Source organism: Streptococcus macedonicus ACA-DC 198, assembly GCA_000283635.1.
Lineage (GTDB): Bacteria > Bacillota > Bacilli > Lactobacillales > Streptococcaceae > Streptococcus > Streptococcus macedonicus.
Window position 1 is genome coordinate 1,990,655 of the sequence record HE613569.1, and the last position, 57,671, is coordinate 2,048,325.

The window sequence follows — 57,671 nt, forward strand, 5'->3', positions numbered from 1 at the left end:
TGTCTCCAGCTTCTAATGTATTATCTAATTTGTAATTATAAACCCTTTTTATTTTTTCATATACTTTTTTGGCTTGTAAAACACCTAAATTTGTATACTCTCTAATCTTTTTGATAACTACTACGTCTTTCTTATTTTCCAAAATCATAGCTTTAATAATCTGTTGTTCTTCATCCGTCATAGACCGAATTTCTGGTTCTGTAAGAACTTCAATTAAGTTATCACTAAAATTAGATGAAACAAGAAAAAGTATTGCTAAAATTAAAAAAATATCATCATCGGTAAAAAAGTAATAAACAATAAAAAATAATGTAACACCATATAATACCCAGTTTAAATATTTATAGTTCAAAAAATTTAAAAACTTCACTTTATCTCTCTTTTCTATTCAAAATATCAAACAAACATTTTTTGTAGAAATCCTTTTTTCTGCTCTTTCAACAAATCTCTTGAACGTGATAGGCAAGTTGACCAGTTTCATCTTTAATATCAAATTTGCCAGCTAATGACCAAAGTTTTTGTTTAATCTCAAAACTTCTCATCTTTGCACCTCGACATCCTTAATCAGTTTGTACCATGCACTTAATACAAAGATTATAGTACTTCCTTACTTCCTTGAAAATCTGTCAACGAAAAGTCTAAATAGCACAACTCATTTATTTGATTTCTCGCATACGTCCTGTATCCACATCATAAACAGCCCCTGAAATCACAACATCATCTGGAATTAAAGGTGAATTTCGCAAAATAGCAATGTCCTCACGCACACTTTCTTCCACATCAGAAAACGGTAAAAAATCTTTATCATGGACATCAACACCCAAATCACGCTCTAACTGCGCTGCAAAAGCTTCATTTGTAAAACTTTGTGCCCCACAATCTGTGTGATGAAGAACTACAATTTCACGTGTCCCCAATTGTTGCTGAGAAATCACCAAAGAACGAATAATATCATCAGTCACACGACCGCCAGCATTTCGCAAAATATGAGCATCACCAAGCGCTAACCCCAAAGCCTGTGCCACATGTAAACGAGAATCCATACAAGTCACAATAGCAACATGCGTTTTGGGCTTCTGTGGCAAATGCTCTGTACCATGTAAATCAGCATAAGCTTGGTTGGTTTTCAAAAAATTTTCAAAATAAGACATCAAAAGTCCTCCTTGACTACGTGACTAATAAAATTTTTCTTATATTCTATCATTTTCCATACCTCTTGTCGCCTAAAATGACTTTAAATGAGGAAATAAAAAAAGCGGAAATACTCTCCCACTTTTTACGCAAAAACTTGTTTGAGGACTTCGCCCACAGTTGTCACACCAATGACTTGAATATTGTCTGGAATATCAATACCTGACAGTGAGTTTTTAGGAGCATAAACTTTGGTAAAACCAAGTTTTGCTGCTTCGTTGATACGTTGCTCAATACGTGTCACACGACGAATTTCGCCTGTCAAACCAATTTCACCGATGAAGGCTTCCTGTGGATTTGTTGGCTTTTCTTTATAGCTTGACGCAATGGCTACCGCTACTGCCAAATCAATCGCTGGCTCATCAAGTTTAACACCACCAGCCGATTTCAAATAAGCATCTTGATTTTGCAATAAAAGTCCACAACGTTTTTCAAGCACCGCCATAATAAGGCTAACACGGTTAAAATCCAGTCCTGTCGTGGTGCGTTTGGCATTTCCAAAGACTGTCGGCGTTACCAAAGCTTGTACTTCCGCCAAAATTGGACGGCTACCTTCCATGGTAACCACGATAGCTGACCCCGTTGCACCATCCAAACGTTCTTCTAAGAAAACTTGGCTCGGATTAAGCACTTCAACAAGACCACCAGATTGCATTTCAAAAATGCCGATTTCGTTAGTTGAACCAAAACGATTTTTCACAGCACGTAAAATACGGAAGGTGTGATGACGTTCCCCTTCAAAATAAAGCACCGTATCCACCATATGCTCAAGCATGCGCGGTCCTGCAAGCTGCCCTTCCTTAGTCACGTGACCAACAATAAAGGTTGCAATATTATTTGTCTTAGCCAGTTGCATCAACTCTGCGGTCACTTCACGTACTTGTGATACCGACCCTTGAACCCCAGAAATATCGGGGCTCATAATTGTCTGAATCGAGTCAATAATCAAGAAATCAGGCTGAATTTGCTCAATCTGTGCGCGAATGGCTTGCATATTCGTTTCAGCATAAAGGTAAAATTCATTGTCAATGTTGCCGAGACGCTCACTACGTAGTTTAATCTGCTCTGCTGATTCTTCCCCAGAAACGTAAAGAACCGTTCCCTTATCTGCAAGTTGAATAGATACCTGCAAAAGAAGAGTTGATTTTCCGATACCTGGGTCACCACCGATAAGCACCAAACTACCTGGCACCACACCGCCACCAAGCACGCGGTTAAATTCATCCATGTCAGTCTTCGTGCGTGAATAATGAATCGAGCTAACATCCTTTAACTTAGTTGGTTTACTCTTTTCACCCGTCAAACTAACACGCGCATTTTTGACTTCTTGCACCTCAACTTCTTCAACAAAAGACGTCCAGGACGAACAATTCGGACAACGACCCAAATATTTCGGAGAATGATAGCCACACTCCTGACAAATAAATGTTGTTTTTTTCTTAGCGATAGCCCATTACCTCCTACTTATAAATCTACTGTTATTATTTCACTATAAGCAATTTCTTTCTGAGAAACAAATTGGCGCATTAGCACACCGTGGGGCACAATAATAACCGTGTCATATCTACGATATTTTTCCAAAGCGGCTAGAAAACGTTGCTTAACTTGTTCTGCTGTCTCATATCGATAACAAGAGTTTTCTTCTAATTTTCCATTATTTTCCCAAAAAATCCGATAAGCTTTTGCAACAGCTTCTCCTGTGTAATTCAAACTATCTAAATCAGGTCGCCACTCATGAAAGAAAGGCTCAACTAAAAGATCCAAGCCAGTTTCACGTGCGATATAAGTTGCTGTTTCAAGTGCACGAGTTATCGAGGATGAGATAATGACATCAGCAGATTGAAATACCTCTTTTTAGCAACCTCTCGTGCTAAATCACGTCCAAAACCACTATATTTTTCAGGGTTCTCACACCTATCTAACATGGAATAGTCGGGTTCAGAATGTCGCACAAATATTACTCTCATAAAAATCTCCTATCAACTCGCAAATATCACTTATTTGCCTGTTGAACCAAAGCCGCCTATACGAACGCCATCTGCTTCGTCACCGTCAGCAGCTAAGAAAGGCATAAAAACACCTTGAACAATGCGTTCGCCAGCTTCGACCACAACAGTCTCATTAGTAATATTTTTCATTTGTGCAAAAATGTGACCTTCATTAGCAGGATTGCCATAATAATCACCGTCAATGACACCTACCGAATTAATCAAAACCAAGCCTTTTTTACGCGGATTTGAAGAACGGTCAAAAAGATAAAGCACCTCACCAGCTTGCATGTAAGCTTTGACACCAGTTGGCACTAATTTAATCTCCCCAGCTGCAATTTCTGTTGTTTCCGCAGCTTTCAAATCATAGCCTGCAGCGTGTGCTGTTTCTCGCTTTGGTAGCAATGTTTCATCAGTAAATTGTGAAACCAATTCAAATCCTCTAATTTTACTCAATTTGTCTCCTTTTCTCTGTATTAAATCATCTTCATAATTATAACATAAAAGCTATTCATCAAAAAACCTTCCTTGCTTGGAAACAAAGAAAGTTTACTTATTACTATTTTTCCTTACACTATTTAATTCCGTAAATGGTAGGGCAAAAAATAGCAGTAATTTCACCAATGGATAAGGAATAATGAATACAAATAACAAGCACAGTCCAGATATGATATTGTCAATGCAGAAAAAATGTCTAGGACGTATTCTGATACGTGGTGCTAAAAGTGCTCCAATCAAATCTGCTCCACGTTGCACAGCAATCACAAAACCTAAATACCCAATAGGAATTTTCTCCTGCAGTAAATATAAAGGAACAAGAGTCAACAGTAAATCCGTACCCCCACTCAAAAAAGCCTCGATGAAAATAATAAGCGAAGCAAATTTTGACTCTCTAAACGCCTCTACCGATTCTAATAGACGAAGTTTTTCTTTCTCATGCTCCTTAGAAGATTGACTTGTCGCCCTAGTGTCAAGTTAACTCGAAACATAAAATAGATAGCTCCTATAAAAAATGGAATACTAAGTTGCAAAAGGACTAGATATGAAATAAAAGCCAACAAAGAGGAAGCTATGAAATTACTAATAATATCTAGCACATTTGACGTTTTGTATTGAATATTAACAGATTTATCAATCAGCTCGCTATCATTATCCAAAGTTTAAGAAGTAATTTTTATTTGCATGGTATTTAATAACGTTGTCAGCAAATTAAAAATGAAATTCAAACTATACATCCAAAGAACAGCAAATTGATAGTTAAGACACAAAATAATTCCCACAATTACAACTAATTGCGATATTTAAAAAATCATTAACCATTTTTTGTCATTCTTTATGCGATTTAAAAAGGACCTTAGAAAATCGAGGTCACATTAGGAAGCAGACCAAGTAAAGTAAATAAAGACAATTTCGCAGCGTCTATTTGATATACCTGTGCCAAACCAATAGAAAGAACAATCAAATAAAAACTATCCGCTATATTTCTCGTTGAACGACTTAAAATTAAATGATAAAAATTACTCGTAAATGTTTTAATTTTCATACCGATTTATTTTCCAATCTCCAAATCTATCTTCCCTCTTCTTAATTATCCCCTATTTTATCACGGTTTAACATAGTTTTTAAATATAAATATATACTTTTATGAAAAATATCATTTTTGCTTTCAAAAAATTTTATTGCCAACAAAAAAGCAGGACTAGCTTGAAACTAATTCTGCTTTTCTTGTATTAAATTTCTTTTCCCTCGAAGGTAAAGCGGATGTGTGGGAATTCTTTTTCACCGTCTTTTCCGACCATAAATTCTTTGGCTTCTTTTTTGATTTGGGTGAAGTCAATGCCCTGCATTTTAGCGGCAAAAACACAGCCACAATAACATTGACGATAGATGTCATATTCATCGCACATTTCTACTGAACGGCGGTAGCCATTATTTTTCTTGAAATCGCTTGGTAAGTACTTGGTTGCATAAACTTTTTGGACTTCGATTCCCACGCTATTAATAACCTGTGAATTTTTGTGCGGACTAATGGTCAAGGCACTGGCAAAATAATCAAAGCCAAGCTCAACAGCCATTTTTGCTGCCTTATCTAAACGGTAATCAAAGCAAACACGGCAACGCTCGCCACCCTCAGGTTCCTCCTCAAAACCATGAACTTTTTGAAAATACTCCGACGGGTCGTAAGGCGCTTCAATAAATTGAACGTTATTGCCTGTTTTTTCATTAAAATCCGATACAAATTTTTGAACGACATAAGCTCTACGGTAATATTCTTCCTTGGGATGAATGTTTGAGTTGGCAAAATAAACCGTCAAATCAGCATATTGCGTTAAATAATCTAAAGTATAAGTTGAACAAGGTGCGCAGCAAACATGGACAAGAATACGTGGTCGAATCTCTTCTTGCATCCACCGTTTTGCCATTTGTTGCATGACACGGTCATAGTTGATTTTTTGATTGGGATTCATTTTGGATAAAATCTCTTCTAAATCAATCAAAACTTATTTCTTCCTTTCCTAGTAACGTCATTTCATTATACCACAAGTTATTTTTCAAAAACATCATCTAAACACCTTGAAATTTCCCCTTATCACAAATAATTCCCCAATTACCTTTCCAATAAAAAAGACAAACAAGGGGCTCTTGTGATATAATGGAAATGAAATCTTGCTCGTTTGAGAGAGGAGAAAAAATGACAAGACAAAAAGTTGCTGTCTTAGGGCCTGGTTCATGGGGAACGGCTCTTGCACAAGTATTAAATGACAACGGACATGATGTTTGTCTTTGGGGAAATATCCCAGATCAAATTGAAGAATTAAATACAAAACACACAAACACTCGCTACTTTAAAGATATTACAATCTCTGAAAATATCAAAGCGACACTCAATTTAAAAGAAGCACTAACAGACGTTGATGCTATTTTATTTGTTGTACCGACCAAGGTAACACGCTTAGTCGCAAAACAAGTAGCTGAAACACTTGACCACAAAGCTGTTATCATGCATGCTTCTAAAGGACTTGAACCTGGCACACACGAACGTCTTTCTACTATTTTAGAAGAAGAAATTCCTGCTGAATTGCGTTCTGAAATCGTTGTTGTCTCTGGACCAAGCCACGCTGAGGAAACAATTGTTCGCGATATTACATTGATTACAGCTGCTTCAAAAGACCACGAAGCTGCTAAATACGTTCAAGAACTCTTTAGCAACAATTATTTCCGACTTTACACTAATACTGATGTTATCGGTGTTGAAACAGCTGGTGCTCTTAAAAATATCATTGCTGTTGGTGCTGGTGCCCTCCACGGTCTTGGATACGGTGATAATGCCAAAGCAGCTGTTATCACACGTGGACTTGCTGAAATCACTCGTCTTGGGGTTAAAATGGGAGCTAATCCACTAACTTATAGCGGACTTTCTGGTGTCGGTGACCTTATCGTGACAGGAACATCTGTTCATTCTCGTAACTGGCGAGCTGGCGACGCACTTGGCCGTGGTGAAAAACTCGAAGACATCGAAAAAAATATGGGTATGGTTATTGAGGGGATTTCAACCACTAAAGTTGCTTATGAACTTGCTAAAGAATTAGATGTTTACATGCCAATCACTAGCGCTATCTACAAAGTCATCTATGAAGGTGGCGACGTCCGTGGAAGTATCTTAGGTATGATGTCAAATGATTTTCGTTCTGAAAATGAATGGCACTAATATTAGAATTGTAGTATAATTTAGTTCAGTATAGTTAATTTATGAAAAGGAGTTCTCATATGAGAAAAGTTAGAAAAGCCGTCATTCCCGCTGCTGGTCTTGGAACACGCTTCTTGCCAGCCACTAAAGCACTCGCTAAAGAGATGCTTCCAATTGTTGATAAACCAACCATTCAATTTATCGTCGAAGAAGCCTTGAAATCAGGTATTGAAGACATTTTGGTTGTTACTGGGAAATCAAAACGTTCAATCGAAGACCACTTCGATTCAAATTTTGAGTTAGAATACAATTTGGAACATAAAGGGAAAACTGACCTTCTCAAACTTGTGAATGATACAACAGCTATTAATCTTCACTTTATCCGTCAAAGCCATCCACGCGGATTGGGAGACGCCGTTTTACAAGCCAAAGCTTTTGTTGGCAACGAACCTTTCGTAGTTATGCTTGGTGACGACCTTATGGACATCAATAAAAATAAAGCTGTACCATTGACAAAACAACTGATCAATGACTACGAAACCACACACGCATCAACTATCGCCGTTATGTCTGTACCACACGAAGAAGTATCATCTTACGGTGTTATTGCTCCTCAAGGCGAAGTTATTGACGGACTTTATAGCGTTGAAACATTTGTTGAAAAACCAGCCCCTGAAGATGCACCAAGTGACCTTGCAATCATCGGTCGTTATCTTCTTACTCCAGAAATCTTCAATATCCTTGAAACACAAGAACCTGGATCTGGTAATGAAATTCAATTGACAGATGCCATTGATACCCTTAATAAAACACAACGTGTTTTTGCACGCCAATTTAACGGTGACCGCTATGATGTCGGTGACAAATTTGGCTTTATGAAAACTTCTATTGACTATGCCCTTCAACACCCTCAAATCAAAGATAGCATGAAACAATATCTTATCGATTTAGGTAAAGAATTAGAAGCTGATTCAAAAAAAGAAGAAACTAAATAAAATACTATAAAACAATCCCTTAGAAAAATTTCTAAGGGATTTATTTTTATCTTAACGCAGCTAAAATCAAAATAAGATTTAAAATAATATACGCACCTGCCGCAAGCCAACGTTGCCAAGATTTAAACATATCTTTTTCTACAAGTGTTGGTAAGAAGATAGCACATAAAATACCACCAACAAGACCGCCAATATGTCCGATAATCCCGACACCTGGGGTGAATAAATTAAAAAGTAAATTAATCAAAATCAACAACTGGTAATTGCGCCCCAATTCTTTCAAAAAAGGATTTCTACCAAAATAGCCAACTACCATAATAGCTGCAAAGACACCAAATAGCGATGTTGAAGCACCTGCCGCAATCACATTTGGCGTAAAGAAAAGGGTAAAGACATTTCCAACCACTCCTGATAACACATAAAGCGCCAAAAATTTATGATGCCCCCAAATCTGCTCTGCAATTTGTCCAACAAAATAAAGTGTTAAGGCATTGAAGAAAAAATGTTCCCAACCGATATGAACAAAAATTGGTGTCACTAAACGCCACAATTGCGTCGGAGCTAGGCTAACATAAGCACCATACATGCCACCAAAATTAAGAATCGCTTGCCAAGAGGTCGCATTACCAAAATACACAATCTGCATTGCTAAAAAAACGAGTGTTGTTAAAACCAATAAAAATATCGTTATTGGACTTCTTTTAATTTCATTTTTCATCTACTAAAAACCTCCTTCACAGCTATATCATGACAATCTGCCTGAAACTCTGCTTTCTGAAACTCATAAATCGTGCTAACGGTATGTCCGTCATAATCAGCTAAATAACGGTCATAGTACCCGCCGCCATATCCGATACGAAAGCCAACTGAATTGAATCCTACGCCCGGAACATGAATGATATCAATTTGCGATTTATCCACAGCATTAGCTACCACTGGCTCCCACAGACCAAACCTCGTTTTCTTCAAATTATTCGTATCGTAAGGGCAAAAAATCATTTTTCCTTTGGAATAAGTCTTGGGAACAAGAATTTTTTTCCCATCTTTTTGGGCTTGATTGATTAACAATTGCGTATCGTATTCAAAATCAAAAGCTAAATACGTTGCGATTGTTTGCGCATTTTGATAAGCTGCCGACGCGACTAAATCTTCTAACAAATCCCTATCTTTAGCGATTTTCTCCACCTTGTCATGCTCTTTTAACTGAGTCAGAATAGCTGCTCTTAACTGTGATTTTTCCATGCTATTATGATAACACAAAACTGGTTTTTTACTTAGTAAAAATCTTAAAATTTATTTTAAGGTTTCTTTAAGGCTTCTCCGATATACTGTAAACATCCTAAATAGCGGTTCTCCCAAACCGCTGGGAATTAGCTCTTTTGGAGTTGTTCCCTTTTCATAAATCTCCTGGACATGATTGAGAAATCATGTCTTTCCCTTTTTAAGCCGCTAACTCCCAATAGCGGCTTTTTTGTTACCTAAAAAAGAACTTGAGTTTTGATTCTCCAAGTTCTTTTAGTTATAACTACTCCGCTTTTTCTTTGAGAAAAGCTGAAATCTCACTAACCGCAAATGGTAAAGCAGCTTCATTCGGGCTCATTTGTGGGTGATGAAGCGCATAAGGCGTATCAACGCCAAGCCAAAACATCACACCTGGAATTTTATTTAAGAGGTAACCAAAATCTTCTCCAGTCATCGCAGGTGGGCAATCAATCAAATTAACAGCCTCTCGATTTCGGAAGAACGCCATTAAATCTTGTGCCAATTCTGGATTATTTTCCACAGGCAAATAACCACCTTGTTTCAAATTGACATCAACTTCCATACCGAAGCTAGCAGCAACACCTTTAGCAATTTCTGTTAAACGCTTTTGAATGTGCAAGCTCATATCTTGCGTCAATGTCCGAATAGTACCATGCAAGCGCGCCGTTTCAGCAATAACATTATTGGTAGTTCCAGCGTGGAAAGAACCAAAAGTCACTACGCCACCTTGAATTGGGTCAACATTACGGCTAACAATTGTCTGTACTTGTGTGACAAAATACGAAGCAGCCACCAAAGCATCATTTGCTTCATGTGGAAAAGCAGCATGACCTCCTTTTCCTTTAAACGTCACCAATACTTCACAAGTCCCTGCAAATAATGTTGAGGTATTGGTCGCAATATCACCAACCTTGAAATCAGAGCGAACATGAAGACCATAAAATTCATCTGGTTTCCAATCGCCAAAGGCATTATCTTGATACATGAGCATGCCACCAGCTTCATTCTCCTCTGCTGGTTGGAAAAGAAAGAGTACATTATTTTTTGGCTGCACTTGCACCAATTCATTAAGTAATCCAAGCGCAATGGTCATGTGCATATCATGACCACAAGCATGCATGCGTCCCTCGTGCTGGCTAGCAAATGGCAAACCAGTTTCTTCTACAATAGGCAAAGCGTCAATGTCTGTTCGCCAACCAATCGTCTTTTCAGGAGCCAAACCATTTAAAAAGACCAGAATCCCTGTTCGCCAAGTACGTTGCTCTACAAAACCTTTTCCAGCCGTAATTTCTGCAATACGCTCCAAAAGATAAGCTTGTGTTTTAAATTCTTCCAAACCAATTTCAGGAATCTGGTGCAAATCACGGCGGATATTAACTAAATCTAAAGTCATATTTTTTCCTTTATTTTTTAAAAGGGAGTGGAACAAATAAAATCTCCAGTGGAGATTTTATTCATGAGCCTAGAAATTAAAAAGCGAATCGGTAATTTCAAAAAAATTCGATTTCGTCGTCCCACCCCCGCAAGGTTGAGTAGGGTTGTAAAAGCTGATTCATCAGCGTATTAGAACCCACTCAACTACTGCGCCTTGCTTACTACAACTACATAAGTAATGAAGCTGAGCATCTTTTATCTCAACTTCCTTTATTACAAATTACGCAAAGCGTCTTCGAGTGCTGTTTTTTGTTGTGTTTTGGCATCAATTTCTTTAATGACACGCGCTGGAACACCTGCTACAACAACATTTTCAGGGACATCTTTGGTAACAATAGCTCCCGCAGCAACAACAGAACCATTACCGACTTGAACCCCTTCGATAACGACCGCATTAGCACCGATAAGGACATTGTCTCCGATACGAACTGGGTCAGCTGAAGCTGGTTCAATTACACCTGCAAGAACGGCACCTGCACCGATATGGCTATTTTTACCAACAATGGCACGACCACCAAGAACAGCACCCATGTCAATCATTGTTCCTGCACCGATTTCAGCACCAATATTAATCACGGCACCCATCATAACAACCGCATTGTCTTCGATTGTTACTTGGTCACGAATGATAGCCCCTGGTTCGATACGAGCATTAATACGGCGTTTATCAAGCAATGGCACCGCTGAATTACGACCATCTTGTTCAACAACGTAATCCTTATTTTCAGTTAAATTTGCTAAAAGTGGCTCAATGTCTTTCCAGTCACCAAAAAGCACATTACCAAGCTTAATGACACTTTCTGGAACAGCTGCTGCCAATTCACCTTCAAATGTCACTTTAACATTTGTTTTTTTCTCCGCATTTCCGATAAATGCGATAATTTCTTGAGCAGTCATTTTTTGTGCAGTCATATTTAAGATACCCAGAGCGTTGAAGCGGCTCACAGAGCCTTTCAATCGAAAAAAAGTAAAGCAGAACATCTACTACTAACCAGTTTTCCCTTTTAGCTCAGATACAGTTATTCAAACCTCCCCTTGCTAAACACTCAAATCCTTCTAATTCAAATTTTATTATATAATTTACTATTATAACAAATATTCAGAAAATTGGGAAAGAAATTTGGTTATTTATTCACCCCAAATAATTTTTTCACTCAAAAAAGACCTCCTTCAGGAAGTCTTTCAAACAAACTCAGTTACTTACTGGAGTGAAAATCAATTTTGCTGAATCTGCTGGTACTGCATCATCTGTATTATAAAAAGAGGTTGTGATAATTTCTCCTTCAGATAGTTTAACAGTAACGTCCATATTACCTGGATTTAAAGATTGACTTCGTTCATCACCAGATTCCTCATTATAAATTCCTATATTCCAACCCAAGTTTTCAAATTCAGTATCCATCGTCATGTTTGTGCTTAAAGTATATGTTCCAGCTGGAATATCTCTACCGACAACATAATTGCCAATTCCAATTTCATTTGATTGTGAAACATTCTCAACTGCTGTAAGTTTGATTTTAGAAATATTTGAAAAGTCTAAAGTGTCACCTTCAAATAATATAACTCTGATTACTGACGGAGAAGTTGTATCCCCACTGTCTGTCGAAGCACCAGTCCAGTTGATATATAGTCCAGAATACGTCTTACTTCTATCACCCATGATATTGCCATTGCCACCAGTAATCTCTAAATCATAGATTCCAGGCTTAATATCACCAGATTCCCCAACAGTAATTTTTCCAGTTATATATAACTCATCAGTAGAAACCGAAGAATCTGCCAATTTATTAATTTCTTCTAAGAAACTTGCTTCCTTGCTTGATTTAGTTTTAGAAGCAACTATATTTCCTGTTTTATCTGCACTTGATGAATTATCCATAGCAGAATCAATCGCTGCACCGTAGGCAGATTGAGTTATCAAAACAATGATAAATGCTAATATTGCAACAATAATTGAAACTAGTGATAAAACCTTTTTATTTTTTCTATTAATTATTACTGATATGGCGCCTAGAATAAGAGCTACTAAAGCTAAAGCAGCTGAACCATTATTGATAAATGGCATCCAAGAAGTTAAAAGCGCTATTCCTCCTACAACAACCGCAATTATCGCAACAACTTTATGTTCATTATTTTTATTTTCCATATTTTATTTCCAACGTTCTAAATTCTTACAATTACTCTTGAAACTTTTTCAAACTAGCAAGGTATAGTGAACCACCAATAATAGCTAAAATTCCACCAACCCAGCCTAAAAATGGGATAATTGCCAAAGCTCCTCCAACAATTAGCAATACATTAGGTGCTGAACCAATACGGTCGTCATCTTTATAATATACAGAACCTACAATTCCAAGAACTAAAATAGCAATTTTAACAAATAAAGCTAAAGTGCTAGCTAGTGTCGTTGAAGTAATTGAAATTGCTGAACCACCATTGTAAGCAGTATCAAGTGTAGTTGCGACATCATTTAATACGCTTGCTGTGATAATAAAGACCGCTATTAGCAGAAAAATTCCTCCGACAAGTCCTACAATCCCGTTAATTAAAGCTAATTTTTTTGTTTTCATAATCCTACTTCTTTAAGTTATAAATTACACTATAAAATATTAATCATTATTATCCTTGGTTTCTTGTAATTTTTTCCATTTTAAGAATTCTTGAAATTCTTGATAATCTTCCTCACCAATAAAGCTTGAATCCTCTACACTTTTAGTAGTTTTATCATCTTCCATTGTTGGGGAAACAAAATCAACAACATTATTCACAATGGAATTTTTAGTCTCTATTTTTTTCTTTTTAAATGTTTTTCCAGACTTTATTGCAGCATCAGCATTAATCTTATTGTTAAATACATTACCTAAAATAGCACCTAAACCAACCCATTTTCCTGCTTTGGTAAGTCCATCGATAATTTGTGCTAAAACAGCTACCATAAGTATCAGAAACATGAGACTATACATCATTGCAAAATCTCCAAATAATAGTTTGAGAAGTCCTGAAAAAATGATAATAATCGCTAAAATTCCAGAACAACCAAGTAAAGCTTTACCAACATTATTATTCATTTAGTTCACCATTCTTATTGTAAAGCTATTGCCATTTGATCTGTATATGATTTTAGACTGTCACGATAGTCCTTTAAATACTCTACTATACTTTCTTTTCCAGTAATTCTAGCATTTCCTAAAGAACCATACGTTTCTTTTTGTGTTTCTACACTAGAAGTTACAGAATCTCTCATTGATTGATAAGATTCGGCATCTCCTAAACCATATTGTGAGACGACTGCTTCATAATTTGAAATGTATTCATTTACGATAGCTTCATACATTTTCAAATAATCATTATAGGTCACAATACTTTCAATTGTTGAATCAGACGTATCTGTTGGATTAAAATCACTATTAACTGCTTCTGTTGAGCTTGATGAACTAACCACAGTTTCAGTTGAAGAAATTAAATTAGTTGATTCAGTAGTGCTACTTGTTGAAGTGGTATCTTCCTTAGAAGAACAAGCAGAAAGAAATAAAACAGACAGTGCAGTTATAGCAATTAACGCTAGTTTCTTTCTCATATTTTCGTATCTCCATTTTTCTTAAAATTTTCCACAACCATTATATATATATATAATTTTTGTCAATCGGTTTTAGGGAATTTTTTAAGGAAATTTTAAGGAATTTTTTCACGCAAAAAAAGCTCCCTTACGGAAGCTTTTTTATCTGTGTATTGATGAATTAAAGACGTGCGTTCAATTCTGCTGACAAGTCTTCAAATCCTGGTTTTCCAAGAAGAGCAAACATATTTTTCTTGTATGCTTCTACACCTGGTTGGTTAAATGGATTAACAGCGTTAAGGTAACCTGAAAGACCAATTGCCAACTCGAAGAAGTAGATTGTGTAACCAAGAGTGAATTCATCTTGTTGAGGAAGTGTCAAGAACATGTTAGGAACACCACCATCAGTGTGAGCAAGAAGAACACCATCAGTTGCTTTTTTGTTTACAAAATCAACATCTTTGCCTTGAAGGTATCCAAGACCATCAAGGTCTTCTGACAATTCAGGGATAACAACGTTTTTACGTGGTTTGTCAATACGAACAACTGTTTCGAAGATGTTACGGTAACCTTCTTGGATGAATTGACCAAGTGAGTGAAGGTCAGTTGAGAAGTTAGCAGATGTTGGGTAGATACCTTTTTGGTGTTTACCTTCTGATTCACCAGCTAATTGTTTCCACCATTCACCAAAATATTGAAGTGATGGTTCGTAGTTAGCCAAAATTTCAGTGATGTAGCCTTTACGGTAAAGAACGTTACGAATAGCAGCGTATTGGTAAGCGATGTTTTCTGAGATTTCAGCAGAAGTCAATTCTTTACGAGCAGCGTTAGCACCAGTCATAAGAGCTTCGATGTCGATACCAGCGGCAGCGATTGGAAGAAGACCTACGGCAGTCAATACTGAGAAACGTCCACCAACGTTATCTGGAACAACAAATGTTTCCCAATCATTAGCAACAGCTTCAACTTTAACAGCACCTTTAGCTTTATCAGTTGTAGCGTAGATACGTTTGTTAGCTTCATCTTGACCGTATTTTTCAATCAAAAGTTCTTTGAATACACGGAAAGCGATAGCTGGTTCAGTTGTTGTACCAGATTTAGAGATAACGTTTACTGAGAAATCTTTATCTTTAACGTATTCAATAAGGTCTGCAAGATAAGTTGAAGAAATTGAGTTACCAGCGTAAAGAATTTGTGGACCTTTACGGTCTGCAGATGCTTGAAGGTTATAGAAGTGGTTGCTCAAGAAGTCGATAACCGCACGAGCTCCAAGGTAGGAACCACCGATACCGATAACAACAAGAACTTCGCTGTCTGATTGGATTTTAGTAGCAGCTTTTTGGATACGCGCAAATTCTTCTTTGTCGTAGTTTTCAGGAAGGTCTAACCAACCAAGGAAGTCAGAACCTGGACCTGTACCTTTGCGCAAATATTCATCAGCAGCGTTGACTTGTGGTTGCATGAAGTCGATTTCTTCTTGTTCGACGAATTGACCCAAAAGTTTTGAATAATCAAATTTAATATGTGTCATTACAATACTCCTCAAAAAATTAAATTTCTCCTCTATATTACTCTTTTATGCATGATTTTTCAATGATTTTTACTAAATTATCTCATTTAAATAAAGCGTTTACCAAGTTGCTGAAAACTTTCATGAAACAACCATTTTGTGATGAAAATTTCACAGATTTTTACAGTTATAGCCACGTCACAACACAGATGACACTTGATTTGTCTAAGCGATTAAACATGATTAAAATATTTTAAGTTATACCCTTATTTCGCCCCTTTTAGTCTCTTAAATAAAAAATAATCCTCTGAAACGATTGATTTCAAAAGGGGATAGTTTTATATACAAAAAGAGCACACACCTACAATCGCTTAGGGCTGCTGGATTCCTCCCCTGACCCACTTCACGCGCAGATGTTGCTCCAAAGAATATTATATCATAATTTCTAGATTATGCAAACTAGGACTGTTCTTTAGTAACTTGTTTGGCTGCTTTTTTCTTTTCACGGTTTTTACGGAAAAAATCTTGCATGATAGCTGCACATTCAGTCTCTAAAATCCCAGTCTCCACTCCCACTCGATGATTGAGACGAACGTCCGTCAGAACATCATAAAGACTGCCTGCACCGCCAAATTTTTGATTGGCAGCCCCATAAATCACTTGCGGAATGCGGGCAAGCCCAATAGCTCCGCTACACATCACGCAAGGCTCAATGGTCACAAATAGGGTGCTATCTAGCAAACGCCAACTACCTTCGTTTTCATTGGCATCATCAATCGCCATGATTTCAGCATGCAAAATGGCTTTCTGACGTTCTTCACGCGCATTGTGTCCACGTCCAATGATGTCACCGTTTTTCACGATAACACAGCCAATTGGGATTTCCTCTTTTGCTAGCGACTTTTGCGCTTCCTTGAGCGCTTCTCGCATGAAATATTCCTTTTCTTCTTGTGTAAATTCAGCCATTATAGCTCACCAAGTTGCCATGATTTGTGTGGCTCAGCTAAATCAACAGGAACACCGTCAGCATAATTTTCTGCTTCTTTTTTAAGCACTTGAAGGTGATTTTCGGCATCAATACCTTGTGGTGGAACTGGTGGCGTATGCGTCAAGACAAGGTATGTCACACCTGCAGCCTTGGCAATTTGCCCTGCTTCTTTGGTTGTCAAATGCGCTGGATGATTTTCATTCCCCGCATAAAGGTAAACATCTGCCAAAAAGAGGTCAGCGCCTGCAGCAAATTTATCCAAGCCTTCAAAATAGCCTGTATCACCAGTGAAAACAAGTGTTTGTCCCGTTGCACGTTCGACAATACGAAAGGCGTAGCAAGGAACAGGATGAACGGTTTTGATAAAGGTAATGTCGAATGGGCCGATCTTCTCAACACCGTTGACATCATAGGCTTTCCCTTGAGAAACGCCGTCCAAAGTCAGTTTAGTAAATTCTTGTTCATCTTCGGTATGTCCGTAGATTGGCAAAATTTTAGGCTCCCAGAGATGTTTGGGATATAGTTGGAAATAATGGCGTAGCACGCCTAAATCAGCAACATGGTCAGGATGATAATGTGAAATAATCACCGCATCCAAGTCAAGTGGGCTGATTTCTTTTTCTAGTTCTGTGACAGCACGGCTTCCGCAATCCATAAGCAATTGAAAACCGTCCTCACTCGTAACGAGATAAGAGGTCGTGCCGCCGTCTTTATATGGGTAAGCTCCCCAGCAACCAAGTGTTGTGATTTTCATCGTAGAATCCTCCTCTAGTAATGCTTACTCACATTATAACATTTTTTGAAAACTATCTCTTACGAAACCATCAGTCTATCTTTAAATTTATAGGCTACAACACTAGCAATAATTGCCTTAATCGTATCTCCTGGGATAAATACAAGATTTGATAAAAGAGAAGTCAACAAAGGTGTGTGTATATAAACAGATAGATAAATTGCTCCCATCACATCAACAAATAAAACACCGCCTAGTAAAATTGCAATTAAATTATTAATAAAAGATGATGTCTTAAAAATTTTCAAAATCACATTGATTAGAATTGGCACAAAAAACCAAGCAACCACATAACCAGCTGTTGGTCCAGCAAAAACAGCAAACAAAGTGCTACCAGAAAATACTGGAATAAACATTCCTAAGAGAAAAAATAAAAGAATTGATAAACACCCTTTCTTCCAACCTAAGAGCACACCTGCCAACATAATTCCCAAATTTTGCAAAACAATTGGAACAGGGATAAAACCCATTGGAATGGCTGGAATAAAACCTAAGATGATAAGAATAGTTGCCATCATCGCAATATAAAGTAAATCTCTCAAATTTTTCATAAACTACTCCTTAAAATAAATACTTTCATGTAACCGACAGTTTGGATTAAAGGCGTGATGACAATACGGACAAGCCCTTTTTTTGTATTCAGCAAAAGTCAAAAAATGATAACAACTGCCACAAAGAACAGGTGAGGCAGCTTTTACCGAAACTGATTCAAAAGGGTGATTTCGTAGCTGATTATGACACTGATAACAAGCAAAATAGTCTTGGCACTTACCACACTTGAGAGCAACAACATCTCGTTTTGTATGATAATGTTTGCATCTTCTTTTACTATCAAGATTAATTCCATAAATTATCATAATCATCAACCTCCTAACAAAGTTTACTACTTTATTTATTTTTAGTCAACTAGTTTATTTTTATTGGTTGACTCTTTTTGGAATCTTCTCACTGATAAAGCGCAAAAAGTCTGGAGCAGCTTTGCCCCAGACTTGGTATGATATTAGAAATTACGGTCACTCTTGTTATAGCCGTAGCGTTCAAAGAAATCTTCGCGGAATTCCAAGAGATTGTCATCCATAATAGCTTGACGAACTTTTTTCATCAAGTTGACAAGGAAGTAAAGGTTATGATAGCTTGTCAAACGAAGCCCAAAGGTTTCATCAGCTTTAAGCAAGTGACGAATGTAAGCACGTGTGTAATTGCGGCAAGTATGGCAATCACAATCATGGTCAAGTGGTGTGAAATCTTCTGCGTAAGCTGCATTTTTAACCACCAAACGCCCTTCACTTGTCATACATGTTCCATTTCGAGCGATACGTGTTGGAAGCACGCAGTCAAACATATCCACACCGCGGATAACACCGTCAATCAAACTATCTGGTGCACCAACACCCATAAGGTAACGTGGTTTATTTTCTGGCAACATTGGCACTGTGAAATCAAGCACCTCATTCATTTCTTTGTGTGATTCTCCAACGGCAAGTCCACCAATTGAATAACCTGGGAAATCCATGCTGACCAAGTCACTAGCTGATTGGCGACGAAGGTCTTTGAAACCAGCACCTTGCACGATACCAAAAAGCCCTTGGTCATGTGGACGACGATGTGCTTTCAAGCCACGTTCAGCCCAACGACTTGTACGTTCGATTGATTTTTTAACGTAATCATACGGTTGGTAGAATTGAGGGCATTCATCAAAGCTCATCATGATGTCCGAGCCAAGATTATTTTGAATAGAAATGGCTTTTTCTGGTGAAAGGAACATTTTAGCACCGTTAAGATGGTTTTTAAAGGTCACCCCTTCCTCGGTGATATTACGTGTATCAGCCAATGAATACACTTGGAAACCACCACTATCAGTCAGAATCGCTTGGTCCCAGTTCATGAATTTATGAAGTCCACCAGCACGAGCGATTAATTTGTCACCTGGACGTAACCAAAGGTGATAAGTATTTGATAGGATAATCCCTGAGCCCATTTCCTTGAGCTCTTCTGGCGATTGTGTTTTAACCGTTGCTTGTGTCCCAACTGGCATAAACATTGGTATTGGGAATGTGCCGTGTGGTGTGATAATTTCACCCAAACGCGCACCTGTGTGTTTTTCTTTCTTAATTAAGCGATACTTAATCGGATAATCTGTCATTTTCTTCTCCTAGCTACCACAAAAAACAGTTGTGGGCATTTTTTAATATTGTCATGATTAAACAGTAATCAAACTGAGAATTTGAGACTGAAAAGCTCATTAATCTTTTGCCTTGTATTATTAAAAATACAAAGCACAACCTTTACGATTTTACCAAAAATCACATCTTTTGTCATGTCTCTCTGATTTAGTGTGCTATCTCTAATACAATATGATATAATTGAAAACGTGGAAGTAACTATTTTTTAAGGGAAGTAAAGGAGGTCCATTATGAAAGCTTCAGAAACACGTCGAAAAGCTAGAGAATTTCTTAAAACACTCTCTGGTAAGTATCAACTGTTTATTGTTCCTATTGTGTTAGCGATTCTTACCGTTTCAATTTCTTATCATCAAGCGATTTTTACAACAAGCAACGGTATTGAATTTAGCATTACAGAATCAGTTCCAAGTATCATTGGAATTCTATCTACACTATTTCTTGCGTCAGCAAGTTATGCTGTACTTGATGTGATTCGCCTCAAACGCGACCACGTCGAAGTAGGGGACAACATGATTGTCTTTTCAAACGAATTATTTGGGAAATACGTTTTGACAGCTCTTTTGAAATGGCTATTTATCTTCCTCTGGTCATTGATTGCTGGTGTTGGAATGTTCATTTTCGTTATCGGAGTTACTTATGCAGCTGTGGATGATTCTGCTGCGGGCTGGGGCATTGTGATTATTGGTTTGATTGCGATGATTGCAGGATTTGTACTTGCTATTATGAAAAACTATTCATACAGCATGACAACCTACATCCTTTATGATGATGTCCAAAACGGCACTTATGAAGGTCCTCGTAGCATTATTGATAAGAGTACAAAACTAATGAAAGGAAACAGATGGCGTTTCTTCTGCCTACAATTTAGCTTCATTGGTTGGCATATTTTAACAGCATTCACTTATGGTTTACTTTACTTCTACACACTACCATATACCACAACTGCTATCCTCTTCTTCTACGAAGATTTACTAGAAAATGCTGAATAATATAACAAATCACCCTAGCCTCGCTAAGGTGATTTTTTTATGTTCAGGTTTATGACCAAAGTCCAACTTGAACTTTTACTTATCCTCGTAATAGATCATAAAAGATTTGCCTGTTGCTTTTAGTTTTTCTTGGCATTTTGGGCAAATACCATAAGCTGTCAGTTGAATTTTTGTGATTTGATAACCTGTTTGTTCATAAGCTTCTTTACCAATATCAATGGCATCAACATCCATAAAATCAGCAATTTCACCACAGTTCTTACAAACAATGTTAATGTGCTGATGTCCCATAAAATCATAGTAAGTTGTGGTATCATTTGTTACTTTTAACTCAGTAACAAATCCTTCATCAACCAATACTTTCATATTGTTATAAACCGTTGCTAAACTCATATTAGGGTGTTCTGGTAATAGGTCTCTATAAATTTTATCGGCACTAGGGTGCTCATGACTATTTATAATATAAGCAATAATGGCTTTACGAGTCTCCGTTATACGGATGTGTTTCTTTTTGAGATGCTCAATGACATTCTCATAGGCATCCAAAGGACGGTGGTGAGTGTGAACATCCATTATAGCTCTCCTTATCTAATTTACTAAGTTAATTATAACATAGTTTAAAAAAGTACATGTCAAGATACGCTCACCTATTTTATTACAAAAATCAGATAATTTCAAGTTACTGAGAGATTTTTTAGTAAAAAATTGATGAAATCGGATTTCTTTACTTTTGGATTTTTTTATAAATACCGACATAAATTTCTTGACTATTTCTCGGATTTGGTCTTACAATATATTTATCGTTAACGACATAAAATAATTAAAAGAAGATCAACAGATGACAAAAACATTTAAAACTTTGGACGATTTTTTAGGAACTCACTTTATTTACACTTATGATAATGGTTGGGAATACGAATGGTATGCTAAAAATGACCACACTGTTGATTATCGTATTCATGGCGGTATGGTTGCTGGACGTTGGGTCAAAGACCAAGAAGCTAATATCGTTATGCTCACAGAAGGTGTTTATAAAGTTGCTTGGACAGAACCAACTGGTACTGATGTTGCCCTTGATTTCGTGCCTAATGAGAAAAAATTGAACGGTACGATTTTCTTTCCTGCTTGGGTTCATGAACATCCTGAAATTACAGTTTGCTTCCAAAATGAACACATTGATTTAATGGAAGAATCCCGCGAAAAATACGCTACTTATCCAAAATTAGTCGTTCCTGAATTTGCTCACATTACCTATATGGGTGATGCGGGGCAAAATAACGAAGATGTCATCTCTGAAGCACCATACGAAGGCTTACCAGACGACATTCGTAATGGGAAATACTTTGATGATAATTACAAACGTTTGAAAAAATAATTATCTAATCTGGCGAATTCTTGCTATACTAGTTATAAACAACTATTCATTACAAGGAGGTCTTATGCCTAAAGAACGTCTCTTACCCTATATCATTTTGGGGATTGTCAAACATTCTTCACCGATTACTGGCCAGGCTATTACGAAACAATTTGACAATGAGATTGGCGAATTTTGGCGTGCTTCTCATAGTCAGATTTACCCTGAATTAAAACGTATGTCCAATGACAATTGGCTCAAACAAACGACCTCTGAAGATAATGCTAAGGAAAAATATTACCAATTAACGAGTGAGGGGGAAGCAATTCTTTCTAACTAGTTAGAGGAGACGGTCGAGGAAGCGCCTATTCAAAAGGACCTTTTCTCTTTAAAAATGTTCTTTATCCACGACCAATCTAATCCACGGATTTTGTCCTTATTAGAGGAAGAACGTCAGATTTTGCTAGAACAGCTGGCGCATTTTAAAATGCGAGAAAAATTACTTTTTTCAAGCCCAAAAGATATTAATCGCGCCTATGGTCACTACCTTATCCTAAGCCGCGCCATTTCACGCGTTAGCAGTCAATTAAGCTGGATTGAGGACACTATCCAGCAATGGCAGAAACATCAAAAAAACTGAGAGTCCGCAAAAAGCGACTCTTAGTTTTTTTGTTAGCTTACAATCCTTGATATTCAATCTTGATACATTTGTTCATGACAATTTTATCACGTCCTGCAGCTTGTAAAATATCAGCAGCTTCTTGACTTTCTAGACCAAGTTGCGCCCAGAAAATGTCGGCATCTGTTTCAATGAAATCTTTGGCAACTTCTGGTAGAAATTCACTTCGTCTGAAAACATCAACAATGTCAATGTGGACAGGAACATCTTGAAGTCTAGCATAAGCTGTCTCGTTTAAAATTTTCTGTCCTGCTAATCTTGGATTGACAGGAACAATCGTATAGCCAGCTTCTTGCATGATTTTTGAAACACCATAAGCTGGACTATTTTCACGATGTGATAAACCAACAACAGCAATAGTTTTGGAATTTTTTAAATAATCAGCAATCACATCTTGACTAGGATTTTGAAATGTTGTCATCTGGCTGCCTCCTTTGTATGACGTTTTTCTTAAGTATAACATAGTTGATGCAAAAACCAAGCTGAGGTATAAACGAGGTATAAACGAGGTATAAAAGTGCTCAATTCTTTGTATATTATAGTATTAATTGCAAAGCGCAGTAGTTGAGTGGGTTCTAATACGCTGATAAATCAGCTTTTACAACCCTACTCAACCTTGCGGGGGTGGGACGACGAAATCGAATTTCTTCGAAATTACCGATTTCTGTCCCACTCCCGGTTTTTTATTTCTATTTTGCTTCGTACCATGTTTGTCCTACATTTTCGTCTGCAATGAGGGGTACTGATAAGTCAATCGCTGATTCCATGGTTTCTTTGACCAATGTTTTAACGGCTTCAAGTTCATCTTTTGGTACTTGAAGAATGATTTCATCGTGTACTTGTAGAAGCATTTTTGTCTTGAATTGACCGTCAACTAAGGCTTTGTCAAGGTTAATCATGGCAATTTTGAGAATGTCAGCTGCGCTACCTTGGATTGGTGAGTTGATGGCTGTGCGTTCTGCAAATTGACGAATATTGAAATTACGTGAATTAATATCTGGCAACTCTCGGCGACGGTGGAAAAGCGTTTCGACATAGCCTTTGTCTTTGGCATCACGCACCACGCGCTCCATGTAATTTTTAATGCCTGGGTAGCGCTCAAAATACGTTTCAATGTATTGTTTAGCCACTTTACGTGGAATGCCGAGGTTATTAGCAAGTCCATAATCCGAAATGCCGTAAACAATACCAAAGTTAACAGCCTTAGCATTACGACGGTCATTTGGTGTGACATCTTCTGTTTTTTCAATGCCAAAGACACGCATGGCTGTTGACGTATGAATGTCTGCTCCTTCACGGAAAGCCGCAATCAAATGCTCATCATTTGAAATGTGAGCTAGAACACGCAATTCGATTTGTGAGTAGTCAGAACTTAAAAGCACTTCATCTTCTGTCTCTGGGACAAATGCTTTACGAATCAAGCGCCCTTGTTCTAAACGTACTGGAATGTTTTGCAAGTTAGGGTCAACACTAGACAAACGACCTGTTTGCGTCAAATCTTGTAAGTAACGGGTGTGAATTTTACCATCCTGCAAAATGAAATCCTGCAAACCAACGATATAAGTTGATTGCAATTTGGCAATTTGGCGATATTCCAAAATTTTAGATACGATTGGTGAGATTGGCGCCAATCGTTCCAAGACATCCACCGCTGTTGAATACCCTATCTTGGTTTTCTTCGTGTAGCTTGTTGGTAATTGCATCTTGTCAAAAAGCAATTCACTCAATTGTTTTGGCGAATTGATATTAAATTCCATGCCCGCCAAATCGTAAATTTCTTGTGTCAACTCATCGATAATAGCCTGGTTAGAAGCTTCCATTTCTTGAAGCGTTGTTTTTTTAACCGAAATACCTGCAATTTCCATTTTAGCAAGGACATTTGCCAACGGTTGCTCTATGTCAAAGAGAAGGCTTGCTTGTTGGTGTTCTGTCAACTTGTCTAGCATGACTTTCTCAGAATGGTTCAAAACCACAATCTTACGTGCTAAATGGCTGAGCAGCACTGCTTTTTCAGGAACGGCACGCTTAACCCCCTTGCCATAAACAGCTTCGTCACTATCTAAAACATAATCCGTGTAAAGTCGTGCAATAGTTGACAGTTCATTGTCATCAACCGTTGATAGGAGGTATTTTGCCAAACGGCTGTCAAATGCTGGCGCTGGTAAATCAACACTCAAATGACTAAGCAAGACTTTACTACGTTTAAAATCGTAAGTTTTGATTGGTTTAGCTAGCGCTGCTTTGAACAAATCGTCCTTGAGAAGTTCAAGATTGGTTGACGCATAAATCACCTTGTCATTTCCCCAAGCAAAGCCAATGATATTTTCAACGTGATAATTATCACCTAAAATTTCAAAATAGAAAAATTGGTCATCCGTGAACATATCCGCACTCAAGCTATCCACCTCGGTGTAGCTAACGTCGAATTTTTCTTGTTTTTTCGGAGCACCTAGATTGTCTTTAAATTGCTTGAAATCCATTTCATCGTAAAATGGTACTAATTTGTCCAAATCTGGTCCTTGATAGTTGATGTCGTCCAAACCAATGGTAATCGGTGCACTGATATTGATAGTCGCTAAAGTCTTAGATAAGAAAGCTTGCTCTTTATCATTAATCAAGTTTTCTTTCGTTTTAGATTTTTTCATGCCGTCAATGCTTTCGTAAACACCTTCAAGGCTGCCGTATTCTAAGAGTAATTTAAGACCAGTTTTTTCGCCAATTTTTGTAACGCCAGGGATATTATCTGATTTATCCCCCATGAGCGCTTTAAGGTCAATGAATTGTTTAGGGGTGATTCCCATTTTTTCCATGAGGTAGTCTGGGGTGAATTCTTCAAATTCTGCCACACCTTTTTTGGAAATTTCGACGGTTGTGTTGTTATCAGCTAATTGAATAAGGTCTTTATCTCCGCTGACAATGGTAACGTCGTACTCGTCCTCATTTTCAGCTAATTTATCCAATGTTCCGATGATGTCATCAGCTTCATAATTTTCCAAATCATAGAAAGTAATACCAAGCGCACTAAGCATTTCACGAATGTAAGGCAATTGCTCACGGAATTCATCTGGCGTTTTGGCACGACCTGCCTTGTAATCTTTGTACATTTCTGTACGGAAAGTCGTCTTACCAGCATCAAAAGCCACCAAAACGTGCGTTGGCTGAACTCTTTCTAATAAATGATTGAGCATGAGGTGAAAACCGTAAATGGCATTAGTATGCAAACCAGCACGATTTTTAAAGCGATCAATCTGATTATACAGTGCAAAAAAAGCACGATAAGCAACGGATGACCCGTCAATTAAAAGTAATTTTTTCTTGTTTTCCATGGCTTTATTATAACATATATTGAGCTTTCGTTTGGCTTTGGAAGGTTGAAGAAATCCTTTTTTCTGAATTTCCCTAAAATGACACAAAATCTCCACTTTTATAACAGTTTTCTTGTCTTGGAGTTAATAAAGGCATTGATTTCAAAGATTACGGTGAATTTTCTGGTTTTCCTGTCTTTAACGGAAAATATTTTTTTCTCTTAAGATTTTTTTAAGGCTACCTTTTTATACTTTAACCATTCCTAAAACTTTCACAGCTGGCTTTGCTAGCTAACGTTCACTTTAGCACCCCCAAGCTAAGTGAATGTATCTTTTTCATAATCTCCTTAAAGTCTAGCCTCTAGCTAGGCTTTTTGTGTTGAAAAAAACACTTCCGCTATGCTGGAAGTGCCATTTTATCATTATAAATAATTCACTAAATACATCAAAATTGGGACAATGAGCATAGTGAGAAGGGTTGATTCGGTCACCATAATGGCTGCGTAATCTGCGTCTGCTCCGTAAAGTTTTGCGACAACGGGGGCGTTTGTCATGACAGGCATGGCTGATTGGATGATAAAGACTTGTTTCATTAGTAATGGCATTTGCGTGTGGCTAACAATCACCATCATTAACAGCGGAGCTACAACAAAACGCCCTAAAAGGACTAAAACATTGTCCTTACTAAAACGCAAACCTAACAGCCCTGCATTTGCCACCGAAATCCCAATAAAAATCATCGATAGCGGGATCGTAAGGTTGCCCAAATATTGAAAGTCGCTAAGTAAAAAGGCAGGCAGTTGGATGTTCAATAGCACCAAAATCACCCCAATAATAAAACTTAAAAGCGGTGGTGAGAAAATTTTTCGTAAACTGTCACGAAAGTCAATCGTGGCAGAATGACGTCCATCTTTTTGGATAAAATAAGTTCCAATCGTCCAAAAGAAAGTCGTGTTGCACATGTAATAAACCAAAACGTAAGGAATGCTTTTATCGCCAAAAAGAGCTTGATTGATGGGCAATCCCACAAAAATGGTATTGGAATTAAAAAACATAGAGACAAACAAGCCCTGATGTTTTTTATCTACAGCAAATAGCTGCGCTACCGCCATAGCAATCGCAAGTAAAATAATCATCGAAAGAGTAGGAAAACGCAACTGTGGCAGCATTTTTAACAATTCATCAGCCGTAAAACGACCAACAATCGTATAAATCATGTAACATGGTAAAGCCACTTTGGTAACCAATTTTGCAATCAAAGAGGGAGTCTGGTCATCAAACCAACCTTTTTTAGCTAAAACATAGCCCACCATAACCATGACCAAAATAACTAAGACACCTGAAATACTGTTCACAAACGTTGTCATTACTTACTTCCTTTTAAACGAATTATTTTCAGTATAGCATATTTTTAACATTTTCTTAAATACTTTTCGTAATATTATTCATTCCTAGCAAAAAGCCTAAAAACTTTCGTCTCAGACTCTTCACCTATTCAATTTATTATTCATTTTCTGAATCAAAAACTTGCTCTACATTGTCATGAATATCTTCTTTGATTTCTTTTGTTTCAACAACTGACTCTTCACCTAGTTGTTGATATTCTACTCTGTCTTCCTTGGTAAATTTCTTATCATTGTCATATTTTTTAGAAATCAGTGAAATCATTCGACGACGCAAATGTTTTTCGTCTTGGACATTGCTCTTTCCACGAATCCAAGCTTGCAATAAAACAACCAACATAACCATGCCAATGTAACCAAGAACTGGATACATAATAGAAACGAGTTGTTTGAAACCAAGAAATGACAAGACATACCCGCTAACAACAAAAATAATTAAGTAACGCTTGAACTGACTACCACCTTGACTTTCAGAAAAACGTTTAGCTAGTGAGTAGTACAAACTGAAAGCCGTATTGAAGATAAGTCCAAACACCACAAGTGCGTAAGCTAGGGCGAACCAGGGATGGATCTCATTGGCAAGAACTAGTATTGGAATGTCTGCTGAAGCAATCTTTCCAACATTTACAAATAAGACAAGTGATGTTACAGCGATAATAAGGCCAACAATTGCACCACCAAGAGTACCAGCTTTTTCAGCCACGCCAATACGAATAATTGAGCCACCAAGAACAAAAGCCATAGAAACACCAGTCATTACACACAAAGCAAAGTAGTTTAATACAGACACCCAAATATTTGGCATGTTTGTCGGAAGTGTCTTAGCCACTGCATTCAATTGAGTAAAATCAAATGATTGTCCGATAAGCGTATGACCAGCAATATTCAGCACCATGATAATAACAATCGGCGTAAAAATCCCGATAATCTGAGTAATTTTTTCAAAATCAAGAAAACTGACAAAAATAACAAGGAGAGCACAGATTAAAGCTCCTAACCAAGTCGGTAATCCAAATTGTTGATTAAGGTTAGACCCCGCTCCTGCTATCATGACAAAACCAATGACGTAACAAGAAATAATCAAGGCAATGTCAAGTACACGATTTGTAAATGGGTGAGCGATTTTAGAAAGAACTTCTGAGTGGTCATTTGAGCGATAATAACTACCAAGCGTTATAATGATACGTCCAAAAATCGCATTCAAAATCCCCAAAACAATAACGCCAATCATTCCCCAAACACCAAATCCCACAAAATATTGTATCAAATCCTGTCCTGAAGAAAGCCCAGCACCAACAATAATACCAACATAAGCCAATGCAATTGATAAAATTCGTTTAACCATTTTTCCTCCTTTTAAATCAGGTAACATTAATAGCTTATCAAAACCAGATTGAACAAACATTACTTTTGTAACACAGAAATAACAATTATTGTTTTTTGATGAATTATTTCTTAGCTTTATTTTCCACAAAAAACTCTAAGCAGGTTTCACCTGCTAACTCATGACAGAAAAAGAATCACCGACTATAATTAAGGTGAACAATACAAATCCGTGGTGTTTAATAGGGCTTTGCCTAGCCTGTACGAAAAACTGGATGAACAAGGGTCGTGAGATAACTCGAATACGTCTTGAACGTGAAAATAAAATTACTATCAACCTCTTGTTCTATTATTTAATGATAGAATCGGAGGTTTTTATTATGGAAGTTATGATTGAAACATGCTGTGGTATTGATGTTCATCAAAAGTCTATTGTCTGCTGTATCTTAGATGGTCCACTAGACACTAACAAGCCTAAGAAGATTCAAAAGAAATTCGGAACAACAACTGTGGCACTTCAAAAGGCTTTAGCTTGGTTAAAAGAAAATCATGTAACTCACGTCTTCTTTGAAAGTACCGGTCAATATTGGTTGCCACTTTTCAATATTTTTTTCAGATTTAGTACTTTTACTCGCCAATCCCCAACACACCAAAAATGTTCCTGGACATAAAACTGATATGAAAGATGCGGAATGGATTGCACAACTTGGAAGATGTGGACTTATCGAACCTTCTTACATACCGAGTCCTAAAGTAATGCAATTACGTTTATTAACTCATCGACTACGGTCTTACAAACAACGCCAAACCCAAGTTAAAAACGAAATTCATAATCATTTACAACATGCTAATATTAAATTAACGAGCCATCTTTCAGATGTTTTCTCTAAAACAGGACAATCTCTTTTAACTCTTTTCATCAATGGAGAAGCTATGGATTCTGAAAGTGTAGCTTCTTGTATTCATAGACGTATAAAAGCTAGTCCAGAAGAGTTAGGGGAAGCTATGAATGGAAAGTTATCACTAGAAGACCGTTTTCTTATTAGCCAAAGTTTAGAAGAATATCAAATGTATCAAAATCTAATTGAAACATTAGAGAGTGAAATCAAGGATTATATTAAAAAGGAGTTTCCCTGAAAAATACAGAATACTTCAGAGTATTCCGGGATTAATGAAAACTGTGCAACTACTGTTTTGCAGAAATTGGACCTAATGTTCAAGCATTAAAATCAGATGGACATTTAGCATCTTGGGCTGGATTAGGTCCGGGTTCGTCTGAAAGCGCAGGAATTAAAAAATCATCTCATATTACTCAAGGAAATCGCTATCTCAAACATGCTCTAACAATGTCGGGATTGATTGCGGCACACTCTAAAGATACGACTTTTTCATCACCTTACTATAGAATTTCCCAAAGAGGAAGTAAGATGAAAGCGGTAATTGTATGTGTACATAAGATTCTCAGGATTATTTATAAACTACTCGCTACTCACCAATCTTACCAAAATGAAAAGGTGTTAGAACCGAGGCAACAGTTCTAACACCTATTTTTGCGCTTTTTAAGCCGTTTTTTTTAGCATTATATATTGAATAATTTGTAAACTTAGATATTTGCCCAAACAGACTCAAGAATATTCGTTTGGTCGCGGTCTGGTCCAACTGAGAATGTTGAAATGCGAACACCAACAAGTTCACCAACACGACGAACGTAGTTACGAGCATTTTCTGGAAGCTCGTCAAGGCTACGGCAACCTGTGATGTCTTCTGACCAACCTGGTAATTCTTCATAGATTGGTTTACAACGTTTCAATTGTTCAAGACTTGCTGGGTAATGGTCAATGCGTTCACCGTCAAGGTCGTATGCCAAACAGATTTTGACCGTATCAAGACCTGAAAGAACGTCAATTGAGTTAAGTGACAAGTTTGTGATACCAGATACACGGCGGCTATGGCGCATTACAACTGAGTCAAACCAACCAATACGACGTGGACGTCCAGTTACTGTCCCATATTCGTGACCGACTTCACGGATACGGTCGCCAACTTCATCAAAAAGTTCAGTTGGGAATGGTCCGTCACCAACACGGCTTGTGTAAGCTTTACATACACCGACAACTTTGTTGATTTTACTTGGACCAACACCAGAACCGATTGTTACACCACCAGCAACTGGGTTAGATGATGTTACAAATGGGTATGTCCCTTGGTCAATATCAAGCATGACACCTTGTGCACCTTCGAAAAGGACACGCTTCCCAACGTCAAGAGCATCGTTCAAGATAACTGATGTATCTGTAACGTAATCTTTGATTTGTTGACCATATTCATAGTATTCTTCGAAAATGTCTTCAAATTTGATTGGTTCGCATTCGTACATTTTTTCGAAGAGACGATTTTTTTCTTCCAAATTCACGCGCAAGCGTTCTGCAAAGATTTCTTTGTCCAAAAGATCAGCAATTCGGATACCGACACGTGCTGCTTTATCCATGTAAGCAGGTCCGATTCCTTTATTTGTTGTCCCAATTTTATTATCACCCTTAGAAGACTCTTGCAAACGATCAAGTTTAACGTGATATGGCAAAATAACGTGTGCACGGTCAGAAATACGAAGGCTATCTGTCGTAATTCCCTCATCATGCAAGTATTTCAATTCAGTTACCAATGATTTTGGATTGACAACCACACCATTTCCGATAATAGAGATTTTCTCTGAGAAGAAAATACCTGACGGAATCAATTGCAACTTAAATTTCTTACCGTCAATAACGATAGTGTGACCTGCATTGTCTCCACCTTGATAACGTGCAATCACTTCAGCATCTTGAGACAAGAAGTCTGTGATTTTACCTTTTCCTTCATCACCCCATTGGGTACCAACAACTACTACTGATGTCATATTCTGTTCGATATGGATACTAACATTTGTACAGCGAGCAAATAAAAACGATACTAGCTAAGATGAAGCGTCACGTATCTATCTCCAAGCTATAAAATTGTATCTTCATCCTTTCTTGTACAACATGGCAGGAATCTCACCTGCGAGTTTGTCTTACAATTTATTATATGATATTTCTGACTTTTTTTCAATATTTGATAACAAAATATTATTTTTCCCGAACGTTTTTTGATTTTTTTGACAAAAACAGCTTTAAACACACACTTTTTCGACCTTCCGTTAAAAATTCATCCAGTAATCATTTCCCACAAATGCAACAGTTACTTTATTTCCTGAAAAAATGCCTGAAAATTCTGGCAAAATGTGTCAAAAATCTTGCTTTTTTAGCAACTTTTCCCTAGAATAGTTTTACATTTATGAAAAACGACCGACTATTTTTTTATTTTGACAGGATATTTATCACTAAAGAACTGTTAGATTAATGAGGAGATTGCCATGAAATTGAATGGATTATTACAAAAATCACCCGCGACTCTCCCTATCCTTCAAGCAACTTTTGGCTTAGAAAGAGAGAGCCTTCGCATTAGTAAAACAAATCACAGAGTTGCCCAAACTAAGCACCCTAAATGTTTGGGAAGTCGCTCATTTCACCCTTACATTCAGACGGATTACAGCGAGCCACAGGTGGAGTTAATCACTCCGATTGCCAACTCTACCAGTGAAGCCCTACGTTTTCTTGGGGCTATCACAGATGTCATTGGGCGCTCAATCAACAAAGATGAGTACCTTTGGCCTTTGTCAATGCCACCGAAACTATCGGCAGATGAGATTGCTATTGCCAGTCTAGAAGATGACTGGGAATGCCAATATCGTGACCATTTGGCCAAAGTGTACGGCAAGATGCTTCAATCCATGTCTGGAATTCACTACAACATGGAGCTTGGGGCTGACCTTGTGACTGCTCTTTTTGAAGAAAGTGACTATACCTCTCTAATCGCCTTTAAAAACAACCTCTACCTCAAATTAGCTCAAAACTTCCTACGTTTTCGTTGGTTATTGACTTATTTGTATGGGGCTTCGCCAATAGCAGAGCAGGGATTTCTTGACAAACCACTTGAAAAGCCTGTTCGCTCACTCCGCAATAGTCACCTTGGCTATGTTAATCATGACGACATTCAAGTATCCTACCAAAGCCTTGAACGTTATATTTCTGACATTGAACATTATGTCAATTCTGGTCAGCTCATTGCTGAAAAAGAATTTTACTCAGCTGTCCGACTTCGTGGCAGCAAACACAATCGCGATTATTTAGAAAAAGGCATTACGTACCTTGAGTTTCGTTGTTTTGATATCAATCCTTTTGACAATCGCGGTATCACCCAAGAGACACTTGATACGGTGCACCTTTTCGCCTTGGCACTTCTTTGGTTAGATGATAGCTTTGCTATTGACCAAGATATTGCTGACGCAAAAGCGCTTAATGACCGCATCGCTCTTAGCCACCCGCTTGAGAAATTGCCACAAGAAGCACCTGATGACCTTATCCTTTCTGCCATGCAAGCAGTCGTTGAACACTTTGATTTGCCAGAGCATTATCACACCCTACTCGAAAATGTTAAAGCACAGATTGAACGCCCTGAATTGACCATTGGTGGACGTTTAGTGACAGAAATTGACCACCTCTCTTTGGAAACATTTGGGCAAGAAAAAGGACAAGCCTATCACGACTATGCTTGGCACGCTCATTACGCCCTCAAAGGCTATGAGAATATGGAACTTTCCACTCAATTATTGATTTTTGATGCCATTCAAAAAGGAGTAAACGTTAATATTCTTGATGAAAATGACCAGTTTCTCAAACTTTGGCATGGTGACCATGTTGAATACGTCAAAAATGCCAATATGACTGCCAAAGATAATTACATTACACCACTTGTCATGGAAAATAAAGTAGTCACGAAGAAATTACTAGCGCAAGCAGGCTTCCCGGTCCCAGCTGGACAAGAATTCGCCGACAAAGATACCGCGCTCCGCTATTTTTCACAAGTCAAAGACAAGGCTATCGTTGTCAAACCAAAATCGACTAACTACGGACTAGGTATCTCAATTTTCAAAGAACCTGCTGACCTTGCTTCTTACCAAAGCGCTCTAGACATTGCCTTTGCTGAAGATGACACGATTTTAGTTGAAGAATTTATCTCTGGAACTGAATATCGCTTCTTCGTTCTTGATGGTAAATGCGAAGCGGTGCTTCTGCGAATTGCTGCTAACGTGGTTGGTGATGGTACACACACGATTGCGGAATTGGTTGACCTTAAAAATCAAAATCCACTCCGCGGCTACAATCACCGTTCACCACTTGAAATCATTGAACTAGGCGATATTGAACGCCTCATGTTAGAGCAACAAGGATATACACCAGATGACATTCTCCCTGAAGGTGTCAAGGTTGATTTACGCCGTAACTCTAACATTTCAACTGGCGGTGATTCAATTGACGTTACCGAAACCATGAACAAATCTTATCAACAACTAGCAGCTCAAATGGCTAGCGCTATCGGTGCTTGGGTTTGTGGGGTAGATTTGATTATTCCTGACGAAAATCTCAATGCTAGTAAAGAAGAGCCAAACTGCTCGTGTATCGAGCTGAATTTCAATCCAGCAATGTACATGCATACTTATTGCCACGCAGGAAAAGGACAAGCATTGACACCAAAAATCCTAGCAAAACTCTTCCCAGAAATCTAAAAAAATTTTTGTCACACCTGTAAACAAAAAATCTGTCTCAAAGTACAGTCATTACTTGTCATCAAACACCATTTTGCGATAAAATAAATACAAAATTAGATAGAAATGGACTGACTAACATTATGCCACGTTATGGTAGACCTCCAAGAGGTGGAAACGGTATTTTCACCGCTATTATCGGAGTTATTATTCTTATTGCTTTGCTTGAGAGCCTTTTAGAAATCATTTTACCTATTATTCTTATTGCAGGGGGTGGGTATGGTGTTTATTATTTGGCAACCAAGCAGACACGACTTGAAAAAGTCAATACCGAACAACGTTTACAAGATTTAAAAGATAGTATTAGACTGGCTGACCGCCAAGTTAAACTTTTGGATAATTACCTTGATGAAAAAGATTACACGCAATATGTTGTCGTTGCGCGCCAACTATTGCCCAAAATCCGCAACATCAAAACTGAAGTCACTGACTTAAAATCCAAAATGGACCTCAAAATCTCTAAACGTATCCTTCAGAAAGCAGAGAGTGTCGAGAAAGATATCTTGTTGCAACTGGAAAAATTGGACGTTTCACCAACAACACCGCAAGCTTCAGGTGAAGAAAAAGAATTGCTTCAATACGCTCCCGAGTTGACCAAGCTTTACAACAACATTCAAAAAGACCACTTAACCATTCTGGAAAAGATTGAAAATGCGGATAACAAGGAAGAATTAACCGCCCTTCACGAAGCAGACATGGAACGTTTTCGAGATATTTTAGAGGGCTATCTCAAAATCAAAAAATCGCCAAAAGATTATTACAATGCCGAGGAACGTTTGGCACAAGCCAAAACAGCTATGGAAAAATTTGACTTGGCATTAGACGAAACCTTGAGAAAACTGAACGAAAGTGATTTAAAAGACTTTGATATTAGCCTTCGTATGATGGCTGACGATGACACAAACTTATAATGTTGCCTTGCACATAAAGGAGAATTCTAATGGCTGATACTTTCAACTTTGATATTGATAAAATCGCTGAAAATGCGATTACAAAAACAGATAAAACAACTGAAATTATTGTTTCAAGCGACACCAGCTCAACAGGACAAGTCTCATTCTACGACAAATTGTCACCTGAACAACAATCAGCAATTACAGCTAAAGCACCTGCTTTGGTTGATAATTTCGTTGCTGACCAAAATGCTCTTCTTGATTTTGGAACATCAGCTGTTGAGGAAGTCAACACGACTGTCAATCGCATTTTGTCAGAGCAAAAGAAACTTGAAATTCCTCAAGTAGATGAATTGCTCAAAAACACCAACCGCGAACTAAATGGCTTTATCGCAAAATACAAAGACGCTAAACCTGCTGAGCTTGAAAAGAAACCAAATTTCTTGCAAAAATTTTTCAAACAAGGTAAAGACACTTTGCAAGAATTCTATTTTGATTCGCAAAATATTGAACAAAAAATGGATGGCATGGCTGCCGCTGTTGTCAAACAAGAAGAAACCTTAGCACGTAACATTGTCTCTGCTGAAATGCTTATTGAGGACAATAACAAATCTATCGAAAATCTTGTCGGTGTCATTGCTTTCATCGAAGCCGCTCAAACCGAAGGTGCCAACCGTGCTAGCCAACTGCAAAACGAAATTGCTACGCTTGATAGTGCAACGCCTGAATACCAAACAAAATCAGACGAATTGGCACGCATGACCGAAGTTATCAATACATTGGAACAACAACACACCGAATATCTCAGTCGCCTTTATGTCGCTTGGACAACAACGCCACAAATGCGCAACATGGTTAAAGTGTCATCAGATATGCGTCAAAAACTTGGTATGCTACGTCGCAACACCATTCCGACAATGAAATTGTCAATTGCCCAACTCGGTATTCTACAACAATCGGTCAAATCTGGCGTAACTGCTGATGCTATTGTCAATGCTAATAACGCTGCACTTCAAATGCTTGCTGAGACAAGCAAAGAAGCCATTCCAATGCTCGAACGCACAGCACAAAGCCCAACCGTTTCAATCCAATCCGTGACCGCACTTGCTGAAAGCCTCGTCGAACAAAATAACGGCATTATTGCTGCAATCGACAACGGTCGAAAACAGCGTGCTCAACTCGAAGCAGCCGTTGTCAAATCTGCTGAGACAATCAACGATTCTGTTAAAATTCGTGACCAAAAAATCGTTGAAGCTCTCCTCAACGACGGTAAAGAAAGCCAAGAAAAGGTTGAGAAAACAAACGTTACAGAAGAAAATTAAACTAAAAAAGCGAATTTCTCCTCGCTTTTTTATCTTCTCATTTTTATTTGATGATTACGCTTTACAGCTCACAAACTAGCCCATCAAATTTACTTTGTGTTATAATGTTCTTATGGATAAACTTATAAAATCAATTTCAAAATCTGGTTCTTTCCGTGCTTATGTACTTGATAGCACTGAAACAGTTAGAACTGCACAAGAAAAACATCAAACACTTTCTAGCTCTACTGTTGCCCTAGGTAGAACACTTATTGCCAATCAAATCCTAGCTGCTAATCAGAAAGGGGACAGCAAAGTAACCATCAAAGTTATTGGTAATAGCTCACTTGGTCACATTATCTCTGTGGCTGATACTAAAGGACATGTCAAGGGCTACATTCAAAATACTGGCGTTGATGTTAAGAAAACCGCTACTGGAGAAGTCATTGTTGGACCGCTCATGGGTGCTGGTCAATTCGTTGTCATCACAGACTACGGTACAGGTAACCCTTACACTTCTTCAACACCACTTGTCTCAGGTGAAATTGGTGAAGATTTAGCTTTTTATTTGACTGAATCTGAACAAACACCTTCTGCCGTTGGACTTAACGTTCTTCTTGACGACAATGACAAGGTCGAAGTCGCTGGTGGCTTTATGTTGCAAGTCCTTCCAGGTGCTTCTGAAGAAGAAATCAACCGCTATGAAAAACGTATCCAAAAAATGCCTGCCATTTCAAAACTTTTGGAATCTGACGACCACGTTGAAGCTCTTTTAAAAGCAATCTATGGCGAGGATGAGTACAAAGTCCTTGCTGAAGAAGAAATCGGCTTTAATTGTGACTGTTCACGTGAACGTTTTGAAGCTGCTCTTGTCACTCTTGGTAAAGACGAACTTACAGCCATGAAAGACGAAGACCACGGTGCCGAAATCACTTGCCAATTCTGTGGTAAAACTTACAACTTCACCGAAAACGACTTGGAGGGATTAATCAATGACTAAACTCAGTTCATCATTTATGATTGGTAATGTTGAAATTCCTCACCGTACGGTGCTAGCACCCATGGCAGGAGTGACGAATTCTGCCTTTCGTACGATTGCAAAAGAATTTGGAGCTGGCTTAGTTGTCATGGAGATGATCTCTGAAAAAGGTCTCCTCTACAATAACGAAAAAACTCTTCACATGCTTCACATTGATGAAAATGAGCATCCAATGTCAATCCAATTATTTGGTGGTGATGCAGACGGACTTAAACGCGCAGCTGAATTCATCCAAGAAAATACCAAGGCTGACATCGTTGACATCAATATGGGCTGCCCTGTGAATAAGGTTGTCAAAAATGAAGCAGGCGCAAAATGGCTCACAGACCCTGATAAGATTTATCACATTATCAATGAAGTTACTTCTGTTCTCGATATTCCATTGACTGTCAAAATGCGTACTGGCTGGTCAGATAGTGAGCTCGCCGTTGAAAATGCACTTGCTGCCGAATCAGCTGGTGTGTCTGCCCTTGCTATGCATGGACGTACCCGTGAGCAAATGTACACTGGAACATGTGACCACGAGACACTTGCTCGTGTTTCAAAAGCCATTACCAAAATTCCATTTATTGGAAACGGTGATGTGCGCAGCGTCCACGATGCTAAATACATGATTGAAAAAATCGGTGTTGATGCCGTTATGGTTGGACGCGCAGCCATGAACAATCCATACATCTTCACCCAAATCAATCATTACTTTGAAACAGGCGAAGAACTGCCAGACCTTCCATTTGTCAAAAAATTGGACATCGCAGAAGATCACCTCAAACGTCTCATCGACCTCAAAGGTGAAAAAATCGCTGTCCGTGAATTCCGCGGCCTAGCCCCACACTACCTCCGTGGTACCGCTGGCGCTGCTAAAATCCGTGGAGCCGTCTCACGCGCAGAAACCATCGACGAAGTCAAAGAAATCTTTAACAGCTTACGATGATTGGGAAATTTCACCGACAACAAACCCAAAAACAGCTGCTAAGTTTAACTTAGCAGCTGTTTTTATTTTATTATTAAGCAATATCAAATTTGAGTTGCCCTTTAGAAACACCGATTTTAAGGGTATTTCCACTTGCCAATTCGCCTGATAGAATAAGCTCTGATAATTCATCTTCAACTTTATCTTGCAGAGTACGGCGGAGCGGACGAGCTCCCATTTCTGGGTCGTATCCAATTTCGGCTAAATATTTCAATGCTGATGGTTGGAATTTTAGCGTAATATCTTTTTCAGCTAGTGTCGCAATCAATGGTTTAACCATGATTTTCACGACATCACGCATATTTTCTTGAGTTAAGTTGTGGAAAACAACTTTTTCATCAATACGGTTGATGAATTCAGGTCGGTAAGTTTTTTTGAGTTCTTCCATGATGCGTTTTTGCATTGCCTCATAATCATGAGCCATATCACGCGCACCAAAACCAACTGTCTTTTCATCACGCAAAGCGGTTGCCCCAAGATTTGATGTCATGATAATAATCGTGTTTGAAAAATCAACTTTACGACCACGACTATCCGTCAGCACACCGTCATCCAACACTTGGAGAAGCACATTGAAAATATCTGGGTGGGCTTTTTCAATTTCATCAAATAGAAGCACAGAATAAGGTTTGTTGCGAACTTTTTCAGTCAATTCGCCACCTTCTTCATAACCGACATACCCTGGAGGAGCTCCGTTAAGACGGCTCGCCGCAAATTTTTCCATGTACTCAGACATATCAAAACGGATAAGAGCAGATTCATCATCAAATAGCAATTCTGCTAGTGCCTTAGCCAACTCTGTTTTACCAACACCCGTTGGACCCAAGAACATAAACGAGCCAATCGGACGTTTGCCTGTACGAATGCCCGCTTGATTACGACGAATAGCACGACTAATCGCTGAAATAGCTGAATCTTGGCCAATCACACGCTTATGGAATTCTTTTTCGAGGTTCAAGTATTTCTTACTATCTGCCTGTGTCATTTTCTCAACAGGAATACCTGACAAACGACTGAGCGTTGCCATAATATCATCTTCTGTCACAGCAGTTGGTTTACGATTTGGCTTCTTGCGTGACTCTTTCAGCAATTTCGTTGCCAATTTGAAATCACCTTCCAAAATAGCTTTATCAGCAGGTGTCAAAGTAGCTGGCGCTTCTTTTTTCACCAAACCTTGAACCGTTGCACTTGCTTCATCAAGCAAATCAATCGCTGAATCAGGAAGATTTTTACTTGTCAAATAGCGATGCGCAGCTTTGACAGCCGTTAAAACAGCTTCATCAGAAATCACCACATTATGAAAATCTTCATATGATTTCTTTAGTCCAAGCAAGATTTGGTAAGCATCTTCAACACTTGGTTCTTCAATGGTAATCTTAGCAAAACGGCGAGAAAGCGCCGCATCTTTTTCGAGATGTTTTTGATATTCTTCTTGCGTTGTCGCACCAACCATATGAAGCGTACCACGCGCAAGTGCTGGTTTTAAAATATTAGCCGCATCCAAAGTGCTGTCAATTCCAGAGCCTGAACCCATAATCGTATGCACTTCGTCAATGAATAGAATAATATGACCGTCTTCCTCAATATCTGAGATGATTTGGTTCATGCGTTCTTCAAAATCACCACGGAATCGCGTACCAGCCACAACGCTCATCATATCAAGCTCTAAAACACGCATGTCTTGGAGTTCATACGGAATCGCACCATTGACAATTCGCTGTGCCAAACCGTAAGCAAGAGCCGTTTTACCAACACCAGCTTCCCCTACTAAAACTGGATTGTTTTTCGTTTTGCGGCTAAGCACCTGCACCATACGAGAAATTTCTTTTTCACGACCAATAACAGGTTCTAATTTTCCTTGACGTGCCATCTCTGTCAAATCACGCGTGAAATCTGACAAATCCTCCGCTGTTGACTGTGGTTTCAGCATTTCAGAAAAAGCACCGCCCATTGTCGATTTTTTCGGCTTACGAAGTTCATGAATAGCTTTGATATTTTCCTTTGTAAAACCAGCATTACGTGCCAAACTCTTACGCAAATCAATCAAACGAGCAGCGTCACCGTCTTCTTTGTTTTTAAAACCAGCAACCTCTAACAAACGTGTGGCAAATAAATCAAGGTTTAACAACATCGCATAAAGCACGTGTTCTGTCCCGATTTCGTTACCACCAGTCACCTGACAAATAGACTCAGCAAATGCTAAAACATCACTAAGAGCTTTAGATTGTTCCACAAAGTGAACTCTGTCAACATCCGTTAACGGTGATTTCCCAATGGCTAAAACAGCTGCCGCTTCATATTCTTCATAAGCAATTTTAGTTTGGTATTCCGCAAATGTTAGCCCTGCGACTGAGTCATGGATAGCAACCATAGCTAAAAGGACGTGCCAACTTTCTAAATATGGGCTTTCAAAACGCGCTGCTTGGTATTGAGCAACACTGAAAACCTCTTGCATTTTTATCGAATACTCACTCATAAATGGAATCCTTTTCTATCTAATCTTTGTAAAATTTTCCGCAACATATGCGCCCTAATCTCTGGAGCATCTTTGCCAAGAACATCATCCGAAGCCGTTGCTAAAATCAAATTTCCTTCACGTTCAGTAATGATTTTTTCATCAAATAGCAACTGAATCAAATCCGTGAAAACCTGCTCACTAATACGTTCACCAATGTTTGACATAAGATTACCAAACATTTGATGTTGATCTGAAAAACGCACTCTGGCAATGCGGATATAACCTCCGCCACCACGTTTACTTTCGACAGTATAACCACGACTTTCCGTGAAACGCGTTTTAATCACATAATTAATCTGACTAGGAACAACTTGAAAGGTATCTGCCAAGTTTGACCGCTTAATTTCAGCAATACCTGATTGGGCAAGTAATTGCTTAATGTATTCTTCAATACTATCAGATGTATTTTTTGCCATTAGCTTCCTCCTTTTCAAGATTAATGACCATTTCCAAATGGACTATATTTGACTATAACTGACTATTATTATAACAAAAATATCCTTTTTAGGGGAGAATGAGCCCTACTAATTTAGATAAATCTAATATCTCCATCTCGAGTTTCATAAAAATAAAGGCAATCTATCCAATACAGCATTTTGAGCGAATTCAGCAAGCAAAAATTGAGTGCTCTAACACTCAATTGTGTGCGCTTTGGCAACTAAAAAACGCCAATCGTCTGCGAAAGGAGGTGTGTTAGTATGTTGTGCCAAGCTCTTTATTTTGGTTATCGTTCGCAATATAGTTAACTATGTTGTGATTCCTCTAGCACGCCTATTTGGAACGAAATGGATAGAGAAGCATTTTGATGATAACAAAAAATAGTTGTCCTTCTCTGAGACGTTGCAAGGTTGTTAGCGATAATAAAAAGTACCTTGGCTTTGGCTGGCAAGGTGCTTTTCTTGTGTTCAGATATTACTCTGAAATTCCCCTTGCTGTTGCAATTATTCTAGCAGGAGTTAATACTCCTGTCAAAGAAAGGCAATCAAATAGCCAATCACACCAAGCATAATGCCATTTTCAGCCCAAAATAAGGCAAAAGAATTTCAACGAAAGACAGATTTTAGTTGTGTTTGCTCAAGTGATAGGATACAATAAAATCTGTAACAAACGAAAGGTTTCAAGTAAATGAACTATATTATTACATTTTTGATTGCCATGGTTCCTCTTGTAGAACTTCGTGGCGCTATTCCTTATGCAATCGCCACTGGTATTCCAATGTGGCAAGCACTTATTATCGGGGTTATCGGCAATATGCTTCCCGTCCCAGTTATCTTCTTCTTCGCACGTCGTGTGCTTGAATGGGGAGCAGATAAACCAGTTATCGGTGGTTTCTTTACTTGGTGTTTGAAAAAAGGTCACAACGGTGGAAAAAAACTAGCTGAGACGGCTGGTGACCGTGGACTTTTTATCGCCTTATTGCTCTTTGTTGGTATCCCAATTCCTGGAACAGGTGCTTGGACTGGAACATTAGCCGCATCAATCCTTGATTGGAACTTTAAACAAAGCGTTATTGCAGTTATGCTCGGCGTTATCCTCGCAGGACTAGTCATGGGAACATTAACAATTCTCGGCCTAGGAGCATTTAGCTAAAACAAAAACAAGAGCTTAGAAAGCAAACTAAGCTCTTTTAATATTGTTTTTTTATCAACTGTTAGCAAGATTACTCAAGCATACAAAACCACCTGCGATTTCTATCTCAAGTGGTTATTTTTATTAGCAAGCTATTCTTACTTGTTAAGTGCTGCTGCCATTGTTGCTGCAACTTCTGATTCAAAGTCGTTAGCAGCTTTTTCGATACCTTCACCAACTTCAAAGCGAGCAAAAGTAACAACTTTAGCATTTACTGAATCAAGGTATTGTTCAACAGTTTTGCTGTCGTCCATGATGTAAACTTGTGCAAGAAGTGTGTATTGTTGGTCAACTTTAGTGTTGTCAAGCATGAAGCGATCCATTTTACCAGGGATGATTTTATCCCAGATTTTTTCTGGTTTGCCTTCTGCTTTAAGCTCTGCTTTGATATCTTCTTCAGCTTGAGCGATTACTTCATCAGACAATTGTGATTTAGAACCGAATTTCAAGTGTGGAAGAGCTGGTTTGTTAACCATTGCACGTGATTCGTTATCTTGATCGATTTTGTGGTTCATTTGAGCCAATTCAGCGTGGATGAATTCTTGATCAAGTTCTTCGTATGAAAGAACTGTTGGTTTCATAGCTGCAACGTGCATTGAGATTTGTTTAGCAAGAGCTTCGTCGCCACCTTCAATAACAGTTACAACACCGATACGTCCACCATTGTGTTGGTATGCACCAAAGTGTTGGTCATCAGTTTTTTCGATAAGAGCAAAACGACGGAATGAAATTTTTTCACCGATAGTTGCAGTTGCGTTAGCATAAGCTGCTTCCAAAGTTTCACCTGAAGCCAAAGTAACTTTAAGTGCTTCTTCGTTGTTAGCAGGTTTTTGTTCAGCGATAACTTTAGCTGTTTCTTTAACCAATTCAACGAATTGTGCATTTTGAGCAACGAAGTCAGTTTCAGCGTTAACTTCAACAACTGCTGCAACGTTACCGTCAACATAAAGACCAGTCAAACCTTCAGCGGCTACGCGGTCAGCTTTTTTAGCTGCTTTAGCCATACCTTTTTCGCGAAGCAATTCAATTGCTTTTTCCATGTCACCGTCAGTTTCAACAAGTGCTTTTTTAGCGTCCATGACACCAGCACCTGTTTTTTCACGCAATTCTTTTACTTGAGCTGCAGTAATTGCCATTTTTTATGTCCTCCAGGATTTTTTGTTTTCCAAAATAATAAAAACGAGACAGAGCGGTTTGCTTTCTGCCCCGTTTTAAAGCATATTAAAGACTGTTAAGCCTTAAAATCTTATTCGTTGTCGCCTTCTACAACTTCAACGATTTCTTCGATTGAGTCAGCTTGTGCTTCTGATGCAAAATCAACATCTGCATCTTCACCTTGACGTCCTTCGATAACAGCATCAGCCAATTTAGATGTAATCAATTTAACGGCACGGATAGCATCATCGTTTGCTGGGATGATAACATCGATGTCATCTGGATCAGCATTTGTATCAACCATTGCAACAACAGGGATACCAAGTTTTTTAGCTTCTTTAACAGCGATTTGTTCTTTGTGTGGGTCAACAACGTACATTACGTCTGGGATACGAGGCATATCTTCGATACCACCCAAGAATTTTTCAAGACGAGCACGTTGTTTGTTAAGAAGAGCAACTTCTTTCTTAGGAAGAAGTTCAAAAGTTCCATCTTCTTCCATACGTTTGATTTCTTTCAAACGAGCGATACGTTTTTGGATAGTATCCCAGTTTGTAAGAGTTCCACCCAACCAACGGTGGTTGATGTAGTATTGACCAGCACGTTCTGCTTCTTCTTTAACAGCATCAGCGGCTTGTTTTTTAGTACCAACAAACAAGATAACAGCGTCGTTAGCAGCTGCATCACGAACGAATTCGTAAGCTGCGTCAACCATTTTTACAGTTTGTTGAAGGTCAATAACGTGGATACCATTACGTTCTGTGAAGATGTATTTAGCCATCTTAGGGTTCCAGCGACGAGTTTGGTGACCAAAGTGAACACCAGCCTCAAGAAGTTGTTTCATTGAAATTACTGCCATGAGTAGTTTCTCCTTTTTATAATGTTTTTTCCTCTCCCAGACTTCATCTTGCAAACCCACCCATAAAGAGCAACAGGTTCACAATACATCCAGAATGAGTATTTGTTGCATAATACAACTATCATAGTTTACCATAAAAGCCCCACTTTGACAAGTCAAATGCGACCTTAAAAAAGCTTTTCTTTAAAGTATTTTGGCAAAGATTTTTGCATACTTCCTATCATAAAATATCTTCCATGATAAATTCTTGTTCCCTTATCACAAAAATAAAAGCCCGACAGAATCGGGCTTTTGGGTGTAAACACATTATATAAAGGCGGTAGACGGATTTGAACCGACGATCAAGCTTTTGCAGAGCCGTGCCTTACCACTTGGCTATACCGCCATAACAAATAATATTTTACCTTAAAATCTAAATGGCGTCAAGTAGATTTCTTAAATTCTGAACTTATCTTACCGATTCTATTTCCTTATAAAATAGGGGATTTATGCTATAATACTAAAAATCTTTGGAGGTGTTTTATGAAAAAACTAAGTCCTAACAGTCACATTCGCGTACTCAGTCCGTCAGATTCAATTGCTCGCTTGGGTGGATTTGAAGCCAATCTTTCTGCCAAAGAAACGTTAGAAAATATAGGATTTCGTATGTCATTTTCAGAACATTATTTAGAATCTGATATGCTTTATTCTTCTTCAATCAAGAGCCGTGTTGCTGATTTGCACGCTGCTTTTGCTGATGACTCTATTGATGCTATTCTGGCTACGATTGGTGGTTTTAATTCTAACGAACTGTTGCCCTATATTGACTACGACTTAATTGCCAAACACCCTAAAATCATCTGTGGATATTCGGATTCGACGGCCTTTTTGAATGCTATTTTTGCTAAAACTGGAAACCTCACTTACATGGGACCGTCATATTCTAGTTTTAAAATGAAAGAAGGTCAAGATTACCAGAGCAAGGCTTGGTTAAATGCCATGACAAAATCAGCTTACGACCTTGTTCCAAGCCAAGAGTGGTCAAGCGACCCTTGGTATGACCCAACACAACCACGTCATTTTATGCCAACAGAATGGAAAATTTACAACGCAGGGAAAGCTTCTGGCACTATTATTGGTGGAAATTTATCTACTTTTGGACTTCTTCGCGGAACACCTTACGCCCCTCAAGTCAACGATTATATCCTTTTCTTAGAGCAAGCAGAAGCAGATAATTACCTTGATTTTGACCGCAATTTAGCAGCCATTTTACAAGCTTACTCCAATCCAAAAGCGGTGATTATCGGACGCTTCCCAAAGGAATGCCAAATGACACCCGAAATATTAACCTATATCCTAGACAAGCACCCACTTCTTAAAACCATTCCCGTCATGTATGACCTTGATTTTGCCCACACTCAGCCACTCTTTACAATCACTATCGGCGCACAAGCAAGTATTGACACTGATACTTTGAGTATTCATATCGAGGAATAAATACCCTAAAAAAGAATAATTAAAATATTTTCATTTGCAGATTTTCAAATAAACCGATTTCATCAATTCCTCTGCTAAAATGGGGTTATAATCTAAGGAGGAAATCTACTATGTTGAAACGCTTAATTAATTTATTACCTATTCTTATCTTTTTGCTTTTGCCACTTAATTTAATAAAGCAACCCTTAATAATAAACCTTAAACAAAACTCTTTTCATGACACAAAAAGAACCGCCCTTATCCAATCTCTGTAAGGGCGGTTTTTATTTGTTTAGTTTTGATCAAAAAGACTTGATAGATTTGCCTTTAAGAAAGCAACAATAATCGGATTGCCAACCTCTTCGACGCAAGCAATATAATGTTCCAAATCAGAAAGGTCATCTGACCCACTTTCGATATGGGCAATAATTTTTTTCGAGAAATTCAAGCAAATCGTCACAAACATATCTTGATAAGTTATGATTTTCTCCAAACATTCAATAAAATAAGTCCTTGGTAAATTTTGCGATAACTAATCAAGGTCAAAATCAAGTTCAGAAAAACAAGCTCTGCACTTTTCTTATGATTTGGCAAAGATAAATACAATTTATCTCACTCACAAATGCTTTTCCAAGAAAAATCAAGTCATCATCAGATAAAATGGTCATTGTATTACCAAAAATGTAAAGCTCATACTCTGTCCATTCTTCTATCTCATAAAGATAAGATGTCAAAAAATTCTTTTCGTCTTCTGTGATAACATAGCTAGAGTACAAAGAATGAATCGTAATCTTAATCATTAATTCATTTAAACGATTGTAAACATCAAATGATTCGGTATTTTTATCAGTCTCAAGCAGACGACGCAAACCGTCAATATCTTGCTTGTTATACAAATCAGAGATGACATTTCCTAGTTTAAAAAAACTCGTTTCTTCGTAATTATTAATGGCATGACCAAATTCTGAAAAGGTCATGTGAATCCCTGAAATAGCAATCAACAGTTTATCCGCCGCTAACATGGTTTGACCATTTTCAAAACGTGACAAGTGCGAAACTGATAAATTAGCACGCGCAATATCTTTCAATTTTAAGCCCCGAACAATTCTTAATTCACGGTACAATTCACCTAATTGCATTGACTTTTCAAGATTCATACAGTCTCCTTTATGTCAAATGTTTAATCACCATCAAATCTCAAGTGATTATTTTCATGCGTCCAACTGACCAATAACCATGCCTGTCTTTACGCTTTGAATACATATTTCCCACAATTTATCGCATTGTTACAATATAACACCATTGTTTATGGTAACATACTTTTTTTAAATTCATTTGAAGATACCGTTAATCCTTTGTTCCAAAAATAACTACCGCTGCTCAATTATCAAGAATTACTAAAAGAGAAATAAACGAAACACAGCCTCTCCTATATTCTGAAGGTTAACAAATCCCAACAAAAAAGCCGAGCTAAAATGCTCAGCTTCAAACTTTTTTCAACAAATCACCAAATGATAACGCGTTCTTCTGGTGCGCGCCACATTGGGTCTCCTGCTTTGATGTCAAATTCTGTGTGGAATTCATCAAAGTTTGTCAATGTAACATTGGTACGAAGTTTTCCTGGTGCGTGAACATCAATGCTTGCTAGCATTTGCATATATTCATCACGCGCTTTCATGCGCCAAATCGTCGCAAAGTTGATGAAGAAATCACGTGCTGAGAAATTCTCATCTTGTTTTGCAGCTTCGAGCGCACAAGCCACACCACCAAGGTCAGCCACATTTTCAGAAACAGTTAATTTACCATTGACTTTCGCACCATATGAATCTAAACCATCAAATTGGTCAACGATTTTATCCGTACGTTCTGTAAAGGCTTTGTAATCAGCTTCTTTCCACCAGTTATTGAGGCTACCATGTTCGTCAAATGATGCGCCGTTGGTATCAAAAGCATGTGAAATTTCATGGGCAATAACCGCACCAATACCACCATAGTTAGCAGATGAACTTTGTTCTAAACTGTAAAATGGGGCTTGTAAGATAGCCGCTGGAAAGACAATCTGATTTTGTTGTGGGTCATAGTAAGCATTAACCATATGGGCAGGCATATGCCATTCACTACGGTCAACAGGCTTATTCCATTTACTCCAGCTATGTGCGATTGAAATTTTAGCAAGATTTTGCGCATTTTCAACTAATGACAACGAGTCATCAATGATTTTCTTAGCATAAGTTTCTGGCAATTTTTCAGGATAACCAATGTGTGGTGTAATCACGTTTAATTTAGCAATGGCTTTATCACGTGTTTCTTTTGCCAACCAATCTGCTGATGTCAAACGTTTCTTGTAAACATCAATCATTGTCGCTACTTTATGCTCCACATCGGCTTTGGCCTCTGGAGAGAATTTTTGCCCAGCATACCAAAGGCCAAGTGCTTGGTTATAAGGACCTGAAGCTAAGTAATAAGCCGCTTTTTTCTTATCCATAGCCTGTGGTGTTCCTGAAAGCGCACGACCATAAGCACCTGAAAGCACACGAATATCATCTGTTAAGTAATCGTTAAACGCCCCCGTAGCTGATAAAACCAAATCCGCCTTTAGCAAATCCCAGTTCTTTTCGGAATAATAGTCAGCAGCAAATTCTGTCCAGAAACGTTCTTCAGGAACAATCACTTTGTCAGGAATTTCTCCCAAAATTTGCGTAAAAATAGCGTCCAAAGGCAATTCTGGTGCTAATTTTGTAAAATCAGCCCAATCATATGGGTGATAAAGTTTGACGTATTCAGAAGATTCTTCACGTGACAAAACATATTTAGCGACTTTGGCATCTAGTTCAATCACCTTGTCAAGCAAGTCTTTCGTTTCTTCAGCTGAAAAACCAAATTTTGGCAATAATTCTTCTTGCATTTGGCGCCAGATAGCTAGTAATTCTTTACCTTTTTCGTTATCTTCGGCATAGTAAGTCGTATCAGGCAAGATTGTTCCAGGAGCTTCTGCCCAAAGAACATTAAGCTGCGCGTTCATGAAATCTGGGGCAACACCAAATGGAAATTCATTTGGTTTTCCTGCCATTTCAAAATCTGCAATTTTGCCTGCAAATTCAGCAAAAGAATCCAAGTTTTTGTATTCTTCAATCAATGGAAGAACTGGCGCGACACCAACTTCTTCACGTTTATCATAATCTGAAGTCATACGATGAAACTTGATATAGTTTTGTAAAATACTATCCTCTGGTACATCTTCGCCGCTAAGCCATTTATCTGTTGTCGCCAACATTAAATCTTCAATCTCATCGGCTAAATCTGAAAAACCACCTGTACGTGGTTTATCATCAGGAATGACGGCTGTTTTTTCCCATTCACCATTGACAGCATCATAAAAATCGTCTTGATATCGAGTCATAAAAAATCTCCTTTAATCTATTAGAACCATTTTATCAAAAAAACGTGAGAATAGCAGATATAAAGCGCATTTGTTAGAGATTAAATAACAGACTTTCTGACACTTTTTCGCTATACTTAGGGCAAGGAGGCGACTATGACTAAAAAACATTATAATTGGGCAACCCTAGGAACTGGTGTCATTGCTAATGAATTAGCACAAGCACTTCAACAACAAGGGCGAAAACTCTATTCTGTTGCTAACCGTACTTATGATAAGGGGCTGGCTTTCGCTGAAAAATATGGCATTGACAAAGTTTATCAAACTATTGATGAGGTATTTGACGACCCTAACGTAGATATTATTTACATCTCAACGCCACACAATACACACATTAACTTTTTGCGCAAAGCCCTAGCAAACGGCAAACACGTTTTATGTGAAAAGTCAATTACGCTTAACGCTGACGAATTGGACGAAGCTATCAAGCTAGCTGAAGAAAATCACGTCATTTTAGCAGAAGCCCTGACCATTTTCCATATGCCAATTTACCGCAAGCTTTCAGAAATCATTGCGGCTGGAAAACTCGGTGAATTGAAGCTCATTCAAATGAATTTTGGTAGCTACAAAGAATACGATATGACAAACCGTTTCTTTAATCGTCAGTTAGCTGGCGGTGCACTTCTTGATATTGGTGTCTATGCTCTTTCTTTTGTCCGTTGGTTTATGACATCAACGCCAACTCAAATTGCTTCCCAAGTAAAACTAGCTCCGACAGGAGTCGATGAACAAGCTGGGATTTTGCTAACTAACAGTCAAGGAGAAATGGCAACTCTGACGTTAAGCCTTCACGCCAAACAACCAAAACGTGGAACAATCGCCTATGATAAAGGCTATATCGAACTTTACGAATACCCTCGTGGTCAAAAAGCGGTGATTACCTATACCGAGGACGGACATCAAGAAGTCATCGAAGCTGGAAGTACCGCACTCGCTCTTTCCTACGAAGTCGCTGACATGGAAAATGCCGTTTCTGGTCAAGAAAATGCCATGCACCTCGACTACACCAAAGACGTCATGGACATTATGACAAAACTCCGCAAAGACTGGAACCTCACTTACCCAGAAGAAGAATGACAACACACAAAATGAGCAGGGAAATCTCCCTGCTCATATATTTTTACCCGCCAGATTCGGCTCAAAGTGCTATGGGGGAAATGGAAATACACCATATCATGTGATTATGCTCTATGCTTGTTTAATACTATTTATCATCCTTATGGGGATTGACATCTTTTTGGGAAAATGGTTGTCTAACAGAGTGTCTAAACTGCTTCTTTGCACATCATGTCTTGCTATTCTTGGCATGATTATCACTGGGTAATCGGTATGACATGTGATAAATTTGCTCAAACAAACGACTTAACACGTATCAAAACGTTTGGTATTCCCATTAATCCACACAGTCGTCTTGAAAAAATCGGCTATGGTTTAGCCATTGTATTGATATTACCATTCTGGTCATTATCCTACTTTCTTTATAAATTTTCTTGATAAATGGCAAGTGTTTGATAAGGTTTTAAAGTGATTTTTTCAGAAAGGTTTGTTTCTGGATAATTGCTTAACAAAACTTGTCCTGACTGATAAGCTTCTGACAAATCAAGCTCAACCTCTTTAGCAAAAAAGTTATTCAACACCAGCAACTGTTTTCCGTCAAAATGACGTTCAAACGCATAAATATAAGGTTTATTTTGATAAGCTGACTGATAACTTCCTTCCGCAATAATTGGCAAGTCTTTTCTCAGACGAATCAATTGTTGATAGAAAGTGAAGATTGGTCCGCTTTTTTCATTTTCAACATTAATGTCACGATACGTTTTACCAACTTTCAACCATGGTGTGCTTGTTGAAAATCCTGCATTCTCTGAAGCATCCCATTGCATTGGCGTACGGCTATTGTCACGTGACTTTGCTTGAATAATGGCAAATGCTTCAGCTTCTGTCTTGCCTGATGTCAGTAATTCTTGATAAGCATTTAAACATTCAACATCAACATAATCAGCCATAGTGTCATAATCTGGATCGAGCATACCAATTTCTTCGCCCATGTAAATATATGGTGTACCACGAGACAAATGAATGGCTGCCGCTAACATAGTCGCTCCCTCATTGCGGAAGTTTTTAACATCTATGAAACGATTAATCGCACGAGGTTGGTCATGATTATTCCAGAAAAGTGCTGACCAGCCACCACCCTCACTCATTTTATAATTTTTATTAATTCTTAATATTTAATTTTCACTAATATAAGATTACATTTGTCATTATCTAGACACTTGCTCACAAAATGATATGGCTTAATCTTTCAGAATATGATACAATGCTAACTTGATTGTATATAATTTTTTGTCTTTTCAGAAATATTACATTATTCGAGTAAAGGATTATTTTATGCCACATTTATCAAAAAAACAGCATCAAATTTTGGAAACCAAAAATCGCTTATCTAAAGCACTTTATCTACTAGTTACTGAACGCCATTACGACAAAATCACTATCTATCACATTTTAGAAAAAGCGGGCGTCTCGCGGCGAACCTTTTACCGATATTTTAATAGCAAGTCTGACTTAATGGACTACTGCTTAGATAACTTTATTGAGGGGTATTACCTCCAACGTGACAATTTTATATTAGCACAACAGGCAGAGGACATTTTCCTCGTCACATTAAATTTCATGTACTATAATCGTGAATTTATCCGCTCACTTGTCGAAAGTGGACATTTCTCGCTTTTAACTGCAAATTTTAATGACAAATCTGAACTAATATATAAAACAATGGACCTTCCTTGGTGCGTTGAGGATTCCTCCGACCATAGCATTGACTATATATCAAAAGGATTATTGGGAGCCTATCTCAATGTCCTGCAATTTTGGTTAACCAAAGATGAACCCGAAAGACCAGAACATATCGCCAAGAATCTTGCACTGCTTTTTAGTTCCATCTCAGGTTACTTTGACAACGCCTCACAAAACTCTAACAAAGCTAACTAAGTTAATGGAAATTAAGGGTGTTTTTTTACCAGATTTTTCACTATTTATGAGAAAAAACAGTTTTTCTCATTTATTAATATATTGTAAACCTATAGTTGACAGTATTGTCAAACGAATTAACAATCTCATTAGCAATAATTAGCTTTTTACACCGTTAGGGTTTACATTGGTATTGACAGTTGTTTAACAAGCTTTACAATTTTTGACATCGTTTTCTCACTATAATCGTCCTTAAGTGACCAATGTGTTGCCAAGCACACATTGGTCACTTTTTATGTTCTCGCAAGTTTATAACTACATGTTATCGTAGCACCAAAAAGCCTAGCATAGACAACGAACCTAACCCCAAGAGTTCGGTAAGAATCTAACAATTGGGATGCGGTTTATTATCCGTGCTAGGCTTTTATTCATGAAATTTTCTGTGGACAAGTCAAAATATTCTGCAAATACGTAAAAAAGCCGAAAATCACCAGCTTTTTTACACAGATATCAACACTTATTCACAGCTTGTGGATAACTACGGTTATATATTGGGGATAACTTGTGTATAAATAAGGTGAAAAGTCTATAAAATCAAGCTTTAGCGCTAATCCACAGAATTTAAAAACACCTTGTTTATAACTCATTTTCACAAGAAGAAATTACCACAAAACTTACTAAAAACCTTTATTTCAAGGCATTTCTAACATTTTCAGTGAAAAAAGAAGTTGTGTACTTTTCCACAGCTTCTATTATTTTTAACTAAACTTCCACAATCTGGGAGAAATTGCTCAAGAATTTACTATTTTCTGTGCTATTTTCCGCTACCTATGGCTTAAATTTACTATTTTTCTACTTATTTTGCAGTTCAAAACGAAAAAGAAAGAACCCCGCTAGCGGAGTCCTTTCAGGAGATTATGAAAAAGAAAAGTTTTAGGATTGTTTATAGTATATAAAGACTTGCTTAAACTTACCTTAAGCTAAAAAATTATTTTTCTGAATAAGGATAGCCCAAATGTTCATAAGCTTTTTCAGTTGCCACACGACCAGTACGAGTGCGCATAATAAAGCCTTTTTGAATCAAATACGGCTCATACATATCCTCAACAGTATCACACTCCTCAGCGATATTAACGGATAGCGTTCCTAAACCGACAGGACCACCGTTATAAACCTCAATCATGGTACGCAAGATTTTCTGGTCAATGTAATCAAGTCCCTCATGGTCAACATCTAACATCATCAATGCTTTATCGGTAATACCTTTTGTGATAATACCATCTCCCATAATTTGGGCGTAATCACGTACACGTTTTAAGAGACGATTAGCAATACGAGGTGTTCCACGACTACGTCGTGCCAATTCTTGGGCAGCTTCATGGACAATTTCCATTTCAAAAATATCTGCCGTACGTTCAACAATTTCTGTCAAATCTTCAACGTCATAGTATTCCATATGCCCAGTAATGCCAAAACGAGCACGTAAAGGATTAGAAAGCATACCAGCACGTGTTGTCGCACCAATCAAGGTAAACGGTGGTAAATCCAAGTGAACACTACGACTAGTCTCGCCATTGCCAATCATGATGTCAATATAAAAATCTTCCATGGCACTATAAAGCACTTCTTCCACAGCCATTGGCATACGATGAATTTCGTCAATAAAAAGCACATCACCAGGTTCCAAATCATTCAAGATAGCAACCAAATCACCAGCTTTTTCGATAGCAGGTCCAGATGTCTGTTTTAAATTCACCCCTAATTCGTTAGCAATCACAAATGCCATTGTCGTTTTACCAAGACCAGGAGGTCCAAACAATAGCACATGATCCAAAGACTCATCACGTAATTTTGCTGCCTCAATAAAGATTTTTAGCTGATTTTTAACCTTATCTTGTCCAATATATTCTTTTAAAAACTGTGGACGAAGCGTGTGCTCCACAAATTCCTCATCACCCATAATATCATTATCTAAAATTCTGCTCATATCCTTATTATACCAAAAGCAGGACCCACAGTGAATTGTTTAGTTAGGAAATTCCTCTAATAGCAATGATAACCAGCAATCTTATTAATAAAAAATTGTCATCTACTTAAATTAAACAGAAATTCCACCAAAATGAAAAAATTGAAGAATGAAGTTTTCTCCAATTTTTAATTTATAAACAAGTTAGTTTTTATCTAAAATAGCCTCTAAATATTATTAATTGCTATATTAACAGAATATTATTGCGAGCGAAGCGAGCACCAAAACGATACTTTGTGCTGCTTAAACAATCTGGGAGATTGTTTAAGGTTGCAGATAAGAGAAATGAAGTTTTTCCTACATCTCGGAAGTTTTAAGAATTCCTTGGGTTCCTTTAATAGTCCACTGGACTATTGAACCTGCCATCGGCTCAAAGCATCCAGTGTAAGGTTTGAGGTCTGAGCCTAGAAATAAAAAAGCAAGGAATCTAAGGAAAGTATCAAAAAAATATTTTTCCTTAAACTAAATCATCACGGCTGACTTGTTCAAATTTTTGGTCACCGTCATTTAATTTATCCCAAATGACAACCTCACCAGCTTTCAACGACTTTTGCACGTCAATAATACGTTGATTAGAAGAACCACGGAATTGCAACATTAAATTCTTCTTAGTAATATCAAAACGCCCATCAACCAAAATATCGATTAAACTAAGCATTTCTAGCTTATCTGGCGTTTCTTGCATCATTTCTTCCCACGTATAACCTGTCCAAGACCAAATATCCTTTTCAGGCAATTCACGACGCACGCGCTTGATTAACGGCAACAGAATCCCCGTATTAAGAAATGGTTCACCACCAAGAAGCGTTAGCCCTTGAACATAAGGTTGTGCCAAATCAGCCATAATTTGCTCTTCAAGCTCTTGTGTATAAGGCATACCAGCCTTGAAAGACCACGTTGCCGCATTGTAGCAGCCTTTACAGTGAAACATACACCCAGAAACATAAAGAGAATTACGCACACCCTCACCGTCAACAAAGTTAAAAGCTTTGTAGTCAATGATTCGTCCTTGACTTAATTCCTCTGACTTCCATTCACCAGGCTCGGGCGTATTCCAACTTTTTTCTTCCATCTAGTCCTCTTTCTATTTTTAATTTACACTTATCCACAGGTTATTCTTCATCCAAATTTATCCAATAACGCTCGGTTGACTCACGGACATCCTCTAAAATACCACCATTTGCCAAAATCACCTTTCGGCTAGCAACATTATCCGTGTGACAAGTCACCAAAGCTTGCTTGATATTTTTCTTTTTAGCTTCTATTAAACCTAGGTGAAGCTGTTCCTTAGCCAACCCCTTATGACGATCTGACGGACGAATCGAATACCCAATATATCCCCCCTTATTTAAGAGATTATCATTTAGACGTAAACGTAAATGCAAAAATCCTAGAGCCCTTCCGTTATCATCAAAAGAAACAAATTGAATCGCTGGAACAAACGTTGACGGCACATCAATACCCATTTCACTTAATTGATTTCTTTCAATCCAGTCCTCGTAAACAAAGTTATCCACAGACCAAAAACCGCCGTCATGAGCAGATTGTCTTGTCTCAAATTCTTTCATCATGTCAATAACAGCTGCTTTATCTGATAATTTAGGTCTTCGTAATTGCATAAACGGTACCTCTATTTGCTTTTCTTTTTAGCTTTTTCTAAAAACTGCGCTTTCAACTGACTAACACGTGCTTTTTTGTCAGTTTGCACATTTGAATGTTTTTCGTGAAAACGTTCAATTTGTTGCATACCCTTATAATCTAACTGATATTTTCCCATATGCTTTCCTTTCATTAAACTATCTATTAATACAATAAAGAAGCTGGGACAAATGTCTCCAGCTTCAATATGTCCTGAAACTGTCTAAACCATATTTATTAACGCATTTTCCATATTTGATATAAGTGATAGAAAGTCTCAAACAAAGAAAATGACTCGTTTAAACTAAACAGGAAAAACTCCCAAATTGACAGGTTGGTAACATTGTCAAGAATTGAAAGCCCTGTTATTACCCATTTTAGCCTTTATGTTTACTGTAGTCACCAGAATTTTTAATTGTTGATCCGTTCATGTGTTTTACACGAGCAGAAATTTCTTTGTGACGACCATTAACCATTGGACGAGCTTGTGGGTTTCCAAGATAGCCACAAGTACGTTTAACTACATCTACTGTTTTAGGATCGCTGTTACCACAGTTTGGACAAACAAAACCTCGTTCAGTTGGTGTAAAATCACCCTCAAATCCACAATTATAACAATGGTCAATTGGCGTATTTGTTCCAAGGTAACCAACACGGCTGTAAGCATAATCCCAAACAGCTTCTAGAGCTTTTGGATTTTGTTGAAGAACTGGGTATTCACAGTAGTGAATAAATCCACCTGTTGCACCTGCTTCTGGATAAGCTTTTTCAAAGTCTAATTTTTCAAATGGTGTTGGGTTCTTACGAACATCATAGTGGAATGAATTTGTGTAATATTCTTTATCTGTAATGTCTTTAACGATACCGAATTTTTCTGTGTCAAGACGGCAGAAGCGGTCTGTCAAGCTTTCAGACGGTGTTGAATAGATTGAGAAATGATAATCAAATTCATCTGACCATTCTGTACACAATTTTTTCATCTTACGAATGATATCAACGGTGAATTCTTTGGCTTCTGGATTTGTTTCCCATTCTGGACCATAAAAGACTGTACCAACTTCGTAAAGTCCGATATAACCAAGTGAAACCGTTGCACGGCGATGACGGAAAAGTTCATCAACATTATCATATCTGCCGAGACGTTTACCAAAAGCACCGTATTGGTAAAGAATTGGCGCATTTGCTGGTGTCGCTTCTTTGACACGTTCTACACGATAAACAAGTGCATCTTTAGCAATACCCATACGTTCGTTGAAGATTTCCCAGAATTTATTGATGTCGCCATTTGATTCCATAGCAATACGTGGAAGGTTTACAGTCACAACACCAAGGTTCATACGACCTGAGTTAACTTCGACACCATTTTCATCTTTCCAACCTTGTAAGAATGAACGGCATCCCATTGGTGCTTTAAATGAACCTGTCAATTCAACGATTTTATCGTATGAAAG

The 57,671-nt window shown here is 37.9% G+C and carries 52 protein-coding genes, 1 tRNA gene, 1 other RNA gene and 4 pseudogenes (2 of these 58 running past the window's edge); 18 read left to right on the forward strand and 40 right to left on the reverse strand.

From position 1 onward, the window contains the following. The 6 genes and pseudogenes from SMA_RS09850 to SMA_RS09880 all read right to left on the reverse strand — a co-directional run. Positions 1-370, reverse strand: partial view of a hypothetical protein gene (locus SMA_RS09850; RefSeq protein WP_014295396.1) — the 5' portion only. The gene continues 11 nt to the left of window position 1, outside the view; only the first 370 of its 381 coding nucleotides appear in the window; the start codon lies at positions 368-370; its stop codon lies off the left edge, out of view. 286 nt (positions 371-656) lie between these two features. After that, a complete protein-coding gene (locus SMA_RS09855) occupies positions 657-1,151 on the reverse strand; it encodes a beta-class carbonic anhydrase (RefSeq protein ID WP_014295398.1) in 495 nt (164 codons plus the stop codon). Positions 1,152-1,276: 125 nt separating this feature from the next. Continuing rightward, complete coding sequence (gene radA, locus SMA_RS09860) at positions 1,277-2,638, reverse strand: DNA repair protein RadA (protein ID WP_039671282.1); 1,362 nt, start codon at positions 2,636-2,638, stop codon at positions 1,277-1,279. 17 nt (positions 2,639-2,655) lie between these two features. After that, positions 2,656-3,158 (reverse strand): annotated as a pseudogene (locus SMA_RS09865) (histidine phosphatase family protein). 30 nt (positions 3,159-3,188) lie between these two features. Further along, a complete protein-coding gene (locus tag SMA_RS09870) occupies positions 3,189-3,635 on the reverse strand; it encodes a dUTP diphosphatase (RefSeq protein ID WP_014295400.1) in 447 nt (148 codons plus the stop codon). 1,274 nt (positions 3,636-4,909) lie between these two features. Then, positions 4,910-5,677: an epoxyqueuosine reductase QueH gene (locus SMA_RS09880; protein WP_014295401.1), complete on the reverse strand. Its 768-nt coding sequence runs from the start codon at positions 5,675-5,677 to the stop codon at positions 4,910-4,912. Between the two features lie 194 nt (positions 5,678-5,871). Here SMA_RS09880 and SMA_RS09885 point away from each other — a divergent pair, with 194 nt between their 5' ends. Both SMA_RS09885 and galU read left to right on the forward strand, forming a co-directional pair. Next, a complete protein-coding gene (locus tag SMA_RS09885) occupies positions 5,872-6,888 on the forward strand; it encodes an NAD(P)H-dependent glycerol-3-phosphate dehydrogenase (protein WP_014295402.1) in 1,017 nt (338 codons plus the stop codon). Between the two features lie 59 nt (positions 6,889-6,947). Further along, the gene (gene galU / locus SMA_RS09890; RefSeq protein ID WP_014295403.1) at positions 6,948-7,862 is read left to right on the forward strand and encodes a UTP--glucose-1-phosphate uridylyltransferase GalU; all 915 of its coding nucleotides are present in this window, start codon (positions 6,948-6,950) and stop codon (positions 7,860-7,862) included. Positions 7,863-7,908: 46 nt separating this feature from the next. On the opposite strand, the gene SMA_RS09895 is transcribed toward galU, so the two are convergent. The 15 genes from SMA_RS09895 to tgt form a co-directional block, all read right to left on the reverse strand. Continuing rightward, positions 7,909-8,580, reverse strand: coding sequence for a rhomboid family intramembrane serine protease (locus SMA_RS09895; RefSeq protein ID WP_014295404.1), 672 nt, complete (start codon positions 8,578-8,580; stop codon positions 7,909-7,911). After that, complete coding sequence (locus tag SMA_RS09900) at positions 8,577-9,104, reverse strand: 5-formyltetrahydrofolate cyclo-ligase (protein WP_014295405.1); 528 nt, start codon at positions 9,102-9,104, stop codon at positions 8,577-8,579. Before SMA_RS09900 ends, SMA_RS09895 begins: the two co-directional genes overlap by 4 nt. Positions 9,105-9,387: 283 nt before the next feature. Further along, the gene (locus tag SMA_RS09905) at positions 9,388-10,518 is read right to left on the reverse strand and encodes an N-acetyldiaminopimelate deacetylase (protein WP_044563149.1); all 1,131 of its coding nucleotides are present in this window, start codon (positions 10,516-10,518) and stop codon (positions 9,388-9,390) included. Positions 10,519-10,772: 254 nt separating this feature from the next. Continuing rightward, on the reverse strand, positions 10,773-11,471 hold the full coding sequence (gene dapD / locus SMA_RS09910) for a 2,3,4,5-tetrahydropyridine-2,6-dicarboxylate N-acetyltransferase (RefSeq protein ID WP_014295407.1): 699 nt from the start codon (positions 11,469-11,471) through the stop codon (positions 10,773-10,775). Positions 11,472-11,751: 280 nt separating this feature from the next. Then, positions 11,752-12,705, reverse strand: a complete 954-nt coding sequence (locus tag SMA_RS09915) for a hypothetical protein (protein ID WP_014295408.1) — start codon at positions 12,703-12,705, stop codon at positions 11,752-11,754. A gap of 31 nt (positions 12,706-12,736) precedes the next feature. Further along, the gene (locus SMA_RS09920) at positions 12,737-13,129 is read right to left on the reverse strand and encodes a hypothetical protein (RefSeq protein ID WP_014295409.1); all 393 of its coding nucleotides are present in this window, start codon (positions 13,127-13,129) and stop codon (positions 12,737-12,739) included. 39 nt (positions 13,130-13,168) lie between these two features. Continuing rightward, on the reverse strand, positions 13,169-13,627 hold the full coding sequence (locus SMA_RS09925) for a hypothetical protein (RefSeq protein WP_014295410.1): 459 nt from the start codon (positions 13,625-13,627) through the stop codon (positions 13,169-13,171). Between the two features lie 14 nt (positions 13,628-13,641). Beyond that, positions 13,642-14,136, reverse strand: coding sequence for a hypothetical protein (locus SMA_RS09930; RefSeq protein ID WP_014295411.1), 495 nt, complete (start codon positions 14,134-14,136; stop codon positions 13,642-13,644). A gap of 160 nt (positions 14,137-14,296) precedes the next feature. Further along, positions 14,297-15,646, reverse strand: coding sequence for a glucose-6-phosphate isomerase (locus tag SMA_RS09935; RefSeq protein ID WP_014295412.1), 1,350 nt, complete (start codon positions 15,644-15,646; stop codon positions 14,297-14,299). A gap of 321 nt (positions 15,647-15,967) precedes the next feature. Then, positions 15,968-16,053: signal recognition particle sRNA small type (gene ffs, locus SMA_RS11220), an RNA gene on the reverse strand. Between the two features lie 31 nt (positions 16,054-16,084). Further along, positions 16,085-16,591, reverse strand: coding sequence for a tRNA adenosine(34) deaminase TadA (gene tadA, locus SMA_RS09940; RefSeq protein ID WP_014295414.1), 507 nt, complete (start codon positions 16,589-16,591; stop codon positions 16,085-16,087). Beyond that, entirely contained in the window at positions 16,591-17,367 is a 777-nt protein-coding gene (locus tag SMA_RS09945) for an MBL fold metallo-hydrolase (RefSeq protein WP_014295415.1), read from the reverse strand. Before SMA_RS09945 ends, tadA begins: the two co-directional genes overlap by 1 nt. A 59-nt stretch (positions 17,368-17,426) precedes the next feature. Then, positions 17,427-17,957, reverse strand: a complete 531-nt coding sequence (locus tag SMA_RS09950; RefSeq protein WP_014295416.1) for a biotin transporter BioY — start codon at positions 17,955-17,957, stop codon at positions 17,427-17,429. 3 nt (positions 17,958-17,960) lie between these two features. Beyond that, positions 17,961-18,269 (reverse strand): CHY zinc finger protein, encoded by a 309-nt coding sequence (locus SMA_RS11225; protein WP_014295417.1) that lies wholly within the window; start codon positions 18,267-18,269, stop codon positions 17,961-17,963. A gap of 137 nt (positions 18,270-18,406) precedes the next feature. Then, positions 18,407-19,549, reverse strand: coding sequence for a tRNA guanosine(34) transglycosylase Tgt (gene tgt, locus SMA_RS09955; RefSeq protein WP_014295418.1), 1,143 nt, complete (start codon positions 19,547-19,549; stop codon positions 18,407-18,409). A 270-nt stretch (positions 19,550-19,819) separates the two neighbouring features. Between tgt and SMA_RS09960 the strand changes: the two genes are divergently transcribed. Then, complete coding sequence (locus SMA_RS09960) at positions 19,820-20,578, forward strand: DUF975 family protein (RefSeq protein ID WP_014295420.1); 759 nt, start codon at positions 19,820-19,822, stop codon at positions 20,576-20,578. Positions 20,579-20,653: 75 nt separating this feature from the next. Here SMA_RS09960 and perR read toward each other — a convergent pair whose 3' ends face one another. Next, a complete protein-coding gene (gene perR, locus SMA_RS09965; RefSeq protein ID WP_014295421.1) occupies positions 20,654-21,151 on the reverse strand; it encodes a peroxide-responsive transcriptional repressor PerR in 498 nt (165 codons plus the stop codon). A 265-nt stretch (positions 21,152-21,416) separates the two neighbouring features. Between perR and SMA_RS09970 the strand changes: the two genes are divergently transcribed. Beyond that, positions 21,417-21,953 carry a phenolic acid decarboxylase gene (locus SMA_RS09970; RefSeq protein ID WP_009855093.1) on the forward strand — a complete coding sequence of 179 codons (537 nt, stop codon included), beginning with the start codon at positions 21,417-21,419 and terminating at the stop codon, positions 21,951-21,953. Between the two features lie 64 nt (positions 21,954-22,017). Then, a pseudogene (locus tag SMA_RS09975) lies at positions 22,018-22,572 on the forward strand (PadR family transcriptional regulator). Between the two features lie 37 nt (positions 22,573-22,609). On the opposite strand, the gene SMA_RS09980 reads toward SMA_RS09975, so the two are convergent. The 4 genes from SMA_RS09980 to SMA_RS09995 form a co-directional block, all read right to left on the reverse strand. Continuing rightward, positions 22,610-23,032 (reverse strand): CoA-binding protein, encoded by a 423-nt coding sequence (locus tag SMA_RS09980; protein WP_014295422.1) that lies wholly within the window; start codon positions 23,030-23,032, stop codon positions 22,610-22,612. Positions 23,033-23,300: 268 nt separating this feature from the next. Next, a complete protein-coding gene (gene polA / locus SMA_RS09985; protein WP_014295423.1) occupies positions 23,301-25,937 on the reverse strand; it encodes a DNA polymerase I in 2,637 nt (878 codons plus the stop codon). A 401-nt stretch (positions 25,938-26,338) separates the two neighbouring features. Then, positions 26,339-27,283, reverse strand: a complete 945-nt coding sequence (locus tag SMA_RS09990; protein WP_014295424.1) for an AEC family transporter — start codon at positions 27,281-27,283, stop codon at positions 26,339-26,341. A gap of 136 nt (positions 27,284-27,419) precedes the next feature. Continuing rightward, positions 27,420-28,664: a YkvI family membrane protein gene (locus tag SMA_RS09995; RefSeq protein WP_039671292.1), complete on the reverse strand. Its 1,245-nt coding sequence runs from the start codon at positions 28,662-28,664 to the stop codon at positions 27,420-27,422. A gap of 358 nt (positions 28,665-29,022) precedes the next feature. Here SMA_RS09995 and SMA_RS12285 point away from each other — a divergent pair, with 358 nt between their 5' ends. From SMA_RS12285 to SMA_RS12425, 3 genes are all read left to right on the forward strand, one after another. Further along, positions 29,023-29,313 carry an IS110 family transposase gene (locus SMA_RS12285; RefSeq protein ID WP_257235535.1) on the forward strand — a complete coding sequence of 97 codons (291 nt, stop codon included), beginning with the start codon at positions 29,023-29,025 and terminating at the stop codon, positions 29,311-29,313. A 7-nt stretch (positions 29,314-29,320) separates the two neighbouring features. Continuing rightward, positions 29,321-29,779, forward strand: a complete 459-nt coding sequence (locus SMA_RS11235; RefSeq protein WP_257235519.1) for an IS110 family transposase — start codon at positions 29,321-29,323, stop codon at positions 29,777-29,779. Positions 29,780-29,844: 65 nt separating this feature from the next. Next, complete coding sequence (locus SMA_RS12425; protein ID WP_044563152.1) at positions 29,845-30,183, forward strand: transposase; 339 nt, start codon at positions 29,845-29,847, stop codon at positions 30,181-30,183. 62 nt (positions 30,184-30,245) lie between these two features. On the opposite strand, the gene SMA_RS10010 is transcribed toward SMA_RS12425, so the two are convergent. Continuing rightward, positions 30,246-31,538 carry an adenylosuccinate synthase gene (locus SMA_RS10010; protein ID WP_014295426.1) on the reverse strand — a complete coding sequence of 431 codons (1,293 nt, stop codon included), beginning with the start codon at positions 31,536-31,538 and terminating at the stop codon, positions 30,246-30,248. 495 nt (positions 31,539-32,033) lie between these two features. Here SMA_RS10010 and gshAB point away from each other — a divergent pair, with 495 nt between their 5' ends. The 5 genes from gshAB to dusB all read left to right on the forward strand — a co-directional run bounded on the left by gshAB (position 32,034) and on the right by dusB (position 38,489). Then, on the forward strand, positions 32,034-34,286 hold the full coding sequence (gene gshAB / locus SMA_RS10015; protein WP_014295427.1) for a bifunctional glutamate--cysteine ligase GshA/glutathione synthetase GshB: 2,253 nt from the start codon (positions 32,034-32,036) through the stop codon (positions 34,284-34,286). 122 nt (positions 34,287-34,408) lie between these two features. Next, positions 34,409-35,236, forward strand: coding sequence for a hypothetical protein (locus SMA_RS10020; protein ID WP_014295428.1), 828 nt, complete (start codon positions 34,409-34,411; stop codon positions 35,234-35,236). 29 nt (positions 35,237-35,265) lie between these two features. Further along, positions 35,266-36,540, forward strand: a complete 1,275-nt coding sequence (locus tag SMA_RS10025; RefSeq protein WP_014295429.1) for a toxic anion resistance protein — start codon at positions 35,266-35,268, stop codon at positions 36,538-36,540. A 112-nt stretch (positions 36,541-36,652) separates the two neighbouring features. Then, a complete protein-coding gene (gene hslO / locus SMA_RS10030; RefSeq protein ID WP_014295430.1) occupies positions 36,653-37,519 on the forward strand; it encodes an Hsp33 family molecular chaperone HslO in 867 nt (288 codons plus the stop codon). Then, positions 37,512-38,489, forward strand: a complete 978-nt coding sequence (gene dusB / locus SMA_RS10035) for a tRNA dihydrouridine synthase DusB (RefSeq protein ID WP_014295431.1) — start codon at positions 37,512-37,514, stop codon at positions 38,487-38,489. The genes hslO and dusB overlap by 8 nt, the downstream gene beginning before the upstream one ends. Positions 38,490-38,562: 73 nt before the next feature. Here the strand turns inward: dusB and SMA_RS10040 are convergent, their stop codons facing one another. Next, positions 38,563-41,004: an ATP-dependent Clp protease ATP-binding subunit gene (locus SMA_RS10040; RefSeq protein WP_014295432.1), complete on the reverse strand. Its 2,442-nt coding sequence runs from the start codon at positions 41,002-41,004 to the stop codon at positions 38,563-38,565. Next, positions 41,001-41,462: a CtsR family transcriptional regulator gene (locus SMA_RS10045; protein WP_014295433.1), complete on the reverse strand. Its 462-nt coding sequence runs from the start codon at positions 41,460-41,462 to the stop codon at positions 41,001-41,003. The genes SMA_RS10040 and SMA_RS10045 overlap by 4 nt, the downstream gene beginning before the upstream one ends. 709 nt (positions 41,463-42,171) lie before the next feature. On the opposite strand from SMA_RS10045, the gene SMA_RS10055 reads away from it, so the two are divergent. Next, complete coding sequence (locus SMA_RS10055) at positions 42,172-42,636, forward strand: COG2426 family protein (protein ID WP_014295435.1); 465 nt, start codon at positions 42,172-42,174, stop codon at positions 42,634-42,636. Positions 42,637-42,773: 137 nt separating this feature from the next. Here the strand turns inward: SMA_RS10055 and tsf are convergent, their stop codons facing one another. The 3 genes from tsf to SMA_RS10070 all read right to left on the reverse strand — a co-directional run bounded on the left by tsf (position 42,774) and on the right by SMA_RS10070 (position 45,074). Further along, a complete protein-coding gene (gene tsf, locus SMA_RS10060) occupies positions 42,774-43,811 on the reverse strand; it encodes a translation elongation factor Ts (protein WP_014295436.1) in 1,038 nt (345 codons plus the stop codon). Positions 43,812-43,921: 110 nt separating this feature from the next. Beyond that, positions 43,922-44,689, reverse strand: a complete 768-nt coding sequence (rpsB, locus tag SMA_RS10065) for a 30S ribosomal protein S2 (RefSeq protein WP_044563155.1) — start codon at positions 44,687-44,689, stop codon at positions 43,922-43,924. Between the two features lie 314 nt (positions 44,690-45,003). After that, positions 45,004-45,074: transfer RNA gene (locus tag SMA_RS10070), tRNA-Cys, on the reverse strand. Between the two features lie 137 nt (positions 45,075-45,211). On the opposite strand from SMA_RS10070, the gene SMA_RS10075 reads away from it, so the two are divergent. Continuing rightward, complete coding sequence (locus SMA_RS10075) at positions 45,212-46,165, forward strand: S66 family peptidase (RefSeq protein ID WP_014295437.1); 954 nt, start codon at positions 45,212-45,214, stop codon at positions 46,163-46,165. Between the two features lie 271 nt (positions 46,166-46,436). Here the strand turns inward: SMA_RS10075 and SMA_RS10080 are convergent. Together SMA_RS10080 and SMA_RS10085 are read right to left on the reverse strand one after the other, a co-directional pair. Continuing rightward, positions 46,437-47,301 (reverse strand): annotated as a pseudogene (locus SMA_RS10080) (helix-turn-helix domain-containing protein). Positions 47,302-47,648: 347 nt separating this feature from the next. After that, the gene (locus SMA_RS10085; RefSeq protein WP_014295438.1) at positions 47,649-49,544 is read right to left on the reverse strand and encodes a M13 family metallopeptidase; all 1,896 of its coding nucleotides are present in this window, start codon (positions 49,542-49,544) and stop codon (positions 47,649-47,651) included. A 135-nt stretch (positions 49,545-49,679) separates the two neighbouring features. Between SMA_RS10085 and SMA_RS10090 the strand changes: the two genes are divergently transcribed. Together SMA_RS10090 and SMA_RS11505 are read left to right on the forward strand one after the other, a co-directional pair. Further along, a complete protein-coding gene (locus SMA_RS10090; RefSeq protein ID WP_014295439.1) occupies positions 49,680-50,660 on the forward strand; it encodes a Gfo/Idh/MocA family protein in 981 nt (326 codons plus the stop codon). A 252-nt stretch (positions 50,661-50,912) separates the two neighbouring features. Beyond that, complete coding sequence (locus SMA_RS11505) at positions 50,913-51,077, forward strand: hypothetical protein (protein ID WP_014295440.1); 165 nt, start codon at positions 50,913-50,915, stop codon at positions 51,075-51,077. Here the strand turns inward: SMA_RS11505 and SMA_RS10095 are convergent. After that, positions 51,062-51,790, reverse strand: a pseudogene (locus SMA_RS10095) (alpha-amylase family glycosyl hydrolase); the annotation flags it as partial. The gene SMA_RS11505 and the pseudogene SMA_RS10095 sit on opposite strands and share 16 nt — an antisense overlap. Before the next feature lie 184 nt (positions 51,791-51,974). On the opposite strand from SMA_RS10095, the gene SMA_RS10100 reads away from it, so the two are divergent. Continuing rightward, positions 51,975-52,577 (forward strand): TetR/AcrR family transcriptional regulator, encoded by a 603-nt coding sequence (locus SMA_RS10100; RefSeq protein ID WP_014295441.1) that lies wholly within the window; start codon positions 51,975-51,977, stop codon positions 52,575-52,577. A gap of 967 nt (positions 52,578-53,544) precedes the next feature. Here the strand turns inward: SMA_RS10100 and ruvB are convergent. The 5 genes from ruvB to nrdD form a co-directional block, all read right to left on the reverse strand. Beyond that, the gene (gene ruvB, locus SMA_RS10105) at positions 53,545-54,543 is read right to left on the reverse strand and encodes a Holliday junction branch migration DNA helicase RuvB (RefSeq protein ID WP_014295442.1); all 999 of its coding nucleotides are present in this window, start codon (positions 54,541-54,543) and stop codon (positions 53,545-53,547) included. A gap of 496 nt (positions 54,544-55,039) precedes the next feature. Then, entirely contained in the window at positions 55,040-55,654 is a 615-nt protein-coding gene (gene nrdG, locus SMA_RS10110; protein WP_014295443.1) for an anaerobic ribonucleoside-triphosphate reductase activating protein, read from the reverse strand. 40 nt (positions 55,655-55,694) lie between these two features. After that, on the reverse strand, positions 55,695-56,201 hold the full coding sequence (locus tag SMA_RS10115; protein WP_014295444.1) for a GNAT family N-acetyltransferase: 507 nt from the start codon (positions 56,199-56,201) through the stop codon (positions 55,695-55,697). A gap of 11 nt (positions 56,202-56,212) precedes the next feature. Beyond that, positions 56,213-56,359 carry a hypothetical protein gene (locus SMA_RS11630; RefSeq protein WP_014295445.1) on the reverse strand — a complete coding sequence of 49 codons (147 nt, stop codon included), beginning with the start codon at positions 56,357-56,359 and terminating at the stop codon, positions 56,213-56,215. Positions 56,360-56,597: 238 nt separating this feature from the next. Beyond that, positions 56,598-57,671: the final stretch of an anaerobic ribonucleoside-triphosphate reductase gene (gene nrdD / locus SMA_RS10120; protein ID WP_014295446.1), read on the reverse strand. The gene runs 1,143 nt beyond the window's last position; the window shows 1,074 of its 2,217 coding nt (coding positions 1,144-2,217); its start codon lies off the right edge, out of view — the gene reads right to left on this strand; its stop codon occupies positions 56,598-56,600.

Bases quoted from the DNA above. Each gene is read 5' to 3' on its own strand.
- SMA_RS09855 (WP_014295398.1), bottom strand. From the start codon at position 1,151: ATGTCTTATTTTGAAAATTTTTTGAAAACCAACCAAGCTTATGCTGAT.
- SMA_RS09885 (WP_014295402.1), top strand. From the start codon at position 5,872: ATGACAAGACAAAAAGTTGCTGTCTTAGGGCCTGGTTCATGGGGAACG.
- galU (WP_014295403.1), top strand. From the start codon at position 6,948: ATGAGAAAAGTTAGAAAAGCCGTCATTCCCGCTGCTGGTCTTGGAACA.
- SMA_RS09895 (WP_014295404.1), bottom strand. From the start codon at position 8,580: ATGAAAAATGAAATTAAAAGAAGTCCAATAACGATATTTTTATTGGTT.
- SMA_RS09900 (WP_014295405.1), bottom strand. From the start codon at position 9,104: ATGGAAAAATCACAGTTAAGAGCAGCTATTCTGACTCAGTTAAAAGAG.
- SMA_RS09905 (WP_044563149.1), bottom strand. From the start codon at position 10,518: ATGACTTTAGATTTAGTTAATATCCGCCGTGATTTGCACCAGATTCCT.
- dapD (WP_014295407.1), bottom strand. From the start codon at position 11,471: ATGACTGCACAAAAAATGACTGCTCAAGAAATTATCGCATTTATCGGA.
- SMA_RS09915 (WP_014295408.1), bottom strand. From the start codon at position 12,705: ATGGAAAATAAAAATAATGAACATAAAGTTGTTGCGATAATTGCGGTT.
- SMA_RS09920 (WP_014295409.1), bottom strand. From the start codon at position 13,129: ATGAAAACAAAAAAATTAGCTTTAATTAACGGGATTGTAGGACTTGTC.
- SMA_RS09925 (WP_014295410.1), bottom strand. From the start codon at position 13,627: ATGAATAATAATGTTGGTAAAGCTTTACTTGGTTGTTCTGGAATTTTA.
- SMA_RS09930 (WP_014295411.1), bottom strand. From the start codon at position 14,136: ATGAGAAAGAAACTAGCGTTAATTGCTATAACTGCACTGTCTGTTTTA.
- SMA_RS09935 (WP_014295412.1), bottom strand. From the start codon at position 15,646: ATGACACATATTAAATTTGATTATTCAAAACTTTTGGGTCAATTCGTC.
- tadA (WP_014295414.1), bottom strand. From the start codon at position 16,591: ATGGCTGAATTTACACAAGAAGAAAAGGAATATTTCATGCGAGAAGCG.
- SMA_RS09945 (WP_014295415.1), bottom strand. From the start codon at position 17,367: ATGAAAATCACAACACTTGGTTGCTGGGGAGCTTACCCATATAAAGAC.
- SMA_RS09950 (WP_014295416.1), bottom strand. From the start codon at position 17,957: ATGAAAAATTTGAGAGATTTACTTTATATTGCGATGATGGCAACTATT.
- SMA_RS11225 (WP_014295417.1), bottom strand. From the start codon at position 18,269: ATGATTATGATAATTTATGGAATTAATCTTGATAGTAAAAGAAGATGC.
- tgt (WP_014295418.1), bottom strand. From the start codon at position 19,549: ATGACAGATTATCCGATTAAGTATCGCTTAATTAAGAAAGAAAAACAC.
- SMA_RS09960 (WP_014295420.1), top strand. From the start codon at position 19,820: ATGAAAGCTTCAGAAACACGTCGAAAAGCTAGAGAATTTCTTAAAACA.
- perR (WP_014295421.1), bottom strand. From the start codon at position 21,151: ATGGATGTTCACACTCACCACCGTCCTTTGGATGCCTATGAGAATGTC.
- SMA_RS09970 (WP_009855093.1), top strand. From the start codon at position 21,417: ATGACAAAAACATTTAAAACTTTGGACGATTTTTTAGGAACTCACTTT.
- SMA_RS09980 (WP_014295422.1), bottom strand. From the start codon at position 23,032: ATGACAACATTTCAAAATCCTAGTCAAGATGTGATTGCTGATTATTTA.
- polA (WP_014295423.1), bottom strand. From the start codon at position 25,937: ATGGAAAACAAGAAAAAATTACTTTTAATTGACGGGTCATCCGTTGCT.
- SMA_RS09990 (WP_014295424.1), bottom strand. From the start codon at position 27,283: ATGACAACGTTTGTGAACAGTATTTCAGGTGTCTTAGTTATTTTGGTC.
- SMA_RS09995 (WP_039671292.1), bottom strand. From the start codon at position 28,664: ATGGTTAAACGAATTTTATCAATTGCATTGGCTTATGTTGGTATTATT.
- SMA_RS12285 (WP_257235535.1), top strand. From the start codon at position 29,023: ATGGAAGTTATGATTGAAACATGCTGTGGTATTGATGTTCATCAAAAG.
- SMA_RS11235 (WP_257235519.1), top strand. From the start codon at position 29,321: ATGAAAGATGCGGAATGGATTGCACAACTTGGAAGATGTGGACTTATC.
- SMA_RS10010 (WP_014295426.1), bottom strand. From the start codon at position 31,538: ATGACATCAGTAGTAGTTGTTGGTACCCAATGGGGTGATGAAGGAAAA.
- gshAB (WP_014295427.1), top strand. From the start codon at position 32,034: ATGAAATTGAATGGATTATTACAAAAATCACCCGCGACTCTCCCTATC.
- SMA_RS10020 (WP_014295428.1), top strand. From the start codon at position 34,409: ATGCCACGTTATGGTAGACCTCCAAGAGGTGGAAACGGTATTTTCACC.
- SMA_RS10025 (WP_014295429.1), top strand. From the start codon at position 35,266: ATGGCTGATACTTTCAACTTTGATATTGATAAAATCGCTGAAAATGCG.
- hslO (WP_014295430.1), top strand. From the start codon at position 36,653: ATGGATAAACTTATAAAATCAATTTCAAAATCTGGTTCTTTCCGTGCT.
- dusB (WP_014295431.1), top strand. From the start codon at position 37,512: ATGACTAAACTCAGTTCATCATTTATGATTGGTAATGTTGAAATTCCT.
- SMA_RS10040 (WP_014295432.1), bottom strand. From the start codon at position 41,004: ATGAGTGAGTATTCGATAAAAATGCAAGAGGTTTTCAGTGTTGCTCAA.
- SMA_RS10045 (WP_014295433.1), bottom strand. From the start codon at position 41,462: ATGGCAAAAAATACATCTGATAGTATTGAAGAATACATTAAGCAATTA.
- SMA_RS10055 (WP_014295435.1), top strand. From the start codon at position 42,172: ATGAACTATATTATTACATTTTTGATTGCCATGGTTCCTCTTGTAGAA.
- tsf (WP_014295436.1), bottom strand. From the start codon at position 43,811: ATGGCAATTACTGCAGCTCAAGTAAAAGAATTGCGTGAAAAAACAGGT.
- rpsB (WP_044563155.1), bottom strand. From the start codon at position 44,689: ATGGCAGTAATTTCAATGAAACAACTTCTTGAGGCTGGTGTTCACTTT.
- SMA_RS10075 (WP_014295437.1), top strand. From the start codon at position 45,212: ATGAAAAAACTAAGTCCTAACAGTCACATTCGCGTACTCAGTCCGTCA.
- SMA_RS10085 (WP_014295438.1), bottom strand. From the start codon at position 49,544: ATGACTCGATATCAAGACGATTTTTATGATGCTGTCAATGGTGAATGG.
- SMA_RS10090 (WP_014295439.1), top strand. From the start codon at position 49,680: ATGACTAAAAAACATTATAATTGGGCAACCCTAGGAACTGGTGTCATT.
- SMA_RS11505 (WP_014295440.1), top strand. From the start codon at position 50,913: ATGACATGTGATAAATTTGCTCAAACAAACGACTTAACACGTATCAAA.
- SMA_RS10100 (WP_014295441.1), top strand. From the start codon at position 51,975: ATGCCACATTTATCAAAAAAACAGCATCAAATTTTGGAAACCAAAAAT.
- ruvB (WP_014295442.1), bottom strand. From the start codon at position 54,543: ATGAGCAGAATTTTAGATAATGATATTATGGGTGATGAGGAATTTGTG.
- nrdG (WP_014295443.1), bottom strand. From the start codon at position 55,654: ATGGAAGAAAAAAGTTGGAATACGCCCGAGCCTGGTGAATGGAAGTCA.
- SMA_RS10115 (WP_014295444.1), bottom strand. From the start codon at position 56,201: ATGCAATTACGAAGACCTAAATTATCAGATAAAGCAGCTGTTATTGAC.
- SMA_RS11630 (WP_014295445.1), bottom strand. From the start codon at position 56,359: ATGGGAAAATATCAGTTAGATTATAAGGGTATGCAACAAATTGAACGT.